The organism is Streptomyces sp. NPDC050528 (assembly GCF_044457795.1).
Lineage (GTDB): Bacteria > Actinomycetota > Actinomycetes > Streptomycetales > Streptomycetaceae > Streptomyces.
Map to the genome: position 1 here is coordinate 167,692 of NZ_JBITHH010000011.1, position 57,671 is coordinate 225,362.

The 57,671-nt window shown below is 70.7% G+C and carries 45 protein-coding genes and 1 tRNA gene (2 of these 46 only partly in view); 19 read left to right on the forward strand and 27 right to left on the reverse strand.

The annotated features are described in order from the left end of the window. The 5 genes from ACIBK4_RS34190 to ACIBK4_RS34210 form a co-directional block, all read right to left on the reverse strand. On the reverse strand, positions 1-115 hold the 5' portion of the coding sequence (locus tag ACIBK4_RS34190; protein ID WP_399001080.1) for a YchJ family protein. Its footprint begins 266 nt before the window's first position; only the first 115 of its 381 coding nucleotides appear in the window; its start codon is at positions 113-115; the stop codon falls past the left edge of the window. A gap of 18 nt (positions 116-133) precedes the next feature. Next, on the reverse strand, positions 134-865 hold the full coding sequence (locus ACIBK4_RS34195; protein WP_399001082.1) for a hypothetical protein: 732 nt from the start codon (positions 863-865) through the stop codon (positions 134-136). A 64-nt stretch (positions 866-929) separates the two neighbouring features. Continuing rightward, positions 930-2,273 carry a M1 family metallopeptidase gene (locus ACIBK4_RS34200; protein ID WP_399001084.1) on the reverse strand — a complete coding sequence of 448 codons (1,344 nt, stop codon included), beginning with the start codon at positions 2,271-2,273 and terminating at the stop codon, positions 930-932. A gap of 80 nt (positions 2,274-2,353) precedes the next feature. Next, the gene (locus tag ACIBK4_RS34205) at positions 2,354-6,217 is read right to left on the reverse strand and encodes a Pls/PosA family non-ribosomal peptide synthetase (protein ID WP_399001086.1); all 3,864 of its coding nucleotides are present in this window, start codon (positions 6,215-6,217) and stop codon (positions 2,354-2,356) included. A 277-nt stretch (positions 6,218-6,494) separates the two neighbouring features. Beyond that, positions 6,495-6,579: transfer RNA gene (locus tag ACIBK4_RS34210), tRNA-Leu, on the reverse strand. Positions 6,580-6,777: 198 nt separating this feature from the next. Between ACIBK4_RS34210 and ACIBK4_RS34215 the strand changes: the two genes are divergently transcribed. The 3 genes from ACIBK4_RS34215 (at position 6,778) to ACIBK4_RS34225 (ending at position 9,777) form a co-directional block, all read left to right on the forward strand. Next, a complete protein-coding gene (locus ACIBK4_RS34215; protein ID WP_399001088.1) occupies positions 6,778-8,103 on the forward strand; it encodes a M20/M25/M40 family metallo-hydrolase in 1,326 nt (441 codons plus the stop codon). A 183-nt stretch (positions 8,104-8,286) separates the two neighbouring features. Next, positions 8,287-8,520 carry a chaplin ChpH gene (chpH, locus tag ACIBK4_RS34220; RefSeq protein WP_019059153.1) on the forward strand — a complete coding sequence of 78 codons (234 nt, stop codon included), beginning with the start codon at positions 8,287-8,289 and terminating at the stop codon, positions 8,518-8,520. A 165-nt stretch (positions 8,521-8,685) separates the two neighbouring features. Beyond that, positions 8,686-9,777, forward strand: a complete 1,092-nt coding sequence (locus tag ACIBK4_RS34225) for a chaplin (RefSeq protein WP_399001091.1) — start codon at positions 8,686-8,688, stop codon at positions 9,775-9,777. A gap of 75 nt (positions 9,778-9,852) precedes the next feature. On the opposite strand, the gene ACIBK4_RS34230 is transcribed toward ACIBK4_RS34225, so the two are convergent. Beyond that, a complete protein-coding gene (locus ACIBK4_RS34230) occupies positions 9,853-10,041 on the reverse strand; it encodes a DUF5703 family protein (RefSeq protein ID WP_005485166.1) in 189 nt (62 codons plus the stop codon). Between the two features lie 47 nt (positions 10,042-10,088). Between ACIBK4_RS34230 and ACIBK4_RS34235 the strand changes: the two genes are divergently transcribed. Further along, entirely contained in the window at positions 10,089-10,811 is a 723-nt protein-coding gene (locus ACIBK4_RS34235; RefSeq protein WP_399001093.1) for a hypothetical protein, read from the forward strand. A gap of 89 nt (positions 10,812-10,900) precedes the next feature. Here the strand turns inward: ACIBK4_RS34235 and ACIBK4_RS34240 are convergent, their stop codons facing one another. Both ACIBK4_RS34240 and ACIBK4_RS34245 read right to left on the reverse strand, forming a co-directional pair. Next, positions 10,901-13,135: a helix-hairpin-helix domain-containing protein gene (locus tag ACIBK4_RS34240; protein ID WP_399001095.1), complete on the reverse strand. Its 2,235-nt coding sequence runs from the start codon at positions 13,133-13,135 to the stop codon at positions 10,901-10,903. After that, positions 13,132-14,115, reverse strand: a complete 984-nt coding sequence (locus ACIBK4_RS34245; protein WP_329246519.1) for an aldo/keto reductase — start codon at positions 14,113-14,115, stop codon at positions 13,132-13,134. Before ACIBK4_RS34245 ends, ACIBK4_RS34240 begins: the two co-directional genes overlap by 4 nt. A 186-nt stretch (positions 14,116-14,301) precedes the next feature. Here ACIBK4_RS34245 and ACIBK4_RS34250 point away from each other — a divergent pair, with 186 nt between their 5' ends. Together ACIBK4_RS34250 and ACIBK4_RS34255 are read left to right on the forward strand one after the other, a co-directional pair. Beyond that, positions 14,302-15,357 (forward strand): LLM class F420-dependent oxidoreductase, encoded by a 1,056-nt coding sequence (locus ACIBK4_RS34250; RefSeq protein ID WP_399001098.1) that lies wholly within the window; start codon positions 14,302-14,304, stop codon positions 15,355-15,357. 236 nt (positions 15,358-15,593) lie between these two features. Beyond that, positions 15,594-16,382, forward strand: coding sequence for a ferritin-like domain-containing protein (locus ACIBK4_RS34255; RefSeq protein WP_399001100.1), 789 nt, complete (start codon positions 15,594-15,596; stop codon positions 16,380-16,382). 14 nt (positions 16,383-16,396) lie between these two features. Here the strand turns inward: ACIBK4_RS34255 and corA are convergent, their stop codons facing one another. Beyond that, on the reverse strand, positions 16,397-17,395 hold the full coding sequence (gene corA, locus ACIBK4_RS34260; protein ID WP_033283698.1) for a magnesium/cobalt transporter CorA: 999 nt from the start codon (positions 17,393-17,395) through the stop codon (positions 16,397-16,399). A 62-nt stretch (positions 17,396-17,457) separates the two neighbouring features. Here corA and ACIBK4_RS34265 point away from each other — a divergent pair, with 62 nt between their 5' ends. The 4 genes from ACIBK4_RS34265 (at position 17,458) to mshC (ending at position 20,916) form a co-directional block, all read left to right on the forward strand. After that, positions 17,458-18,144, forward strand: a complete 687-nt coding sequence (locus tag ACIBK4_RS34265; protein WP_399001103.1) for a histidine phosphatase family protein — start codon at positions 17,458-17,460, stop codon at positions 18,142-18,144. 75 nt (positions 18,145-18,219) lie between these two features. Continuing rightward, the gene (locus ACIBK4_RS34270; RefSeq protein WP_033283700.1) at positions 18,220-18,810 is read left to right on the forward strand and encodes a DUF3090 domain-containing protein; all 591 of its coding nucleotides are present in this window, start codon (positions 18,220-18,222) and stop codon (positions 18,808-18,810) included. After that, positions 18,774-19,592, forward strand: coding sequence for an SCO1664 family protein (locus ACIBK4_RS34275; RefSeq protein ID WP_399001105.1), 819 nt, complete (start codon positions 18,774-18,776; stop codon positions 19,590-19,592). The genes ACIBK4_RS34270 and ACIBK4_RS34275 overlap by 37 nt, the downstream gene beginning before the upstream one ends. Positions 19,593-19,686: 94 nt before the next feature. Continuing rightward, the gene (gene mshC, locus ACIBK4_RS34280; protein ID WP_399001108.1) at positions 19,687-20,916 is read left to right on the forward strand and encodes a cysteine--1-D-myo-inosityl 2-amino-2-deoxy-alpha-D-glucopyranoside ligase; all 1,230 of its coding nucleotides are present in this window, start codon (positions 19,687-19,689) and stop codon (positions 20,914-20,916) included. 78 nt (positions 20,917-20,994) lie between these two features. Here mshC and ACIBK4_RS34285 read toward each other — a convergent pair whose 3' ends face one another. From ACIBK4_RS34285 to ACIBK4_RS34320, 8 genes are all read right to left on the reverse strand, one after another. Next, positions 20,995-21,999, reverse strand: coding sequence for a PAC2 family protein (locus ACIBK4_RS34285; RefSeq protein WP_399001110.1), 1,005 nt, complete (start codon positions 21,997-21,999; stop codon positions 20,995-20,997). Positions 22,000-22,197: 198 nt separating this feature from the next. After that, complete coding sequence (locus tag ACIBK4_RS34290) at positions 22,198-22,869, reverse strand: FadR/GntR family transcriptional regulator (protein WP_366436166.1); 672 nt, start codon at positions 22,867-22,869, stop codon at positions 22,198-22,200. Between the two features lie 85 nt (positions 22,870-22,954). Then, positions 22,955-24,250: an amidohydrolase gene (locus tag ACIBK4_RS34295; protein ID WP_399001485.1), complete on the reverse strand. Its 1,296-nt coding sequence runs from the start codon at positions 24,248-24,250 to the stop codon at positions 22,955-22,957. A gap of 5 nt (positions 24,251-24,255) precedes the next feature. Further along, a complete protein-coding gene (locus ACIBK4_RS34300) occupies positions 24,256-25,014 on the reverse strand; it encodes a nucleoside phosphorylase (RefSeq protein WP_399001114.1) in 759 nt (252 codons plus the stop codon). Next, entirely contained in the window at positions 25,011-25,883 is an 873-nt protein-coding gene (locus ACIBK4_RS34305; RefSeq protein WP_399001487.1) for an ABC transporter permease, read from the reverse strand. The genes ACIBK4_RS34300 and ACIBK4_RS34305 overlap by 4 nt, the downstream gene beginning before the upstream one ends. Next, positions 25,883-26,992: an ABC transporter permease gene (locus tag ACIBK4_RS34310; RefSeq protein ID WP_399001116.1), complete on the reverse strand. Its 1,110-nt coding sequence runs from the start codon at positions 26,990-26,992 to the stop codon at positions 25,883-25,885. Before ACIBK4_RS34310 ends, ACIBK4_RS34305 begins: the two co-directional genes overlap by 1 nt. 1 nt (position 26,993) lies before the next feature. Then, positions 26,994-28,517 (reverse strand): ABC transporter ATP-binding protein, encoded by a 1,524-nt coding sequence (locus ACIBK4_RS34315; RefSeq protein ID WP_399001118.1) that lies wholly within the window; start codon positions 28,515-28,517, stop codon positions 26,994-26,996. Next, a complete protein-coding gene (locus tag ACIBK4_RS34320) occupies positions 28,498-29,550 on the reverse strand; it encodes a BMP family ABC transporter substrate-binding protein (RefSeq protein ID WP_399001120.1) in 1,053 nt (350 codons plus the stop codon). Before ACIBK4_RS34320 ends, ACIBK4_RS34315 begins: the two co-directional genes overlap by 20 nt. A 309-nt stretch (positions 29,551-29,859) precedes the next feature. Between ACIBK4_RS34320 and mtnA the strand changes: the two genes are divergently transcribed. Next, on the forward strand, positions 29,860-30,900 hold the full coding sequence (gene mtnA / locus ACIBK4_RS34325; RefSeq protein WP_399001123.1) for an S-methyl-5-thioribose-1-phosphate isomerase: 1,041 nt from the start codon (positions 29,860-29,862) through the stop codon (positions 30,898-30,900). A gap of 43 nt (positions 30,901-30,943) precedes the next feature. On the opposite strand, the gene mtnB is transcribed toward mtnA, so the two are convergent. From mtnB to ACIBK4_RS34340, 3 genes are read right to left on the reverse strand one after another with little or no spacing between them, the layout of a single operon-like run. Further along, positions 30,944-31,552, reverse strand: coding sequence for a methylthioribulose 1-phosphate dehydratase (gene mtnB / locus ACIBK4_RS34330; protein ID WP_399001125.1), 609 nt, complete (start codon positions 31,550-31,552; stop codon positions 30,944-30,946). Next, positions 31,549-32,274, reverse strand: a complete 726-nt coding sequence (gene mtnC / locus ACIBK4_RS34335) for an acireductone synthase (protein WP_399001128.1) — start codon at positions 32,272-32,274, stop codon at positions 31,549-31,551. The genes mtnB and mtnC overlap by 4 nt, the downstream gene beginning before the upstream one ends. After that, on the reverse strand, positions 32,271-32,870 hold the full coding sequence (locus ACIBK4_RS34340; protein ID WP_043681630.1) for an acireductone dioxygenase: 600 nt from the start codon (positions 32,868-32,870) through the stop codon (positions 32,271-32,273). Before ACIBK4_RS34340 ends, mtnC begins: the two co-directional genes overlap by 4 nt. Positions 32,871-33,430: 560 nt before the next feature. On the opposite strand from ACIBK4_RS34340, the gene ACIBK4_RS34345 reads away from it, so the two are divergent. From ACIBK4_RS34345 to mtnK, 4 genes are all read left to right on the forward strand, one after another. After that, positions 33,431-34,528 carry a substrate-binding domain-containing protein gene (locus ACIBK4_RS34345; RefSeq protein WP_399001130.1) on the forward strand — a complete coding sequence of 366 codons (1,098 nt, stop codon included), beginning with the start codon at positions 33,431-33,433 and terminating at the stop codon, positions 34,526-34,528. Then, positions 34,515-36,059: a sugar ABC transporter ATP-binding protein gene (locus ACIBK4_RS34350; RefSeq protein ID WP_399001132.1), complete on the forward strand. Its 1,545-nt coding sequence runs from the start codon at positions 34,515-34,517 to the stop codon at positions 36,057-36,059. The genes ACIBK4_RS34345 and ACIBK4_RS34350 overlap by 14 nt, the downstream gene beginning before the upstream one ends. A 118-nt stretch (positions 36,060-36,177) precedes the next feature. Next, a complete protein-coding gene (locus tag ACIBK4_RS34355) occupies positions 36,178-37,224 on the forward strand; it encodes an ABC transporter permease (protein WP_399001134.1) in 1,047 nt (348 codons plus the stop codon). 22 nt (positions 37,225-37,246) lie between these two features. After that, positions 37,247-38,407 carry an S-methyl-5-thioribose kinase gene (gene mtnK / locus ACIBK4_RS34360; protein ID WP_399001136.1) on the forward strand — a complete coding sequence of 387 codons (1,161 nt, stop codon included), beginning with the start codon at positions 37,247-37,249 and terminating at the stop codon, positions 38,405-38,407. 149 nt (positions 38,408-38,556) lie between these two features. Here mtnK and ACIBK4_RS34365 read toward each other — a convergent pair whose 3' ends face one another. The 5 genes from ACIBK4_RS34365 to ACIBK4_RS34385 form a co-directional block, all read right to left on the reverse strand. Continuing rightward, positions 38,557-41,553 carry an NACHT domain-containing protein gene (locus ACIBK4_RS34365; RefSeq protein ID WP_399001138.1) on the reverse strand — a complete coding sequence of 999 codons (2,997 nt, stop codon included), beginning with the start codon at positions 41,551-41,553 and terminating at the stop codon, positions 38,557-38,559. Between the two features lie 260 nt (positions 41,554-41,813). Continuing rightward, positions 41,814-43,430, reverse strand: coding sequence for an FAD-dependent oxidoreductase (locus ACIBK4_RS34370; RefSeq protein ID WP_399001140.1), 1,617 nt, complete (start codon positions 43,428-43,430; stop codon positions 41,814-41,816). Positions 43,431-43,439: 9 nt separating this feature from the next. Further along, the gene (glpK, locus tag ACIBK4_RS34375) at positions 43,440-44,978 is read right to left on the reverse strand and encodes a glycerol kinase GlpK (RefSeq protein ID WP_366436179.1); all 1,539 of its coding nucleotides are present in this window, start codon (positions 44,976-44,978) and stop codon (positions 43,440-43,442) included. Between the two features lie 82 nt (positions 44,979-45,060). Continuing rightward, positions 45,061-45,840 carry an MIP/aquaporin family protein gene (locus ACIBK4_RS34380; RefSeq protein ID WP_327405270.1) on the reverse strand — a complete coding sequence of 260 codons (780 nt, stop codon included), beginning with the start codon at positions 45,838-45,840 and terminating at the stop codon, positions 45,061-45,063. Between the two features lie 391 nt (positions 45,841-46,231). Continuing rightward, positions 46,232-47,005, reverse strand: coding sequence for an IclR family transcriptional regulator (locus ACIBK4_RS34385; protein WP_318015312.1), 774 nt, complete (start codon positions 47,003-47,005; stop codon positions 46,232-46,234). A gap of 340 nt (positions 47,006-47,345) precedes the next feature. Between ACIBK4_RS34385 and metH the strand changes: the two genes are divergently transcribed. From metH to ACIBK4_RS34400, 3 genes are all read left to right on the forward strand, one after another. After that, a complete protein-coding gene (gene metH, locus ACIBK4_RS34390; RefSeq protein WP_399001143.1) occupies positions 47,346-50,861 on the forward strand; it encodes a methionine synthase in 3,516 nt (1,171 codons plus the stop codon). Positions 50,862-51,037: 176 nt separating this feature from the next. After that, a complete protein-coding gene (locus ACIBK4_RS34395) occupies positions 51,038-51,733 on the forward strand; it encodes an HAD family hydrolase (protein ID WP_399001146.1) in 696 nt (231 codons plus the stop codon). Positions 51,734-52,151: 418 nt separating this feature from the next. Beyond that, positions 52,152-53,756, forward strand: coding sequence for an ABC transporter substrate-binding protein (locus ACIBK4_RS34400; RefSeq protein WP_399001149.1), 1,605 nt, complete (start codon positions 52,152-52,154; stop codon positions 53,754-53,756). Positions 53,757-53,990: 234 nt separating this feature from the next. On the opposite strand, the gene ACIBK4_RS34405 is transcribed toward ACIBK4_RS34400, so the two are convergent. Beyond that, positions 53,991-54,662, reverse strand: a complete 672-nt coding sequence (locus ACIBK4_RS34405; RefSeq protein ID WP_019066105.1) for a response regulator transcription factor — start codon at positions 54,660-54,662, stop codon at positions 53,991-53,993. A 177-nt stretch (positions 54,663-54,839) separates the two neighbouring features. Further along, positions 54,840-55,865 (reverse strand): RecB family exonuclease, encoded by a 1,026-nt coding sequence (locus ACIBK4_RS34410; RefSeq protein WP_399001152.1) that lies wholly within the window; start codon positions 55,863-55,865, stop codon positions 54,840-54,842. 175 nt (positions 55,866-56,040) lie between these two features. On the opposite strand from ACIBK4_RS34410, the gene ACIBK4_RS34415 reads away from it, so the two are divergent. Further along, positions 56,041-57,671, forward strand: partial view of a site-2 protease family protein gene (locus ACIBK4_RS34415; protein ID WP_399001154.1) — the 5' portion only. The gene runs 502 nt beyond the window's last position; the window shows 1,631 of its 2,133 coding nt (coding positions 1-1,631); the start codon lies at positions 56,041-56,043; the stop codon falls past the right edge of the window.

The following is a 57,671-nucleotide window of genomic DNA, read 5'->3' on the forward strand; positions in this document are numbered from 1 at the left end:
AGCGGGAGCGCATCAGGGCCTCGGCGGTGGGAGCGGCGGCGCCGGAGTGGTACCGGCCGCAGCACTTCTCGTAGGGGTCGGGGAGGCCGCAGGGGCAGGTGGGGCGTGGGGTCATGGGCATATTGTGCCGGGGCTACGTTCGCGGGCGCTCAGGGGTGACGCGGAGTGGCAGCCGGACGTAGGCGTCCTCGGGCAGCCTCACCTCCTTCTCGCGGGTGAGAGTCGCGCAGGCCAGGAGTGGCAGCGGCTCGCGGTCAGGAGCGTCGGTGTCCTCGTACGCGGGTGCCGCACCGATGAACTCCACGAGGAGGGCGCCGGTGACCCGGGTCCCGATCTGCCGCACGAAGTTCGCCGGGAGCGTCCACTCGACTCCCTGGTGCAGGATCCCGCCGGGACTGCGGTGCACTCTCTTGACGAACCACTCCTCGTCCCGCATCTGCGGCGCACTGCGCGCCCTCAGGTGGGCCGCGGCGGAGGTCATCGCGTTGATCTCGGGGAAGCCGGCCAGATCGGCCGTGAGCTTGCCGGCGGCCTCCAGGACGGGGCCGGCCGCCCGCAGGTCTCTGGCCAGGGTGTTCCGCCACGCCCGCTCGTCCGCCACCGGCGGCAGGTGGTACACGACGGCCTGGACATCCTTCACCCGCCAGCCGCTCATGGCCGGGAACAGCAGCGTGACCTTCACGGACGGCGCCTCGCCCTCCGTGTACCCGAGCGACCACACGTAGAGATACCCGGTGAAAGGGCGCGCGGTGTCCGGTCCCGTCGCGAACATCTGCTCCAGCGGGACGGATTGCGGCTCGGTCTCCCCGTAGACCTCCAGCCACTCACCCGTCTCCGCGAAGCCCCGGCTCCATGCGGCTGCCATGACCTCACCCCCGTGAAGTCACTTGATACTCCGTCAGCTCCCCACCCGCAACGGAACCGACACCTCAGACCGCGATCCCCGTCTCCGCCGAAGGCATCGGCGGCAACGCCCCCCGATACACCCACGCGTCGAAAAGCTGGTCCAACGGCTCGGACGTGAACCGGGACGCGTGGGACGTGAACGTCGCTGTCGTCACCGTGCCGTTGCGGTGCTGGTTGGCCCAGCCGCGCAGCATGCGGAAGAACGCGATGTCGCCCAGCGCGCAGCGGACCGCATGGACGGTGACGCCGCCGCGTTCGTAGAGGCGGTCGTCGAACATGGACTTGCGGCCGGGGTCGGCGAGCCGCAGGTCCTGGGGGAGCGTGGAGAGCAACCGGTGTGCGGCGGCGGCGTGTTGATGGGCCGTACGGCCGCCCGAGCGCTCGGACCACAGCCACTCCGCGTACTTGGCGAAGCCCTCGTTCAGCCAGATGTGGCGCCAGTCGGCGATGGAGACACTGTTGCCGAACCACTGGTGGGCCAGCTCATGCGCGACGAGCCGTTCCGAACCCCGGGCGCCGTCAACGTGGTTGGCGCCGAACAGCGACAACCCCTGTGCCTCGACGGGGACATCGAGCTCTTCCTCGGTCACGACGACCGCGTACTCGTCGAAGGGGTACGGCCCGAAGATGTCCTGGAACAGCTCCATCATCGCGGGCTGTCGCGCGAAGTCCCTTGAGAATTCGGGGAGTAGGTCGGAGGGGATGTGTCCGTGCTGGGGGACCCCGCCCAGACCCGGGTCGCCCAGCAGCACCGTCTGGTACTTCCCGATCGACAGGCCGACCAGATAACTCGACGTCGGCGCCGACTGCTCGTACACCCAAGTGGTCGTAGAAGCCTTGGTGGTTCGGGTCAGCAAACGCCCGCCCGCCACCACCGCGTACGCCGACGGCGTCGTGATCGAGATCTGGTACGACGCCTTGTCCGCCGGGCGGTCGTTGCACGGGTACCAGGACGGCGCCCCGATCGGCTGGCTCGCCACCAGCGCGCCGTCGGTCAACTCCTCCCAGCCCAGGCCGCCCCAGGGGCTGGCGACCGGCTTCGGGTTGCCCGACCAGTGCACCTCGACGGTGAACGCGGCACCCGCCCGCAGCGGCTTCGCCGGTCGCACCCGGAGGCGGCCGCCGCGGTGCGTGTAGTGCGGCTGGCGGCCGTCCACCCGGATCCGGCCGATCTTGAAGTCGCCCAGGTTCAGCTGGAATTCGGGCAGCGGCGCACGGCCCGCTATGGCGTTGATGCGCGCTGTGCCGGACAGGCGGTTGGGGCCGGGACGGTAGTCCAGCGCGAGCTCATAGCGATGCACCCGGTAGCGGGCATCGCCGTTTGCCGGGAAGTACGGGTCCGGACCTGCCGCCTGCTGAACGGTCACTGCTGCGTCTGCTCCCTGCGCTGTGCTCGTATCTCGTACCCGTGCACCGCCCTCCGAAGCCGACGCCGCGTGACCTGTGTTCAGGATCGCCATGACTCGATCGGATTGCCCAGCCAGCGGGTGTCGTCCGGGACGGACTCCCCCGCCATCACGAGTGACGCGGGCCCCAGAGTGGTACGGGCCCCGACCTCGCTGCCGGGCAGGACGATTCCGCCAGGACCCAGCGTCGCGCCCTCACGGAGGACCACAGTATCCGTCCGCAAGATCCGGTCGTGGAAGAGGTGGGTCTGGAGCACACAACCACGGTTGACTGTGGAAGCGTCCTCCAGGGTCACCAGGTCGGTCTCGGGCAGCCAGTAGCTCTCCACCCAGACACCCTTGCCGATGTGCGCCCCGAGCCCGCGCAGCCACGCCGTCAGCACCGGGGTGCCCGGCACGGAACCGGCCAGCCACGGCACCGCCACGACCTCGACGAAGGTGTCCGCCAGCTCGTTGCGCCACACGTAACCGCTCCACAGTGGGTGCTCGTTACCGCGGTGCCGACCCACGAGGGTCCACTTGGCCACGATCGAGATCAGCCCGGCCAGCGCGCCCATCGCCAGCAGCACGAGCCCCGACAGCAGCGGCGCCCACACCCCCAGCGCGCACAGCGCGGCGACCGTCAGCACGGCGAGACCCGCCGAGCAGAACACCGGCACGATCCGGCACAGCTCGACAAGACCGCGCGCCCACAGCAGCTTGGCCGGCGGGTCGTACGTCCGGCTCTGGTCGCCGCCGCTCGTGCTGCGCGGCAGCTTCACCGGCGGCAGGCCCAGGTACGACGTGCCCTTCTTCGCCTTCTTCGGCGTCGCCGACAGCACCCCGACGAGCCCGCCGTCCGGCACGCTCCGCCCGGGCGCGGTCATCCCGGAGTTCCCGAGGAACGCCCGCCGCCCGATCTCGGCCCGCCCGATGTGCACCCAGCCACCACCGAGTTCGTACGGCGCGGTCAGCGTGTCGTCGGCCAGGAACGCGCCCTCGCCGACCGTGGTCAGGCTCGGCAGCGCGAGCACGGTCGACACCTCGGCGCCGCGCCCGATCCGCATCCCGAGCAGCCGCAGCCACACCGGCGTGGCCAGCCCGGCGTACAGCGGGAACAGGGTCTCGCGGGACAGGTCCATCAGCTGCGTGACCGTCCACGCCTGCCAGCCGATCCGGCTGTGCGTCGGGTGCGTACCCTCGCGCAGGCCGAGGCTGAGCAGCCGTACACCGATCAGGATCAGCAGCGCGTACGTCAGGCCGAAGGCCAGCGTCGCCGGGACCAGCGCGACCGCCGCGCCCCGCAGGGCCGCGCCGAGACCGTCACCGGGCGGGATGAACGCGCTCGCCACTAGTAGCGCCACGGCACCGGAGACGACGGGGAGCATGGTGAGCGCGAAGCCCGTCACGCCGTACATCACCCGCCAGTACGTGCCGCGCTGCGGGCGCTCCTTGGGCCAGTTGCGCTTGGCCTTGCCGAGCTTGACCGCGGGCGCGCCCGCCCAGCGCTGGCCGGTCGGGACCGTGCCGGTGACGGCTGAACCCGGCGCCACCTCGGCCCGCTTGCCCACCCGGGCGCCGGGGAACAGCATGCTGCGCGTGCCGACGACGGCGTGTGCGCCGACCTTGACCGGGCCGATCTCCAGGCGGTCGCCGTCCAGCCAGTAGCCGGACAGGTCCACCTCGGACTCGACGGCGGCACCGCGGCCCAGCTTGAGCATGCCGGTGACCGGCGGGAGGGAGTGCAGGTCGACGTCCTGGCCGATCTTGGCGCCGAGGGCACGTGCGTACCGCTCCAGCCAGGACCCGGTCAGCCCGGTCGCCCCGCTGAACTCGGCCAGCCGCTCCGCCGCCCACAGCCGCAGATGGACGCTGCCACCACGGTCGTAGCGACCCGGCTTCACGCCGCGCAGCAGCAGGCGTGCACCGCCCGCGGCGATCGCGAGCCGGCCGGGCGGGCTGAAGAGCAGGAGGGCGCCCGCGGCGACCAGCCACCAGGAGGCGGTCGGCAGCCAGGCGTAGCCGTTCAGTACGTTGCCGAGCGCGGCCAGTGCCACGGTCCAGCGCAGGCCGACGAGGGTGAACAGGGGGACCAGCGCGAGGAGTTGGACCACCTTGGCGCGGGTCGGGACCGGCGCGATCACGCGCGCGGTGCCGTCGCCCTGCGCCGAGTCTTCGAGGTGGCGGGCCAACTTCCGCAGCGTCGGCTGCTGGTAGATGTCGAGGACGGCCGCGCTCGGGTACCGGGTGCGCAGTCGGGTCGTCAACTGGGCGGCGGCCAGGCTGCTTCCGCCGATCGCGAAGAAGTCGTCGGCCGCGCTGCTCACGGGGATGCCGAGCACCTCGGCCCACTGCTCCGCGAGCCAGGCCTCCGTGCCGTAGAGCTGCTCCTTGGCGCCGCCGGGCTCCAGACCTTCGAGCGGCCAGGGCAGCGCGTTGCGGTCGACCTTGCCGGAGGTGCGGGTCGGGAGGTCCTCGACCGGGGCGATCAACGGCACGAGGGCGGCGGGGAGTTCGGCCCGCAGCTTCTCCACGGCGGCGGCCTGGTCCCAGCCCTCCTGGGTGACGACATAGCCGACGAGGAGTTGGTTGCCGCTGCGTGCGGTGCGCACGGCGGCGGCCGCTCCGGCGACTCCGGGGAGTGCCTGGAGAGCCGCGTCGACCTCGCCCAACTCGATCCGGCGTCCGCCGAGTTTGATCTGCTCGTCTGCGCGGCCGAGGAAGATCAGCCCCTCGGGCTCGGCCTTGACCAAGTCGCCGCTGCGGTACGCCCGTTCCCAGCCGAGGGACTCAAGAGGCGCGTACTTCTCGGCGTCCTTCTCGGGGTCGAGGTAGCGGGCGAGACCGACCCCGCCGATCACCAACTGGCCGCTGCCGCCCATCGGTACGGGCACCCCGGCCTCGTCGACGACGGCCAACTCCCATCCGTTCAGGGGGAGTCCGATACGGATCGGCTCGTCGCCGGTCATCAGGGAAGCGCAGGCCACGACGGTCGCCTCGGTCGGCCCGTACGTGTTCCAGACCTCGCGGCCTTCGGTGACCAGGCGCTGCACCAGCTCGGGCGGGCACGCCTCGCCGCCGAAGATCAGCAGGCGTACGTCGTTCAGCGCCTCCGGCTCCCACAGGGAGGCCAGGGTCGGCACGGTCGAGACGACGCTGATGTCCTGGTCGACCAGCCAGGGGCCGAGGTCGGCGCCGCTGCGGACCTGGGAGCGGGGGACGGGCACCAGACAGGCGCCGTAGCGCCAGGCCAGCCACATCTCCTCGCAGGACGCGTCGAAGGCGACGGACAGCCCCGCCATGACCCTGTCACCCGGACCGATGGGGTCCTCGGTGAGGAACAGGGCCGCCTCGGCGTCCACGAAGGCCGCCGCGCTGCGGTGGGTGACGGCGACGCCCTTGGGCTTGCCGGTGGAGCCGGAGGTGAAGATGATCCAGGCGTCCTGCTCGACACCGGGCCGGGCGGCCGGCACCTCGCTGTGTCCGAGGACGGTCAGCGCGTGCTCGGCACCGATGACCGCGCGGACGTCGGCTTCGCCGAACACCAGCTCGGCCCGCTCGTCCGGGTCCTCGGCGTCGACGGGGACGTAGGCGGCACCGGCGGCGAGGACGGCGAGGATCGCGATGTAGAGGTCGTTGGTCCCGGAGGGCACGCGCACGCCGACCCGGTCGCCGAGGCCGACACCGGCCGCGGCCAGGGTGCGGCGCAGGGTCTCCACCTCGACGGCCAGCGCACGGTAGGTGAGGCGGACGGTGCCGTCGTCCAGGGCGAGCTCGTCGGGATACGACCGCACGGACGCGTCGAAGACGTCGACGAGCGTGCGGGCCGAGGCGGCCGGCGCCGCGGAGAAGCGTGCCGTATCGCCGAACTGTGTGCGGATCTCTTCGTCAAGCCCGAGAGCACTGCTCTCGTGTATGGCTGCCATCGGTCCTCGCGTCTCGAACCCGGACAACTCCGGGGTGCTGGCGGGCCCGCAGGTATGCCTGGGGTTGTCCGGCTCCAGCTCCGTTCCGTAACAAGCCGGAAATTTTAGTACGACGCTAGGCTCCGGGCCTGCCGACGGCCACTCGGGGGAGCCGAACGGGGGCGCTCCGTGAGCGTCCGGCAACGCTCTGACCTGGTGATCTTCGAAGCGAAGGAGACATCCCCCACAAATGCGACGAGGGCCGCGACCTTGGTGGTCGCGGCCCTCGCCTGCGATGTGTCCGAGGGGGGACTTGAACCCCCACGCCCGATAAAGGGCACTAGCACCTCAAGCTAGCGCGTCTGCCATTCCGCCACCCGGACAAGGTGTCTGTCGCGCGTGGTTTCCCCCGCGGCGACGAAGGAAACATTACCAGGCTTCCAGGGGTGGCCGATCACCCCCTGTTCCCGCCCGCGTCCCGCGTGAACGGCGTGTGACGGGCCGGGACCGCCCTTGGGGTGCGGTGCGGTGGGGAGAGAGGATGGGGGAGACCACCAGCAGTGACAGTGGGAGGAAGCAGCGTGAGCGACACGGACACGGCCAAGGGCGTCACCGGTGAGGACGAGGTCGTGGACCTCTGCCGCGAGCTGATCCGGATCGACACCAGCAACTACGGCGACCACTCGGGCCCGGGTGAGCGCAAGGCGGCCGAGTACGTCGCCGAGCAGCTCGCCGAGGTGGGCCTCGAACCGAAGATCTTCGAGTCGCACCCGGGACGCGCGTCCACGGTGGCCCGGATCGAGGGCACGGACCCCTCCCGGCCCGCGCTCCTCATCCACGGCCACCTGGACGTCGTACCGGCGAACGCGGTGGACTGGACCCACCACCCCTTCTCCGGCGAGGTCGCGGACGGGTGCGTGTGGGGGCGCGGCGCGGTCGACATGAAGGACATGGACGCGATGACCCTCGCGGTCGTCCGCGACCGGCTGCGCAGTGGGCGCAGGCCCCCGCGCGACATCGTGGTCGCCTTCCTCGCGGACGAGGAGGCGGGCGGTACGTACGGTGCGCGGCACCTCGTCGACAACCACCGCGAGCTGTTCGACGGCGTCACCGAGGGCATCAGCGAGGTCGGCGGGTTCTCGTTCACGGTGAGCGAGGAGCGGCGGCTCTATCTGATCCAGACGGCCGAGAAGGGCATGCACTGGATGAAGCTGACCGTGGCCGGTACCGCCGGGCACGGGTCGATGATCCATCGGGACAACGCGATCACCGAGCTGTCGGAAGCCGTCGCGCGGGTGGGCCGGCACAAGTTCCCGGTGCGGGTCACCAAGACGACCCGGGCCTTCCTCGACGAACTCGGCGACGCGCTCGGCACCCCGCTCGACCCCGAGGACATGGAGGCGACCCTCAAGCGGCTCGGTGGTATCGCCAAGCTCATCGGGGCGACCCTGAGCAACACCGCCAACCCGACGCAGCTGAACGCCGGTTACAAGGTCAACGTCATTCCCGGCGAGGCCACCGCCAACGTCGACGGGCGTTTCCTGCCGGGCCACGAGGAGGAGTTCCTCGCTGACCTCGACCGGATCCTCGGCCCGAAGGTCAAGCGTGAGGACGTGCACTCGGACAAGGCGCTGGAGACCTCCTTCGACGGGCCACTGGTCGACGCCATGCAGTCCTCGCTGCTCGCCGAGGACCCGACCGCGAAGGCCGTCCCGTACATGCTCTCCGGCGGTACGGACGCCAAGTCCTTCGACGACCTGGGCATCCGCGGCTTCGGCTTCGCGCCGCTCAAGCTGCCGCCGGAGCTGGACTTCGCGGGCATGTTCCACGGGGTCGACGAGCGGGTGCCGGTGGAGGGGCTGAAGTTCGGGGTGCGGGTGCTGGACCGGTTCATCGACGCGTCCTGAGGCGTGTCACGAGACGTGTCCTCAAACACCGGTCGGCGTCGGTTGACGCCGGAATTCGACCGCGCGTACGGGGGTGACCGGGAAGAGTGAATGTGCTCATAAGCTCGTAGCTCCATTACTCCCTCCTCGTTACAGGTGATGCGATCGGCAACACGAGATCGCTTTTGCCAACAAGGAGGAATAATGATCAAGAAGGTCGTCGCCGCTGCGGCTGCCACCGGTGGCCTGGTTCTCGCGGGTGCGGGTCTGGCCGTCGCCGACTCGGGCGCTCAGGGTGCCGCTGTGCACTCCCCGGGTGTCGTTTCCGGCAACGTCATCCAGGTTCCCGTCCACGTCCCGGTGAACGTGTGCGGCAACACGATCTCGGTGATCGGTCTGCTGAACCCCGCCTTCGGCAACACCTGCGTCAACAAGTGACGTCGCCCCTCTAGGGGGTGACCACGTCCTCGGCCCCGGAGCGCGCGCCATGCGCTCCGGGGCCGACGGGATTTTCGCGTCTTTGTCGCGGCCTTTCGCGCTCCCTATCGCTGGGAGAGACGCGACCAATTCAGGTCAGGATTGAAGGCAGGGGGGAATTCAGCAATGCGACAGGTCACTCGAAAAAGCTTGATGACCGTGGCGGCCGCGACCGGGGTGATCGCCGCCGCGGGCGGTGTCGCCCACGCCGACTCGGGCGCCGCGGGCTCCAGTTCGGAGTCGGCCGGCGTACTGTCCGGCAACACCGTGCAGGCACCGGTGCACGTGCCGGTCAACGTCTGCGGCAACACCGTGAACGTGGTGGGGATCCTCAACCCGGCGGTCGGCAACAAGTGCGGCAATCCGGGCGGGGGCAGCGGAAGCGGTCACGGGAGTGGCGGCCACGGTTCGTCGGGCGGGTACGGAAACTCCGACGGGTACGGCGACTCCGGGGGCTACGGCGGCTACGGCTCGTCGGGCGGACACGGCGGCTCCGGCGGACACGGCGCGCACGGCGGCTCAGGGGGCTCGCACGCCGGCGGACACGCCTCGAACTCACCCGGTGTCGGCTCCGGCAACCACGTCCAGGTACCGATCGACGTCCCGGTGAACGTGTGCGGCAACAGCGTCGACGTCATCGGCATCGGCAATGCCGTCACCGGCAACGACTGTGCGAACGACGGGAGTTGGAGCGGGGGCGGGCACCACGGCGGCGGCCATGACCACGGGACGCCTCCCGGGGGTGGCGGTCACCACGGGGGTGGTCACAACGGGGGTGGTCATGATCACGGGACGGCTCCGGGCGACGGTGGCCATCACGGTGGCGGGCACCACGGCACGCCTCCCGGCGGAGGCCATCACCACGGGGGCGGTCACCACCAGGGCGGTGGTCATCACCACGGCACGCCCCCGGGCGGCGGTCACGGCACGACCCCACCGGGAACTCCGGGTCACCCGGGTACGCCCACCCACCCGGGCACTCCCGGCACGCCCACCCACCCCACCTCACCGGGCACCTCGCCGATCAAGGGCGGTCAGACGCCCATCGGTTCCGTGCACGTGAACCAGCCCGGTGCGCAGTCCGGCGTCCGGTCCCCGGGCGGCGCGCAGCTCGCGCACACCGGCAGCGAGCTCCCGCTGGGCCTCGCCCTGCCGGTCGGCGCGGGTGCGCTGCTCGCGGGCGCGGTGCTGTACCGCAAGGCGCGGGCCTCGATGTAGCTCCCGAACACATGTGATCTGCGCAACGGAGGGGCCCCGCACTGTCGGGGCCCGCTCCGTTTCGCCCGGCTCAGCTCACCACGTGGCGCGCACCTGGCGGATGATCCGCCGGCGCAGCCGCACCCTGCGACTGCCGTCGCGCAGCAGGCTCAGTCGGTCCAATTCCCAGTGTCCGTACTCGGCATGGTCCGTCAGCAGACGTGTGGCGTCCTTGCGGGAGACCCCGCGCGGTACGTACACGTCGACAAATTCGTATTCCGGCATCGCATCTATTGTGCGGGCAGAGCCCCGGTACGGATAGCGTCTGCACTATGTCTGATGCTGCGCAGCCCACCGCTGCCGAGGTACGCGCCGCCGCCGAGGCGGTCAAGACCGCGCTCGACCGCCACCTGGCCGCGGTCGAAGGCCGGTCGGGGGAGGACGACCCGGCCGTCTACGAGGCGTTCAACCAGCTCGCCGCGGCCGCCGAGGTCTACGACGAGCTGCTCTACGACCGTTATGACGAGGTCACGCCTTTCGAGATCCCCGGTACGGAAGACTCCCTGCCGCCGTACACCGGCCCCGAGGAGCCGAACGCGGTGAGCGTGCTGATCCGCCGTGACTACGCCGTGGCGGAGCCGCAGCGGCTGCTGGCCCAGGCGCAGCGGGTCGAGGCCGCGGTCGGCGACGGCACGGGCACGGAGGCCTCCGCCACGATCCACGGTGCGCTGGGCATCCTCTTCGACGAGTTCGAGGCGGACGAGATCGCCTCCCGGCCCAAGGAGTTCGGTCTCGAAGAGGGCGACTCCACGCTCTGGGTGACCGCCGCCGACGAGACGGCCGACCCCGGCGCCTGGCTGGAGGCCCCCTTCGAGGGCGTCGATCCGCAGCGGGTGGTGTGCCGCTTCGACGTCAGCGCGGTCTTCGACGACGAGATCAACGACGAGATCGACGACATCGACGAGGTGGACGAGGTCGAGGACGAGCTCGATCCCGACCTGGACGCGGATCTGGACGAGGACGAGGACCTGGAGGCGCTGGAAGCGGACCGCTGACCGCGCCCGGCTGTTGAGACGACGACGGCGGCGGTCACCGAAGGACTCCTTCGGTGACCGCCGCCGTCTGTCGTGCGTGCCGCCCGGGCTCAGACCTCCGCGGGGACCTGCGGTCGCAGCAGCACCGGCAACCGCGTCGTCCGCGGCTTGGCCGGGACCTCGGCGACGGCCCGGGGCAGCGCCTGGTCCACGCCGTGGACGACGGACAGATGCCGGTCAGCCCGGCTGAACGCCGTGTACACCCAGGGCCGGCTGAGCGCCTGCGCCGCGTCCCCGGGCAGCACCACGACCACCGCGGGCCACCGCACTCCCACCGCCTGGTGCGCGGTCAGCGCCCACCCGTGCCGCACGGACTGCTCGACCCGCTCCTTCGGTACGACGACGGGCCCGCCGGGGCACGCCAGGTGCAGCCCCTCGGCGTCGGCGTTCACCACCCGGCCCGGGATCGTACGGCCCGGGGTGGGGGAGTACGCGATCCGGTCGCCGGGGTCGAAGCCGCCGAAGCGGCCGGGGCCGGGGTTGAGCCGTTCCTTCAGTGCCACGTTGAGGGCACGGGTGCCGGCCGCGCCGCCGTGGCCCGGTGTGATCACCACGGTCTGCTCGGCGGGGACGCCGATCACGCGCGGCACCGAGTCGGCGACGAGCTGCACGGTGCGGTGCACGGCCTCACCGGCGTCGCGCACCGGCACGATCACGACCTCCTTGCCGGGGGCCTCCACCTGGTTCAGCTCGCCGATGCCGATGCCCGAGACGAGTTCGCCCACGGGACCGAGATCCGGTCGCCGCGAGACGACCTGGGGGCAGGCCTTCGACGCGAGCAGATCGGCGAAGACCCGCCCGGCACCCGTCGACCACAGCACCGCCGGGTCCCCGGCCAGCACCAGCCGGGCCCCGTCCGGCAGTGACTCGGTGAGCAACGCCGCCGTCTCCACGTCCAGTTGGGGCGCGTCGAGCACGACGAGCAGATCCAGGTCCAGGGCACCGTCCGCGTCCCGCCCGGGACCTTCGACACGGGACAGGAGTCCGGCGACGGTGGCGGCGCGGGGGCCGTCGACCGACTCGGCCGACGGGGAGCCCTCGGCCTCGGCGGACCCGGCGAGCAGGGCGGCGAACCGGTCCCGCCCGACCGGACTGTGGGCGGCGGCCCAGGCACGCAACCCGAACCCCGCCGCCGCGCGGAGCAGCGCCGCCGGTTCCTCCAGGGACGCCTCCCCGCCGGTGTGGAGGACCAGGCCATGGCCCGCGACCGCGCGGATCAGCTCGCCGGTGGAGCCCTTGGCGGCACCCGCCTGCTCCCAGTCCGCCGCCGAACCGTCCTCCTTCGGCACCGAGTTGATCAGCTTGGCGAGTCCGTCGGCGAGGCTCTCCTCGGCGAGCGCGTACCGCTCCAGGCCGATCAGCACCCGGACCGGACGCTCCTCCACCTCCGTGTCCTCGTCGGACGCGTCGTCGGTGCGCTGCACCGGGACCGCGGGCTCGTCCAACGCGTCCTGGAAGACCAGCACTTCACCCTCGGCGATGGCACTCTGCGTCGCCGCGTCCGGGTCGGGCACGCCCTGCTTGGCCAGTGCGGCCGTCAACGCCGAGGCGTCCAGGGCCGTATGCCCAGCCAGCGCCGCCTGCTCCAGCAGCCAGCCGACGACCGCACGGCCCCGTCGCTCGTCGTCCGGCGCGCACCCGTCGCCGAGCAGCGCCCGCGCGAACCCGTCGGCCTGCTCGGGCCGTACACCCGGGACGCGCAGCAACTGCCAAGGATCCTCGCGGAGTTGATCGTCCCCACCCTCGCCGAGGGTCGCCGCGACCTGTGCCGCGAGCGTCTCGGGCGCGCCGCCCTCGGCCAGCACGAGCCGTACGGACTCGACGGTCTCGGTCGCGGGGGCGCCGGGCTCGGTCGGGACGGGCTGGGGCGGTCGCACCGCTTCGGGGGCGGCGGAGCGGCGCGGGGTGGGCTCCGGCTTGGCGAAGGGGGTGGTCACGGGCTTCTCGCCGCTCTCCACGGCCCGTACCGCCGCGAGCAGGTCGGCGGCCGTCCCGCTGAGCTTGGTCCCGGCCACGATGGGCCCGGCCTTCTCCGCCTTCCGCCGCTCGATCCGCTCCCGCTCCAGTTTCTGTGCCGCCAACTCGGCCGCGGCCTCGGACAGTTCGGGGGCGGCGGCCTCGGCCTTGGCCTCACCGGTGGCCTCGGCGTCCGTGCCCTCGCTGCCCTCGGCGCCTTCCCCGGCGTCCGCGACCACGTCCGCCCCCGTGCTCTCGGCGCCCTCCGCGCCCTCCGTGCCCGTGTCCTCGGACGGCGAGGTCTCCGTGGTCTCCGGGTCCGTGCTCACAGCGTGCTCCAGTCGTGATCGGGATAGCGGTGCAGAGGCGCCGACACATCGTCGAGCGCTCGGCAGATCTCGTCAGGAAGACTAAGCGCCTCCACTGACAATGCGGCCGTGAGCTGCTGCGCGTTGCGCGCGCCGACGATCGGGGCGGCCACCCCGGGCCGGTCGCGGACCCAGGCGAGGGCGACTTGGAGCGGCGTCACGGCGAGCCCGTCCGCGGCGATGGTCACCGCGTCCACGATGCGCGTCGCCGCGTCGTCGAGGTACGGCGCGACGAACGGCGCCATGTGCTCCGAGGCCCCCCGCGAGTCGGCCGGCGTCGCGTGCCGGTACTTGCCGGTGAGGACCCCGCGCCCGAGCGGCGAGGAGGGCAGCAGCCCGATGCCCAGGTCGAGCGCGGCCGGCAGCACCTCGCGCTCCACGCCCCGCTGCAGCAGCGAGTACTCCAACTGCGTGCTCGCCAGCCGCGTCCGCGTGCCCGGCGCCGCCAACTGCCAGGTCGCCGCCTTGGCCAGCTGCCAGCCGCAGTAGTTCGAGACGCCCGCATAGCGCGCCCGCCCGCTGCTGACCGCCAGGTCGAGGGCCTGGAGGGTCTCCTCCAGCGGCGTGAACGGGTCGAAGGCGTGGATGTGCCACACGTCGACGTAGTCCGTGCCGAGGCGGGCCAGCGAGGCGTCCAGCGCGGCCAGCAGATGACCGCGCGAGCCGTCGAAGCGGCGGTCGGGGTCGGGTACGCTCCCCGCCTTCGTCGAGATGACCAGGTCCCGGCGCGGCACGAGCCCTTCTATGAGCTGTCCGAGCAGGTACTCGGCCTCCCCGTCGCCGTACACGTCCGCCGTGTCGACCAGGGTGCCGCCGGCCTCCCAGAACGCCTTCAACAGGTCCGCGGCGTCGTGCTCGTCGGTGTCGCGCCCCCATGTGAGGGTGCCGAGTCCGATCCGGGACACACGAAGGCCGGTACGGCCGAGATGCCTCTGCTCCATGAACGCCGAGATTACTGGCCTGAACCTGCGGTGTGGTTGCCTGTGGATAACCGATTTCCACGATGATCCACAGTCCCCCGCAGGGCACGCTCCGTGACCGCTCACCGGCACCCGTCCTGTCCGCCCCGGCCACCGCGCGCTAGGGTCGGCACAACAGCGACGTTACTGATCGGTAAGGGGTCTGCCATGCAGCTCGGGATCAACCTCGGCTACTGGGGTGCCGGAATGGACGGCGACAATCTCGCCGTGGCGCAGGAGGCCGACCGCCTCGGCTACTCGGTGTGCTGGGCCGCCGAGGCCTACGGCTCCGACGCGGCCACGGTGCTCACCTGGGTCGCCGCGCAGACCGAGCGCATCGACGTCGGCTCGGCCATCTTCCAGATCCCGGCCCGCCAGCCCGCGATGACCGCGATGACCGCCGCGACCCTCGACTCGCTCTCCGGCGGCCGCTTCCGCCTCGGCATCGGCGTCTCGGGCCCGCAGGTCTCCGAGGGCTGGTACGGCGTCAAGTTCGACAAGCCGCTGGCACGCACGCGTGAGTACGTCGAGATCGTCCGCAAGGCGATGACCCGCGAGCGCCTGTCCTACGACGGCGAGCACTGGACGCTGCCGATGCCCGGCGGCCCGGGCAAGCCCCTCAAGCTGACCGTGCACCCGGAGCGCGAGCACATCCCGCTCTACATCGCGGCGATCGGCCCGAAGAACCTGGAGCAGACCGGCGAGATCGCCGACGGCGCGCTGCTCATCTTCCCCTCCGCCGAGCACCTGGAGGACACCGCCATCAGGCACCTGCGGGCCGGGCGCGAGAAGGCGGGCAAGACCCTCGAAGGCTTCGACATCGTCCCGACGGTCCCGCTCGCCTTCGGCGAGGACAAGGATGTCGAGAAGCTCGCGGACACCTTCCGCCCGTACACCGCCCTGTACGTCGGCGGCATGGGCAGCCGGCAGCAGAACTTCTACAACAAGCTGGCCCAGCGCATGGGCTTCGAGGCGGCCGCCGCCGAGATCCAGGACAAGTACCTGGCCGGCGACAAGGACGGCGCCGCAGCGGCCATCCCGCACGACCTGATCGACAAGACGACGCTGCTGGGTTCCGTGGACCGCATCGCGGACCGGATGAAGGAGTACGCGGCGGCCGGCGTCACCACCCTGACGCTCTCCCCGGCGGGCTGGACCCTGGAGGAGCGGATCGCCGCCCTCCGCGCCGGAACCGAGGCGCTGGAGCGCGCGGGGCTCGCGTAACACGGCTCTGCCGTACGGAAGTTTTCTACGGCCGTGGTGGGGGCTCGGGGGGTCTTCCCCGCCACGGCCGTCACGGGGAACAACGCGCGGCGGGCCGTGCGGTTACGCCCCCGTAGGGACATCCGTAGTCCTCCTTTTGGCGGAGTTGTCCGACACTGCTGTTGCAGCACCTCTGACGTCGCATTTGACTCGTTCTTTGCGGAGTACGGCGGAATCCTGCATGGAGGTGCGTTGAGGTGCTGTCGGCCAAGAGTCTGTTCCAGGAGATCCTCGACAACGACGAGTCGTTCCGGCTGTTCTGCTCCATCGCGGCCAGCGGCGAGTCCCAGGGCGGCTGGGAGAACGGGCGCATCGCCCTCCTCGTCCCGCCGACCGAACGCGACCTCGCCCCCAAGATCAGTCGGCACGGCGCCGACGAGGACAAGCACGGGCGCATTTTCAACGCCCTTCTGAAGAAGCGCGGCCTCCAGCCCGTACCCGTGCCCGCCGACACCGACTACACGATGCTCCTGGAGCGGCAGGGCATCGGCCTCGCGCACGAGAAGCTCAAGGGCGAGAGCGCGCTCACCGTCCAGGACGTCGTCACCTACCTCGCGCACAGCCGCGTCACCGAACAGCGTGCCTCCGAGCAGATGGACCTGCTGCGCAAACACTTCGCCGACCACCCCGACCTCGGCCGCGCGGTACGGATGATCTCGAACGACGAGGACAACCATCTCGCCTACTGCCACGAGGAGTTGCTGCGCTTCGCGGCCGCCGGACACGGCCGCGCCATCCAACGCACGCTCCGGGAGTGCGCGTTGGCCGAGATCCGCGTCTACCGGGACGTCAGCCTCGCGGTGATGGCCCACATGGGACGCGTCCTCGGCTGGCCGCGCGCCAAGTCGGCCGCGCTCGCCGCCGGCATCCACGCCGTGTACGCGTACGAACGGCTCGGCGGCTGGCGGCGGATGGTGTCCCTGAGGATGCCGGAACGCCGCGACGCCCTCGGCGGACCGGCCACCGCCGCCCCCGAGTTCGCGTAGGTCCAGGAAGCGCTCTACAGCCAGCCGCGCCGCTTGAACGTCCGGTACAGCAGCACCTCCAGGGCGGCCATCAGCAGGATCACCGCCGGGTACCCCCACAGCCAGTGCAGCTCGGGCATGTGGTCGAAGTTCATGCCGTAGATCCCCGCGATCATCGTGGGGACGGCGGCCATGGCGGCCCAGCCGGAGATCTTCCGCATGTCGTCGTTCTGCCGGACGCTGGTCTGCGCGAGGTGCGCCGACAGGACGTCCGAGACCAGCCGGTCCAGGCCCTCCACGGACTCGTTGACCTTCATCAGGTGGTCGTTGACATCACGGAAGAACGGCCGCGACTTGTCGTTCACGAACGGCACCCGGTCCCCGGCGAGACCGACGCCCGCGAGCCGGGCCAGTGGCATCGCCAGCGGCCCGGTGGCCCGGCGGAACTCCAGGATCTGCCGCTTGAAGGTGTAGATCCGCGAGGCCGTGGTCCGCGAGCCGCCGCCGGTCGGCGAGAACACCGCCGCCTCCAGCTCCTCCAGGTCGGTCTGCAACTCGCCCGCCACGTCCACGTAGTGGTCGACCACCGCGTCCGCGATCGAATACAGCACCGCCGTCGGCCCGTGCCGCAGCATCTCCGGCTCCTCCTCAAGACGGTGCCGTACGGCCGCCAGAGGGGCCTCCATGCCGTGCCGGACGGTCACTACGAAGGAGTCGCCCACGAAGACCATGACCTCGCCGGAGGTGACGACGTCGTCGTCCGCCTCGTAGCCGACCGGCTTGAGGACCACGAACAGCGAGTCGTCGTAGACCTCCAGCTTGGGGCGTTGATGCGCGGTGAGGGCGTCCTCGACGGCCAGCGGGTGCAGCCCGAACTCCTCGGTGACCTTGTCGAACTCCTTCTCCGTGGGCTCGTAGAGGCCGATCCAGACGAAGGCGCCGCCCACCCGACGACAGTGGTCCAGGCCGTCGGAGAAGTCGCCGGGGCCCTCCGTCCGGCGTCCGTCACGGTAGATGGCGTAGTCCACGATCACGGTGCGTATTCTCCTGCCGTCCCGCCGAAGACGCACCCGCACGTGCGCCTACCCTTGGCCCCATGCCCACGTTGATCCTTGTCCGGCACGGACGTTCGACCGCCAACACCGGGGGAGTGCTCGCCGGCTGGACGCCCGGAGTCGCGCTCGACGAGCGGGGCAACGCCCAGGCCGCCGCGCTCCCCGGACGGCTCGCCGCGCTGCCGATCGCCGAGGTCGTCGCCAGCCCGCTGCAACGCTGCCAGGAGACCCTCCAGCCCCTCCTCGACGCCCGCCCCGACCTGCGGCTGCACACCGAGGAGCGGATCGGGGAGTGCCACTACGGGGACTGGTCCGGCCGCAAGCTGGCCGAGCTGATGGACGAGCCCCTGATGGAGGTCGTCCAGTCGCACCCCTCGTCGGCCGCGTTCCCCGGCGGCGAGTCGATGCGCGCGATGCAGACCCGCGCGGCCGAGGCCGTACGCGAGTGGAACGCGCGCGTGGAGCGCGATCACGGCGCCGACGCCGTCTACCTCATGTGCTCGCACGGCGACATCATCAAGTCCCTTGTCGCGGACGCACTCGGACTTCATCTCGACCTCTTCCAGCGGATCTCTGTAGAACCGTGTTCCATCACCGCGATCCGTTACACCCGTCTCAGGCCTTTTCTCGTACGGCTCGGGGACACGGGTGATCTCGCGTCCCTGGCGCCGCGGGAGGAGCCCCCGGGCGACCAGGCCACGGTCGGGGGCGGCGCGGGCGCACCGTGATCGTCGGCCGCAGTAGGGTGAAGCGGTCGCAGTAGCGCCGCACTTGTCAGCAGTCGATTCCAATGGAGACAGGACGTGTCCCGTCAGGTGTTCCTCTACGACCCGCCGGACCGCTTCGTAGCCGGCACGGTCGGACTGCCCGGGCGCCGTACGTTCTTCCTCCAGGCCGCCTCCGGTCCTCGGGTGACCAGCGTGGCCCTGGAGAAGACGCAGGTCGCCGCGCTCGCCGAGCGCATGGACGAGCTTCTGGACGAGGTCGTACGGCGCAGTGGCGGCAGCGCCGCCGTCCCGGCCGTCACCCCCACCGAGATCTCCGACACCCGCCCGCTGGAGACCCCCGTCGAGGAGGAGTTCCGCGTCGGCACCATGGCGCTCGCCTGGGACGGTGAGGAGCAGCGCATGATCGTCGAGGCGCAGGCCCTCGTCGAACTCGACGCCGACACCGACGAGGACCTCGCCGAGGCCGAGGAGCGCCTCCTCCAGGACGAGGAGAACGGCCCCCCGATGCTGCGGGTCCGCCTCACCGGAGCCCAGGCCCGCGCCTTCGCCAAGCGGGCCCTGGACGTCGTCAACGCCGGCCGGCCGCCCTGCCCGCTGTGCAGCCTCCCGCTCGACCCGGAAGGACACGTATGTCCGCGCCAGAACGGATACCGCCGCGGAGCGTGACCACGGCCGAGCTGTTGTCCAAGGGTGAGCTGAAGGTACGCGGACGCATCCGCGAGGCCTCGAACGCGGTGCTGTTCTGCTCCGTGACGTACGAGGGCCGCGAGGCGTCCTGCGTATACAAACCCGTCGCCGGGGAGCGCCCCCTGTGGGACTTCCCCGACGGGAACCTCGCCCAGCGGGAGGTCGCCGCCTACGAGGTCTCCGAGGCGACCGGCTGGGGCCTCGTGCCGACCACCGTGCTGCGCGACGGCCCGTACGGCGAGGGCATGTGCCAGCTGTGGATCGAGACCGCGGCCGAGTCCGAACTGCTCGCCCTGGTCGACGCCGAGGAGCCCGAGGAGGGCTGGAAGGCCATCGGCCTCGCCGAGGTCGGCGAGGGGAAAACCGCCCTCCTGGTGCACGCCGACGACGAGCGGCTGCGCCGGCTCGCCGTCCTCGACGCCGTCATCAACAACGCCGACCGCAAGGGCGGCCATCTGCTGCCCGCCGACGAGGGGCGCCTCTACGGCATCGACCACGGCGTCACCTTCAACGCCGAGAACAAGCTGCGCACCCTCCTGTGGGGCTGGGCGGGCGAGCCGCTCACTCCGGAGGCGATCGACGTCCTCCAGGCGCTCAGGGAGGCGCTGAGCGACGGCGGAGGGCTCGCCGCGAAGCTCGCCGAGCTCATCACCGACGTAGAACTCGATGCCACACGCGCGCGTGTCGACGCGTTGCTCGCGGACGGGAAGCATCCCGAGCCGAGCGGGGAATGGCCGGCCATTCCGTGGCCGCCGGTGTAGCAGCACGGCGGTCACGGTCGCGCAAGAGTGCCTTACCGGTCATCCGGCCTGGTCCGGTTCGTAAACGGATCATCCGTCCGGTTACGCTCATGACATGTATGCCTGGCCCGCTTCTGAGGTCCCCGCCCTTCCCGGCAAGGGCCGCGACCTCCGGATCCACGACACCGCGACCGGCGGTCTGGTCACCCCCGACACCGGTCCCGTCGCCCGTATCTACGTCTGCGGCATCACGCCGTACGACGCCACCCATATGGGACACGCGGCGACCTACAACGCGTTCGACCTCGTGCAGCGCGTGTGGCTCGACACCAAGCGGCAGGTTCACTACGTCCAGAACGTGACCGACGTCGACGACCCGCTCCTGGAGCGCGCCGTGCGCGACGGCGTCGACTGGGTGGCCCTCGCCGAGCAGGAGACGGCGCTCTTCCGCGAGGACATGACCGCCCTGCGCATGCTGCCCCCGAAGCAGTACATCGGCGCGGTCGAGGCGATACCCGGCATCGTGCCGCTCGTGGAGCGCCTCAGGGACGCCGGTGCCGCCTACGAACTCGAAGGCGACACCTACTTCTCCGTCGGGTCCGACCCCAACTTCGGCAAGGTCTCGAACCTCGACGCGGCCGCCATGCGCCTGCTCTCCGCCGAGCGCGGCGGCGACCCGGACCGCCCCGGCAAGAAGAACCCGCTCGACCCGATGCTCTGGATGGCCGCCCGCGAGGGCGAACCGAGCTGGGACGGCGGCTCGTTGGGCCGCGGGCGCCCCGGCTGGCACATCGAGTGTGTCGCGATCGCCCTCGACCACCTCGGCATGGGCTTCGACGTGCAGGGCGGCGGCTCCGACCTCGCCTTCCCGCACCACGAGATGGGCGCCTCGCACGCCCAGGTGCTGACCGGCGAGTTCCCGATGGCCAAGGCCTACGTCCACGCCGGCATGGTCGGTCTCGACGGCGAGAAGATGTCGAAGTCCCGGGGCAACCTCGTCTTCGTCTCCGCGCTGCGCCGCGACGGCGTCGACCCGGCCGCCATCCGGCTCGCCCTGCTCGCCCACCACTACCGCTCCGACTGGGAGTGGACCGACGGGGTGCTCGCGGACGCGGTCGCCCGGCTCGGACGCTGGCGTGCCGCCGTCTCCCGGCCCGACGGCCCCTCCGCCGTCACGGTCGTCGAGGAGATGCGCGAAGCCCTCGCGAACGACCTGGACGCCCCGGCCGCGCTCGCCGCGGTCGACCGCTGGGCGGCTCTCCAGCGGGACCGGGGCGGCAGCGACGAGGGCGCCCCAGGCGTCGTGTCCCGTGCCGTGGACGCCCTGTTGGGCGTGGCCCTCTAGCAACAGCCCACAGAACAGGGGCGGTTCCTCCCACCCGGGAGGAACCGCCCCTGTCTCACACCCTGTTGACCGGCGGACTCACTCCTCGGAGGAGTCTTCTTCGTCCGCGTCGGCATCCGGCTCCGGCTCCGTGTCCGGCTTCGCGGGTCTCGTCGGCTTCGTACGGCCGGGGTTGTCCCGCAGATACGACGCGCTGTCGCTGCCGTCCGCCGTGGCGTGACCACCGGGCGGCGGGTTGCCACCGCCGTCCCGCCGCCGCAGATAGCGTTCGAACTCACGCGCGATCGCCTCGCCCGACGCCTCAGGCAGCTCCGCGGTGTCGCGGGCCTCCTCCAGCGTCTGCACGTACTCGGCGACCTCGCTGTCCTCGGCGGCCAGCTGGTCCACGCCGACCTGCCAGGCGCGCGCGTCCTCGGGCAGCTCGCCCAGCGGGATGCGCACGTCGATCAGGTCCTCCAGGCGGTTGAGCAGCGCCAGGGTGGCCTTCGGGTTGGGCGGTTGCGACACGTAGTGCGGCACCGCCGCCCACAGCGACACGGCCGGTACGCCCGCGTGCGTGCACGCCTCCTGGAGGATGCCGACGATCCCGGTGGGACCCTCGTACTTGGTCTCCTCCAGGTCCATCCGCTGCGCCAGGTCCGCGTCCGACGTGGTCCCGCTGATCGGCACCGGACGCGTGTGCGGGGTGTCACCGAGCAGCGCGCCCAGGATCACCACCAGCTCCACGCCCAACTCGTGGGCGAAGCCCAGCAGTTCGTTGCAGAACGAGCGCCAGCGCATCGACGGTTCGATGCCTCGGACGAGCACGAGATCACGCGGCTTCTCGCCGCCGACCCGGACCACCGAGAGGCGTGTTGTCGGCCAGGTGATCTTTCGCACGCCGGCGTCCATCCACACCGTGGGCCGGTTGACCTGGAAGTCGTAGTAGTCCTCGGCGTCCAGCGCCGCGAACACCTCGCCCTTCCACTCTCTGTCCAAGTGCGCGACCGCGGTGGAGGCGGCGTCGCCGGCGTCGTTCCAGCCCTCGAACGCGGCCACCATCACTGGGTCGATCAGCTCGGGAACCCCCTCCAGCTCGATCACCCAGCGCCTCCTTCCGATCTGCCCTCACGTACGCCCCAACCTTACGGCGTCCGACGGGGGCGCCCGCAGCCCCCTTGCACGGGGGAGTGAACCCATGCCTGCCCCGTCCGGGACGGTCGAACACACAAGATCGCCATCCTGTGCGGACCCGTCCCGGCCGGTCACTCCTCCGATGGATCAGCGGGGCGGATCACTCGATCACAGGGTCGAACGCAGCCACTGCTCCACGCTCGCGATGTGCACCGTCGCCCACGACCGCGCCGCCTCCGCGTCCCGGTCGCGCAGCGCGCCCAGGATCGCCCGGTGCTCGTGCAGCGTGCGGCTGACCGCGTCCTCCTGGGTCAGCCCGCGCCAGATCCGGGCCCGCGTGGTGGGCCCGGACAGACCGTCGAGAAGCGAGCACAGCACCGAGTTGCCGGAACTCTGCACGATGCCCCGGTGGAACTCCAGGTCGCACGCGACCAGTTCCTCCACCGAAGGGGCGCCGCCCAGCGCGTCCAACTGGGCGGAGAGCGCGTCCAGTTGCTGCTCGCTGATCCGCAGTGCCGCCATCCCCGTGGCCGCCGGCTCCAGGATCCGCCGTACGGACAGGAATTCGAGGACCGTGTCGTCGCGGTGGAAGTCGACGACGAAACTCAGTGCCTCCAGCAGGAGTTGGGGATCGAGGCTCGTGACGTACGTACCGTCGCCCTGCCGCACGTCCAGGATGCGGATCAGTGACAGGGCGCGCACGGCCTCCCGCAGGGAGTTGCGGGACAGGCCCAGTTCGGCCGCGAGTTCGCTCTCCTTGGGCAGCCGGTCCCCGGGACGCAGCGCGCCGGAGACGATCATTCCCTTGATTTTCTCGATCGCCTCATCGGTGACTGCCATGATCGGCCTCTCTCTTGCTCAGACGTCCGATGTATCAGGTGCATTATGCGGGTTCAGCAGGCTGAACGGGAGGGAAATCCACAGCTCAGACAAGTGCTTCGAGCTCCGCGAGCACCGCTTCCTCGTCCAGCGTGCAGAGTGTCCGGTTCCGCATCAGCACCCGGCCGTCCACCACCGTGTCCCGTACGTCCGCCGAGTGCGCCGCGTACGCGAGCGTCGACCATGGGTCGTGCAGCGGCCGCAGATGCGGCGCGTCGAGATCGAGTACGACGAGATCGGCCCGCTTCCCGGCCTCCAGCGAACCCAGGTGCTCACCCAGGCCCAGCGCCCGCGCACCCTCGATCGTCGCCATCCGTACGGCCTGTTCGGCACCGACCGCGGTCGGGTCACCGCCCGCCTTGTGCACGAGGGCGGCCTGCCGTACGGCGCCCAGCACGTCCAGCGTGTTGGAGCTGACGGCACCGTCCGTGCCCAGCCCGACGGTCACGCCCGCGCTCAACAGCCGTGGCACCGGCGCGATGCCACACCCCAACTTCAGGTTGGAGACGGGGCAGTGGGCGACCGACGTTCCGGTGCGGGCCAGTGCCGCGATCTCCGGGCCGGTCAGGTCCACGGCGTGCGCGAGCAGCAGATCGGGACCGAGCAGCCCGAGCGAGTCGAGCAACTCCACAGGCCGCTTGCCGTACTTGACCTCGACGGTGGCGACCTCGGTCGGGTTCTCCGCCGCGTGGATGTGCAGCAGCGCGCCGAACTCCCGTGCCAGGGCGGCGATGTCGACGAGCTGGTCGGGGGCGAGGGTGTAGGTCGAGTGCGCGAACAGGACCGGTCGCAGACCGGGGCGTGCCTCACCCCGGGCCACCAAGTCCCGCCGCGCCCAGTCGAGTCGGTCCTCGTAGGCGAGACGGTCCGGCGGTTCCGGTACGTCCATGAAGGTGGGCCCGGTGTGCAGTCGCCAGCCCGTCTCGCGCGCCGCCTGCTCGGCCGCCTCGTGGAACCAGTACATGTCCAGCGCCGAGGTCACCCCGGCCCGCACGCTCTCGGCCACCGCGAGCCGCACCGCCGCCGCCACGTTCTTCGGCGTCAGCAGCTCGGCCTCCCACTTCAACACCCGCTCCAGGAAGCCCTGGAGAGTGACGTCGTCGGCGCGACCGCGCAGCAGCGTCATCGCGAGGTGGGTGTGCGTGTTGATGAGTCCGGGCAGGACGAGACAGCCCGACGCGTCAATGGACTCCGCCGCTGTGAACCGAGTTGTCAGCTCCGCGGCCGGTCCTACGGCGACGATCTCGCCCTCGTGGACGGCAACTGCCCCGTCCCGTACGACCGTTCCGGCCTCGTCGACGGTGAGGACGTCGCCGCCGTGCACCAACAGGTCGATGTTCAAGGTGCTCACGCCGTCAACTCCTCGCCCTCGGCGAGCAGTCGGAGCGCCTCCAGGGAGACGATCGCCCCGCGCTCGACCCCGGCCGCGACGACCTCCCGGTGCGGGTCGTACCCGCCGGTGGTCTCCGCGTCGACGAGTTCATCGGCGTTGGCACCGTCGATGACCAGCACCCCGCCCGCGACAAGACCGCGCAGCGAGGCCGTCACCAGCAGCGCCGACAGCTCCATCTCGATCGCCGCGAGCCCGGCGCCGTCGTAGGAGAAGAGAGGGAGAAGGCCCGGCTGGAAGGCCGCTCGGGTCCAGACGATGCCGCGGTGGTGCGGGGCTTCGGCCTCGCGGGCCGCGCGCTGGAGGGCGAAGACGGCCTCGGGGGAGGAGACGGCCGGGTACTCCGGGGGGAGGAGTTGCTGGGTGACGCCGTCGTCGCGTACGGCCGCCTCCGCGATGACGAGGTCGCCGTCGCCGATGCCGGGCTTCATCGCGCCCGCCGTGCCGAAGCGCAGGAAGGTGCGGACGCCCGCGTCCGCCAGCTCCTGGAACAGCAGGATCGCGCCCGGTCCGCCCACTCCGTGCGAGGCGACGGTGACCGGCAGACCCTTCCAACTCCCGCTGAACACACGGTATTCGCGGTGGTACGACACCTCCTCGGCACCGTCCAGCAGCGCGGCGACGGCGGCGGCGCGCGCCGGGTCGCCGACGACGACCGCGTGCACGGGAAGCCCGGTGCGAGGAATGCGGGTGATGGGCAGCAGGTCCTGCGTCATGTGGTGGCTCCGGAAGGGGAGTTGGCGGTACGGCGACGGCGGCGGGCCGTCGAGAGGAAGAGGGCGACGAGCGTCACGACGTACGGCGCGGCATCCGTGGCCTGTTGGGGCAGGCCGACGCCCTGGAGGCGGAAGCCGGCGGCCTCGGCGAGACCGAAGAGCAGCGCGGCGAGCAGCACGCCGACGGGTGCCGCGCGGCCGAGCATCACCGCGACGACCGCGATCCAGCCCCGGCCCGCCGTCATGTTCTCGGAGAACAACGTGACGTTGCCGAGTGCGAGTTGAGCCCCCGCGAGCCCGCACAGGACTCCGGAGATCAGCACCGCCGCGTACTTGTACTTCGCCGGGCTCACCCCGAGCGTGGCCGCCGCGTCCGGTGCCTCGCCAACCCCGCGCAGCCGCAGCCCCCACATATGCCGGGACAGCATCAGCGCGGCCACCGCGACCGCGACGAACGCCAGATACGCGAGCGGGGTGAAGCCACCGACCAACGGCAGCCCGGCAAGTGACGGATCGTCGAAAGTGCCCTGCACACCGAAGACCGTACGCAGCAGGAAGCTGGTCAGGCCAACTGCCAGGAGATTCATGGCGATTCCGAGAACGACCGCGTCCCCGCGCAGAGTTACCGCGCCCACGGCCAGGATCAACGAATACGCGGCTGCCGCGAGGGCGGCGGCGAGGACGCCGAGCCAGGCGCTGCCCGTGAACCAGCTCGTGGCCACCGACGTGAAGCAGCCCATCAACATCATGCCTTCGAGGCCGATGTTGAAGACGCCCGCACGCTCGCACAGGGCACCGCCGAGCGCGGCCAGCAGGATCGGGGTCAGCGCGCGCAGCGCCGACATCAGCAGATCGGAGTCGAAGAACATCACGCGGCCCCGATCTTCTGAGAGGTTTCCGGAGAGGCTTCCTGAGAGCCCTCGTGCGGGTCTTCCTGAGCGCGTCTCCTGAACCACCCACCGGGGAAGCGCAGTCGGGCCGCCAGGAACACGATCACGATGGCCTGGAGCACCTGTGTCAGCTCGCGCGGCACCTCGGTCGTCCGCTCCATCGCCAGGCCGCCGACCGCGAGGACGGCGAAGAAGAAGGAGGCGACGACCGTGCCGAGCGGCGCTGCGGCGGCGAGCAGAGCGGCTGTAAGTCCCGTCCAGGTGTAGCCGGGTGCGGTGAGCGAGCCGTCGACGAAGCGGTACGGGAAGCTCAACACCCCGATGGCGCCCACGAGTCCGGCCAGTGCGCCGGAGACGGACATCAACTTGAGGGTCAGGCCCCGGCGTTCGACGCCCGCGTAGGCGGCGAAGCGGGAGTTGAGGCCGGTCATGCGGATCTCGTAGCCGAACGCCGTGCGCTTGTCGGTGAACCAGTAGGCGGCTGCCGCGAGGACCACCAGGATGAGCCCGACGGTGACCGTCGAGTCGCCGAACGCGGGCAGTGCCACGCCGTCGGGCATCGCGCGGGTCTGGGGGAGGCTGGAGCCGGGTTCCTTGAGCGGGTAGCGCGCGAGGTAGGAGGCGAGCGAGACCGCCGGGTAGCTCAGCAGCAGGCTGCTGACGAGCAGGGGGACACCGAGGCTGTTCTCGCACAGGGCGGCCAGGGCGGCGTAGGCGGCGCCTGCTGCCATGCCCGCGAGCAGCGCCAGGACGACGGTGAGCGGGGCGGGCAGCGGCGAGTACAGACCGGTCACGGCTGCCGTGATGCCGCCGAGGACCATCTGTCCGTCGCCGCCGAGGTTGATCAGCCCGGCCCGCAACGGGATCGCCAGCGCGAGCGCCATGCCGAGCACGCTGGTGCCGGTGCTCAGCGTGGAACCGATGCCGTCCGCGCCGAGCGAGCCGGTGAGGACGGCGCCGTACGCCGTGATCGGGTCCGCGCCGGTGCCGACGAGGAACAGGGCGCCGATGACCAGGCCCGCGAGCACGGAGAAGGTGATGGGGGAGCGCAACACCCCTGAGATGCGCGGTATATGAGTGTGCGTCATGTCAGTCGACGACCTCCGTCGGCGCTACGGTCCCGCCCGCCATGGCGAGCCCCAGCGCCCGTTCGTCGGCCTCGTCCTTCGTGTACGTCGCGGTGACCCGGCCCTCGTACATGACGAGGACGCGGTCCGCGAGGCCCCGGATCTCGCTCAGTTCGGCGGAGACGAGGAGGACGGCGTGACCGGCGTCGCGGTAGGCGACGATCTGGTCGTGGATGTTCTGGATGGCGCCGATGTCGACCCCGCGCGTGGGCTGCTCGACGAGCAACAGCGGTGCGTCATGGGCGAGTTCGCGGCCGATCAGCAGCTTCTGCAGATTGCCGCCGGACAGCGCGGAAGCCGGCACCTCCGGGGTGGCCGCCTTGATACCGAAGCGCTCGATCAGCCGCCCGGCGTGGGCACGTACGGATGCGGGCGGCAGAAGTCCCTTGCTGGACAGGGATGTTCGGTGGTGCCCCATCGCGAGGTTGTCCGCGACGGAGGCCGCCGGTGCCGTACCGACCGCGTGCCGGTCCTCCGGGACGTAGGCGAGACCCTGCGCACGGCGCTCGGTGGCCGAGGCGTGGGTGATGTCCCGGCCCTTGAGACCGACCTGTCCGGAGGTGACCGGCCGTAGCCCGGCCAGCGCCTCGATCAGTTCGCTCTGTCCATTTCCGGCGACGCCCGCGATGCCGACGATCTCCCCGGCGTGGACGGTGAGTCCCACTCCGTGGACGGAGTCCGTGGTGAGGTCGGTCACGTCCAGCACCACGTCACCGGCGGTACCCGGCGCGTGCACGCGGTCCAGCTCCACCGCGCGGCCGGTCATCGCGGCGGCGATCTCGTCGGCGGAGGTGTCCGCGGTGACCAGGCGAGCGACGACTCGGCCGTCCCGCAGGACGGTCACGTTGTCGCTGCCTTCGAGGACCTCGCGCAGCTTGTGGGTGACAAGGATCACCGTACGACCCTGCGCGGCCAGCGACTTGAGGACCGCGAACAGGGCATCCGCCTCGGCCGGAGTGAGCACGGCGGTCGGCTCGTCGAGGATGAGGGTACGGGCGCCCCGGTGCAGCAGCTTCAGGATCTCCACGCGCTGGCGCAGCCCGACCGGCAGCTCGCCGACCCGGGCGTCCGGATCGACGGCGAGCCCGTGCTCCTCCGCCAGCTCACGTACCCGGCGGCGGGCGGCGGCCCGGTCCACCAGGCCGAAACGGCGCGGCTCGGCGGCGTAGACGACATTCTCGGCGACCGTCAGCGAGTCGAACAGCTTGAAGCTCTGGTGGACCATGCCGAGCCCGGCGGCCATGGCGGCGCTCGGGTCGCCGAAGGTCACCTCGCGCCCGTCGATCCGGATGGAGCCCGCGTCGGCGCGCTCCATGCCGTAGAGGATCGACATGAGGGTGGACTTGCCGGCGCCGTTCTCGCCCATGAGGGCGTGGATCTCGCCGCGGCCGACGGTCAGGTCGACGTTGTCGTTGGCGAGCGTGCCGGGGAACCGTTTGGTGATTCCCCGCAGCTCGACCGCTGGGTCAACTGGCGGCCGGGTCATCGACCTTGAGCTTTCCGGAGACGATCTGGTCGCGCAGCGCCTTCACCTTCGTGAGGACGTCCTTGTGCTGGGCGATCACGCACTTCGACGAGTCGACGCCTGCCTCCAGACCGGTGAGGCTGATGCCGCCCTCCTTCAGGCCGTACGACACCGAGGTGCCCGTCTTGCCCGCGAGGACCTGCTCGACGCCCTTCTCCACGGCGACGTCAGTCTTCTTGATCACGTTGTCGACGACGGTGCCGGGGGAGGAGACGCACTGGTTGACGTCGACGCCGTACGCGAACGCGCCCTTGGCCTTCGCGGCCTCGAAGACGCCGTAGTTGCCGGCCGCGGCGGCCGCCATGATCTGGTCGGTGCCCTTCGACAGAAGGGAGTTGGCCTGCTCCTTGGCGCGCGCCGAGTCGTCGAACGGGGACTGGCCGCCGACGAAGCGCGTCGACGCGGACGTCTTGGCGGCGACCTTCTTGGCACCGGCCGCGAACGGGTCGCTGTAGCGCCGGAATTGAGGCGTGTCGAGCACGTCCACCGCGCCGACCTTGCCGCTCTTGCTGAGCAACCCGGCCTCGGCGCCCGCGAGATAGACACCCTCGTGCTCACGGAACACCGCGCACGTGACGTTCTTGAAGGTCTTCGTCGTGCACGCGTCGATCATCAGGAACTGCTGCTTCGGGTGCGCCTTCGCCTGCTGCGCCACGAGGTCCGCGAACTCGAAGCCGACCAGCACGATGACGCTCGGGCTCGCGTCCACGGCGGCCTGCACGTTCTGCTGCTGGGACGCGGTGTCCGTCGACTCGTAGACCTTCTCGGTCCCGTCGTGCGTCTTCGCGGCGGCCTTCACGCCGGTGACGGCGAGCTTCAGGAACTCGTTCTGCCCGACCGCGTCCGGCGTGACCAGCGTGAACGACTTACCGCTGCCACCGCTCGCGCTGTCCGAGGCGTCGGTCTTCGCGGCGGCGTTGCAGGCGGTGGCGGCGGTGACCATGAGCGTGGTGGCGGCGACGAGCTGCAGGGTGCGACGTGATCTGCGGAGCATGGGGACCTTCCGGGGTACGGCAAGGCGCGCTCCGGCGGGAGCGCGTGCGACCAGATGGTGAGACGGGAGGAGACGAGGGGTGGACGCGAGAGGGACAGGTCAGCGTCGACAGCAGTCGCTCGCGCAGCGGCCGTGATCGAGGAAACGGCGCATGGTGAGCAGCACACGTCCTCCTTCGTCTCGGCCTTCGGGCTGCGGGTGCTGGACTTTAACATTCGTTTTGAGACACCCGCTCGACTGTCTCGAACTGTGGTTCTTCCAGGTCATGTACGGTGTCCGACACCATCGGAACAGCAGGAGTGTCCCGTTATGTCCCAGGAATTGCGCGCGGTCGACTGGACCGGCACCGGTCTCGCACTTATCGACCAGACCCTGCTCCCGCACCGCAATGAGACGATGACTGTCCACGATGTGGACACCCTGGTCGACGCGATCCAGCGCCTCGTGGTGCGCGGCGCCCCCGCGATCGGCGCGGCCGGCGCGTACGGCGTGGCGATCGCGCTCATCGAGGGCGAGCGCAAGGGCTGGACCGAGGCCGAGACGCGCGCGGCCATAGCCCGCGTCCGCGAGGCCCGCCCCACCGCGGTCAACCTCATGGCAGGCGTGGACCGGGTCATGACCCGTTTCGAGGAGGGCCTGGACGCAGTGCTGGAAGAGGCCGCCGCAGTCCAGCGCGAGGACGTCGCGGGCAACCGCGCGATGGGCGTGTTCGGTGCGGACTGGCTGGTCGAAAGGCTCCAACAGGCTGGCGTGGACCGCCCGTTGAGGCTCCTGACGCACTGCAACACGGGCGCGCTGGCGACGGCCGGCTGGGGCACCGCACTCGGCGTCATCCGCGAACTCCACGCGCGCGGCCTGGTGGAGGTCGTCTACGCCGACGAGACCCGCCCCCTGCTCCAGGGATCACGCCTGACGGCTTGGGAGTTGGTCCAGGAAGGCATCCCGCACTACGTCCAGGCCGACGGCGCAGCCGCCGGCACCATCCTGCGCGGCGAGGTCGACGCGGCGATCGTCGGCGCGGACCGCATCGCGGCCAACGGCGACACCGCGAACAAGGTAGGCACGGTGGGCGTCGCGCTGGCCTGCGCCGACGCGGGTATCCCGTTCCTGGTGGCGGCCCCGACAACCACGGTCGACCTCTCCACCAAGACCGGCGACGAGATCCACATCGAACTCCGGGGCGAGGCCGAGGTGTTGGAGTGGTCGGGAGTGCGCACGGCTCCCGCCGAGTCGCGCGGCCACAACCCCGCCTTCGATGTGACACCGGGCCGCCTGGTGACCGGACTGGTCACGGAGCGGGGCGTGTTGGAGGTCTCGGCCGGTGAACTCCCCGGTGACCGGCTGAAGTAGCAGAAAGGGACCCCTGCAAACAGGGGTCCCCTCGACTCTCGGATCAGCGCTGCGTGAGCTCCAACTCCAGCAGCCACTCCACTACTTCGGTGTGATGCCGCGCCTGCCGCGCATCCGCACCCCACACATACAACCCGTGCCCGGCCACGACCACCGCCGGCATCCGAGGATCCCGGGCCGCCTCCAGGCGATCGCCCAGCACCTTCATGTCCTGGCTGTTGGCGATGACGGGCAGGGGCACCTCGACATCGTGCGCGGGCTGCCCCACACCCTTGAGCATCTCGACGTCCTTGAACACGATCCCGCCCGGCTCGCGCCGCCCCATCGCGACGGACGCCACGGTGTGCACGTGGACCACCGCACCCGCACCGGTCAACGCGGCGACGCGGGCGTGCAGTTCGGCCTCGGCGGAGGGCCTGCCACCCCGGACGGCCGCACCGTTCCCGTCCACCAACACCACATCCGCAGGCGTCAGTTCACCCTTGTCGTGCCCACTAGCAGTCACCGCCAGCAGCAGGGGATCCCGGCCCACGACCACCGACAAGTTGCCGGAGGTCCCCCTCATCCAGCCGAACGAGGCGAACCGGGCGGATTCGGCGGCGAGTTGAGCCCCCGCCTCCTTCAGGTCGAGGTCACTGATCTCGCTGCTCACGTGGTGCTCCTTGAACTGGTGATGCCGATCTCGTCGAACGCCCCCGCCTGCGCGTGGTCGCCGACGCCTTGCTCGAAATACGGTTCGCCCGGCCGCCGTACCCCCACCGCGTGCCACCCCGCGGACACGGCCGCGTCCAGCTCGCCGGGCCGGTCGGAGAGGAAGAGCAGCCGGGACGGCTCGACACCGGTCGCCTCCGCGATACGGCGGTACGACTCCGGCTCCTGCTTGGGACCGGCGTTCTCCGTGTCGTAGAGCCCGGAGACCAGCGGCAGGAGGTCGCCCTCCGGGGTGGAGGCGAACCACGCGCGCTGCGCGGCGACCGAGCCGGACGAGTAGACGTACAGCCGCAGGCCCGCCGAGTGCCAGGCGCGCAGGGCCGGTACGACGTCGTCGTAGAAGTGCGAGACGAGGTCGCCGCGGGCGAAGCCCTCGGACCAGATGATGCCCTGGAGGGTCTTGAGGGGCGTGGCCTTGCGGTCCTCGTCCAGCCAGGAGTTGAGGGTTTTCTCGATCTGTACGGCGTCGGCGTCCGGGGTGTCCGTCAGCTCGCGGACCTGCGCGATCGCGCGGGCCACGGTGGGGTCGTCGGCCCGGTCGGTGAGGAGGTCGGCGAAGCGCGAGCGCGAGTACGGGTACAGGACGTCGACGACGAAACCCGTGGCGCTCGTGGTGCCCTCGATGTCGAGCACCACGGCGTCCACGGTGAACTGCAAGGTCACGCGGCGGCCTTGTCCTGCTGGTAGCCCGCGTCGATCGTGTCGTAGTCGGGGAAGCGCGAGGCGATGGTCGAGCCGGTGAAGTTGCCGACCCAGCCGTCCTCCTCGTGGAAGAAGCGGATCGCGGTGAAGGCGGGCTTGGTGCCCATGTCGAACCAGTGGGTGGTGCCGCGCGGCACGCCCAGCAGGTCGCCCTTCTCGCAGTAGACGGCGTGCACTTCGCCGCCCACGTGCAGGTAGAAGATGCCGGAGCCGGAGACGAAGAAGCGGACCTCGTCATCGTCGTCGTGCGTGTGCTCCTGGAGGAACTTCGCGCGGGCGCCGGCCGCCTTCGCCGGGTACTCCGGGTCGTCGCTGGGGTGCAGGCCGAGGACGTCGACGGTGGTGAAGCCCTCCTCGGCGTTCAGCTTGTCGATCTCCGGGCCGTAGGCGGCGAAGACGGTGTCGCTGTCGGCGTCGGCCGGGACGTCCTCGCGGATCGGCCACTGCTCGTAGCGGACGCCGATGGGGGCGAGCGCGGCGGCGATCTCGACGGGGTCGGCGGTACGGCGCACGAGGGTCTCGGGGCCGGACTCGGACCAGGTGGTGAGCAGCGTCATGGGAACAACTCCGAAAAGTGGGAGGGATGTCCGGATGCTGGGACGAGCACCGGACGGGTGGGGGAGGAGAAGTCGGGGCGGCGAGCGACGGCGGCGGACAGCCGGTCAGCCCGGACACCGTGCGTCGGGACAGCACCGCGTGCAGCTCATGGGCGGTGTCGTCGCGCGGGGTGTCGTCATCGGGGCCTCACTGTGCCGGGTCGGGAGCCGGTCCCGTGATGGTAACCGCCGCCGGTGAACGGACCGGGTGTGACGTAGTCGTTGTCTCACCCTTTGAGAAACCGCTTCCATCCCTTTGACCAATGGCCGAAAACATTCTCATGATCTCCTTATGAAGACGCTGCTGCTCGTGCGGCGGCTGTACGTGGACTTGCTCCGGTCGACCACAGCCAGCTGTCGCTGACCACACCCGGAGCCCGCCGCGCCCCCATCTCACGGGGCGCCTGCCGCCTGTCCACTATGCGTACGGTGGCGCGTTCTCGTCCCCGGCTCCGGGTCAAGCACTCCCTTCCTTCACCCCCTCCGCACCACCCTGCGTATCCCTGCACCTGGAGCCCCTGATGTCCCGTACCCGCGTCCCCCTCGCCGCGCTCTCGCTGGCCTCCGTCTCCGCCCTCCTCCTGGCGGGCTGCTCGCAGTCCACGGACGCCTCGAAGAGCAGCGACGACACGGCCGCCTCGGCCTCGGCCGCCACGGGCAAGAGGCCGGCCCCCTTCAGCAAGGGCACGGTCAAGGTGGCGCTCGTGCGGCAGAGCGGCGCCGGTGACTACTTCGAGCAGTGGGGCAACGGCGCGAAGGCGCAGGCCAAGGCGCTCGGCATCGACCTGACCGTGTACGACGCGCAGGCCGACAACGCCAAGCAGGCCACCGACCTGTCCTCGGCGATCAACTCCGGCGCGCAGGCGATCATCGTCGACCACGGCTTCCCCTCGACGATCCAGCCCGAGATCGACCAGGCGGTGAAGAAGGGCATCAAGGTCGTCGTCTACGACGTCGACCAGACCAACAAGTCCGTCATCAGCACCGAGCAGGACGACGCGAGCATGGCGAAGGCCGTTCTCGACGTGATGGCCAAGACGGTCGGCAAGAACGCCAAGGTCGGCTACGTCAACGTCGCCGGCTACGCGGCCCTCGACAAGCGCAACTCCGTCTGGAAGACCGCCGTCGACGCCAACGGCTGGAAGCAGCAGTTCAAGGTCGGCAAGGTCACCGACTCCACGGCCACCGACAACGTTCCCCTGGTCTCCGCCGCGCTGACCCAACACTCCGACGTGGCAGGCGTGTTCGCCCCCTACGACGAGCTCGCCAAGGGCACCGTCCTCGCCGTGCAGAACAAGAAGCTCCAGAGCAAGGTGAAGGTCTTCGGCGCGGACGTCTCCAACGCCGACATCCAGAACATGACCGCCGCGAACAGCCCGTGGGTCGCCACGGCGGGCACCGACCCGTCGGCGGTCGGCGCGGCCGTCGTCCGTACGGCGGCCCTTGAGTTGGCGGGCCAGTTGAACAAGACCACCGTCGACTTCCCGGCCGTCGCCATCACCCAGGACTTCCTGCGCAAAAACAAGATCGAGAACATGGACCAGCTGCGCGCGGCCCTGCCCGCCCTGAACCTCTCCAAGGTGAGCACCGCGGACTGGATCCCCAATGTCGCCCACTGATACGGGAGTTGAGGGGGCGGTCGTCGACGCCGCGGTCTCGCTCCGCGACGTCAGCATGGCCTTCGGCGGCAGGACGGTACTGGCCTCCGTCTCCCTCGACATCGCACCGGGCAGCGTGGTCGCGCTGCTCGGTGCCAACGGCGCGGGCAAGTCCACGCTGATCAAGATCCTGTCGGGCGTGCACACGGACCACGGCGGGGAGGTGCGGGTCGCAGGGGAGCCCGCAGCTCTCCAATCCCCGTCGGCCGCCCGGCAGTTGGGCATCCAGACAGTCCACCAGCGGATCGGCGAGGGCATCGTGCCCGGCCTCACGGTCGCCGAGAACCTGGTCTTCGAGGAGCTGGCGCAGAAGCGCGGCAACCCGTTCCTGAACGGCCGCCGCGTCCTGGCCCGCGCCCGCGAGATCCAGGCCGCGCTCGAACTCGGCTGGAGCGACGCGGTGTTGCGCCGCGACGTCACCGAACTGGGCATTTCCGACCGCCAGTTGCTGATCCTGGCCCGCGCCCTCGCCACCCGCCCACGGCTGCTCATCCTCGACGAACCGACCTCGGCACTCTCCGCCGCCGAGGCCGAGCGGCTCTTCGCCCTCGTCGAGAAGATGCGCGACGACGGCATCGCGGTCCTCTACGTCTCCCACCGCCTCGGTGAGATCGACGCGCTCGCCGACCGCCTGGTCGTCCTGCGGGACGGCGGTCTCACCGACGACCAGGTCAAGCCCTTCGACTGGGACAGCGCCCTGCGCGCGATGCTCGCCCAGGCCCACGAGGCGACCAGCGCCCGCCCGCAGCGCAGCGGCGAGCATGGCGACGTCGTCCTCGCCCTGCACGGCGTCCACCTCTTCGAAGGCCGCGCACCTCTCGACCTCGACCTCCGCGCCGGTGAAGTCACCGGTGTCGTAGGCCTGTTGGGCGCCGGCAAGACCGAACTGGCCCGCGGCCTCTTCGGCGCCGAGCCCTTCCCCACCGGCACGGTGGAACTCGACGGCAAGCCGTACACCCCTCGCCGCCCGTCCGACGCGATCCGCGCCGGCGTCCACCTCGTCCCCGAGGACCGCCACGCCGACGCGCTCGTCCCCGGCTGGTCGGTGGCCCAGAACATCTCGCTGCCGTTCCTCAAGTCCCTGTCCCGGGCCGGGCTCGTGAACACCGGGCGGGAGGACGCCCTGGGCCGCGAGACCATCGACGCGCTCGGGGTCGTCGCCCGCGACGAGCACAGCACGGTGGAGGAGCTCTCCGGCGGCAACCAGCAGAAGGTCGTCGTCGGCCGCTGGCTCGCCGAGACCCCCCGCGTCCTCATCCTGGACGAACCGTTCCGAGGCGTGGACATCGGCGCCCGGCGCGACATCGGCCGCCGGGCGCGAGCGCTGGCCGCGGAAGGCGCGGCTGTGCTGGTCCTCTCCGCCGATGTGGACGAGGTCCTGGAGATCGCCGATCGGGTCGTCGTGCTGGCGGCGGGCGAGGTCCATCTCGACGCGTACGGCGAGGACGCGGAACGCGATCGCGTGATCCAGACGATCTCGGCGTCCGTGTGATGGGGGCGGACCAGTTCGGCGGAGCCGGTGTGATGCCCGCCCCACGAGAAGCCCCGCGCGAAGCCCCACGCCCCGCGCCGCACGCAGCCGCACTCACAGCCACGGCAGGAAGTACGCCATGACCACCACCCAGAGCACCGAGGTCCCCACGAAGCCGGTGACCGGGCCCGGGGACTCCCTCGGCCCGCGCGTCCAGAACGCCGTCATCAAGTACGGCTTCATCTTCGTCACGGTCGCGCTCTTCCTGTACTTCGCGCTGAGCGAGGGCTCCTTCCGGGAGTCGGCGACGATGCTCGACACGCTGCGGTACGTCTCCGTCGCCGCGATCCTCGGTCTCGGTGTCACCCTCACCATGGCGGTCGGCGGGATGGACATGTCCGTCGGCGCGGTCGCCGGGCTCGGGGTCACCGTCGCCGCGAAGACGATGGTGACGTACAACCAGGTCGGCACGGTCGCGATCCTCGCCGTGATCGCGGCGGGTGCGCTCGCCGGGCTGCTGAACGCCCTGCTCATCGTCGTGATGAAGATCCCGGACATGCTGGCCACGCTCGGCACCATGTTCGTCATCCAGGGCACCAAACTCATCCTGGTCGACGGCCAGTCCATCTCCGCCGGCATGACCGAGTCCGACGGCAGCACGGCCCCCGGCAAGTTCACCGACGGCTTCCTGCGCATCGACCGGGGCACGCTCCTCGGTATCCCCATCTCCGTCCTGATCTTCGGCGCGTTGACCGTCGTGGCCTGGGTCTTCCTGGCCCGCACCCGCTGGGGCCGCGTCCTGTACGCCATCGGCGCCAACCCCGAGGCCTCCCGCCTCGCGGGCATCCGCGTCGGCGCGTACCGGGCCCTCGCCTACGTCCTCTCCGGCGTCCTCGCCTCGATCGGCGGCCTGATCCTGGCCTCGCGCATCGGCCAGGGAGACGTCAGCGCGGGAACGTCCCAGCTTCTGGAGGCAGTTGCCGTCGCGCTGGTCGGCACCTCGGTCCTCGGCAGGGGCCGCCCGAACGTCTGGGGCACAGCCCTCGGTGCCGTCCTCATCGGCATCATCACCACCGGTCTGACGATCAAGGGCCTGCCGTACTACACCCAGGACGTCGTCGAGGGCGCGGTCCTCATCCTCGCCCTGGTCTTCAGCTTCACCCTGTCCAAGCGCCGCACCGCATAAGGAAGTTCGAGGAGTTCGTACGATGGGCTACCGCATCCTGGAGACCGACGACATCCCCGGCTACCTGCACGAGCGCGGCCACTGGGGGGACGTGACCGACATCCACGTCCGCGAGGTGTCGGACGGCAACATGAACCGGGTGTTCCTCGCGTCGAACGCCGACGGCAGCCACAGCCTCGCCGTCAAGCAGGCGCTGCCCTGGGTGCGGGTCGCCGGACCCTCCTGGCCGATGAGCCCGGAGCGAGCCGACGCCGAGGCCCGGGCCTACGAGCAGGTCGCGCGGGTCGCCCCCGACAAGATCCCGGCGATCCACGGCTACGACGCCGACAACTACGCCCTCGTCATGGAGGACATGTCCGACCTGGAGGTCCTGCGCACAGTCCTCAACGAGGGCGCGTCCTACGGCCCCGACACCTCGGCCAGGATCGGCGAGTTCGTCGCCCAACTCGCCTTCGCGACCAGCGACTTCGGCATGCCGTCCGCCGAACGCAAGGCGCTCATCGCGACCTCGGTGAGCCCCGAGCTGTGCAAGATCACCGAGGACGTGGTCCTCTCCGAGCCGTACATCGAGCACGAACACAACCACTGGCTACCGGAGTTGGCCGACCTGGCCGCGGAGTTCCGCGCCGATGCGCGCCTTCGCACGGAGGTCGCCGATCTCCGGTACACCTTCATGACGAGCGCCCAGGCTCTCCTCCACGGCGACCTGCACACCGGCAGCATCATGGTCGGCGAGCGCGAGGGCGCCCCGGTGGTACGGGTCTTCGACCCCGAGTTCTCCTTCGTCGGCCCGATCGGCTACGACCTCGGGCTGTACTGGGCCAACGTGCTGGTGGCGGAGGAACGGGCGCGTGAGCTGGGTACGTTGACCGACCACGGCGATCAACTCGCCCTCTCCTGGCAGGCGTTCGAGACCGAGTTCCGCCGCCTGTGGCCGACCCGGGTCGACTCCTTCTTCGACGACGCCTACCTCGACCGCTTCCTCTCCCGCGTCTGGACCGACTCGGTCGGCTACGTCGGCACGGAGATCGTCCGCCGCATCATCGGCTTCGCCCACCTGACCGACCTGACGACGCTGCCGGACCCGGCGCCGGCGTCCCGGCGGACGTTGCTGCTGGGCCGTGAACTGATCGTGCGGCGGGGGGAGTTGACGTCACCGGAGGCGATCCGGGGACTGGTCTGAACTTCGCCGGGGAGCGGGGCCCCGGCGCGGCGCGACGCCACCCGTCGGTCGTACGACTCCCGCGGCTGCGGCGAGACGATCACCGGGATGAGCCGCCTGGACCGGTCCCGGCCCGCCTTGACCTCACCCCCTTCAGGCTCCGGCCCTCGTCAATTCCCGCCCTGCACCGGCCGGTTCCGTGCCTCGCGCGGTCTCGACGGACCGGCCGTCTGCGGAGGAACGGGGGCCTCCGGAGCCGTACCGTGACCCGCGAGGTACGACTGGAGGCGTCGGTGCCGGAACTCGAAGCCCGCGCCGGACTGCCGTAGGACACCGCGGTGGTGGGCGTCCTCCAGGAATGTCATCAGGCGCCACGGCAGGCGGCCCGTCGCCGCGAGCCAGGCCCGGGCCACGGCGAAGCGGCCCCACGCGCTCAGGGCCAGGGCCGCCGAGCCCAGCGGAAGCCACAGCTGGGTTCCGATGTGCACGAGCCCGCCCCAGTCGCCCGGCAGAGCCACCACCGGGACACAGACGACGGCCACCAGCAGCGCGACCATGCCGCCCCGGGTGAAGGACGCCGTACGGTCCGTACGCAGGGAGGAACCCGGACCGGCCGCGCGCATGACGTCCGACGGGACGCTCAGCGCGCGGTAGACCCCGCACACGCAGCCGCCCACGATCCCGATCAGTACCCCGCCTGCCAGCAGCGGCGGCAGACAGCGCCCCAGCACGCCCGACGCCGGGCTCGCGGTGAGCCAGCCGCGCGCCGGCTCCGGCAGCACGGACCGCAGGTTCGCCGCGTACACCGTCGTAGGGGAAGGGGGCCGACTCGCCGTGTGGTTCTCCAGGTCCATGCGGACCACCACCGCGCCGTCCCGGGACTCGAAGACCGTGTGCCGTGCGGTGAAGGGGACACAGCGGCGGTCGCGGAGAAGGGGGATCGCGCAGTCGGGGGGCCGTGTGCCCTCGGGGTAGGCGATCGGCCGGGCGCCGTTGCCGGGGATCAGCAGCGTGCCGCGCAGTTCGTCGTCCGTGGTGGCCGTCCGCAGGCCGGGCCGTCGCTCGGTGAAACTCCAGCCGTCGATCCTCCGGGCCGCCAGGTCGGCAGGGGAACCGGACTTCAGCAGGGTCACGCCGACCGCGGTGAGTCCCGCCGCCGTGCACGCCGTGACCCCGATCAGCAGCGCGGCGGCGGTGCCCCGGACCGCGCCCTTGGCGAAGCGCCGGGCGACCCGGCCGGCCCGCGCCGGATGCCCGGAGTCCTGACCGGCCCGGCGGCCGGCGCTCACCAGCAGGGCAGCGCCCGCTCCCGCGCAGGTGAGGCCGACCAGCCCGGTCCAGGCGTTGCCGGACCAGCCGGCCAGTACCGCGCCCGCCGCACCCAGCCCGGCCGGCAGCAGCACGGCCCCGCAGATGCGGGCCACCGCACGGCCCGCGCCGCCGTTCCAGGGCAGACCGAGCGGCACCGGGTGGCGCGGCAGCCCGGCGATGCCGAAGAACAGGGTGAACAGGAGGGAGAAGAGGCAGCCGCCGAACAGATCGGGTACCCAGCCGTCCGTCACCGCGCCGAAGCGGAAACCGAACCGCAGGTCGTCGGCCCAGGCGAAGCCCGCCCACAGCAGGGAGCTCACCGCGGCGGTGATCAGCGTCCGACGGGCGAGGGCCCGCCGGTCGGGCGGTGCGTCCCGCGAGGGCAGCAGGAACGCCTCCCCGAAGGCGAAACCCAGGGTCTGGCCCGCGAGGGTGGCGAGCACCGACGCGAGATCCTCCACGCCCGCGAGCTCGTTCGCCGCGCGGGCGATCGAGATCGGCAGCACGATCAGGGACAGCAGCGCCAGCGCCAGCAGCCCGGGCGCCAGGACGGACACGGCACGCGGCAGCATCGACTCCAGCTCCCACCACGCCAGCCGCCCGGTGCCGCGCCGCTCCAACGCCCTTGCCAGCACGGTGAGTCGGCGTACCGCGTCGGTACCCGCCGACGGCCCGGCGTCCGCGAACGCGGCGGGCACGAACGCCCCCAGCAGATGCTCCTCGACGGCCTCCACGGTCGAGAAACGGTCCGGGTCGAGCAGCTCGGACGGATCGCGCCGGGTGTCGCCGTAGACCGCGCGGGCCAGCGCCACCATGAGGGGCGTGGTGAGGGCTCGCGCGGCCGGTGCGTGCGGCCGGGCGGCGAGTTCGCGCAGCACGGGCGTCCACACGGTGCCGGGTTCCCCGTCCTCCGAACGCAGCGGACGTGCCGTTCGCTCCAGATGGGCCCCGGACCGATCCGGGCCCAGCGGCTGCAGCTCGACCACCTCGGCGGCCGTCAGTACGTCACCCTCGGTCACCGCCTTCGCCCACGCCTCGGCGCGGCTGGTGAGCAACAGCGGGAGATCGTCGTCGAGTTCGGCGTTGATCCGCCGTACGGCCTCCCCGTAGGCGGGCCGGGCCAGTTCGTCGAAGCCGTCGAGGACCGGCAGCACGAGCCCCGCGTCGAGGAGACCGCGCGCGAGGGTGTGCCGTCCGTCGGCGACGGCGGCCAACGGGCGGTGTTCGGCGGCCAGTTGCTCGGCGAGCCAGTCGCGCAGAGCCGTCCGCCGAGGGTCCCAGCCGGCCAGCGGGAAGATCACCGGGACGGGACCGCCGGGCCGCCGCGCGGCGAGCCGGCCCAGGACGAAGCGCATCGCCAGCACGCTCTTGCCCGCCCCCGGACCGCCCAGCACCACCAGCCGGCGCCCGGGCAGCGCGGCGAACGACCTGGTGACGTCCTCGATCCGGTGCCCCCGGGGCGCGGGCAGGACCTGGGCCCGCCGGACGTTCTCCGGGTGATCGGCCAGCCACCGCTCGGCGGGGGCCCAGGCCACGTCCAGCGGAGCGGGATCCTGCAGCCGCCGCAGCCTGGCCTCGGCGGCCCACTGCTCCCGTACGGCCTCGGCGAGCGCGTCGGCGGCCCGTCGCCGGTCCTGGTCGGCCGAGTGCGGGACCGGATCGGCGTCGCCGCGCAGCACGTCGGCGACGAGTGCCGCGACCGACACGAACGCGCCGATCGCCGACACCATCACCCCCGCGGTGGCGGCATCCCGCCACCACAGCCGCAGCACGGCCGCCAGCGCCACGAGCGCGCCCCCGCACACGGCGAACCCGAGACGTCGCCGGACCCGGGCACTGTGCCATCCGCCTTGCATACGACCGCTGCTTCCCGGGCCCCATCGCCCCACCGCTGTCTCGGAACCAACCGGTCTAACGGCCGGACGAGCGACGAAATACCGGTCGACTTCCCGGGTGAGGGAGCGCGCGGAATCATCCGAGGGGCGTGCGGAAGCGCGAATCCCGGTCCGGGCATGGGCCGTTGGCACGCCTGAGCGGCATGCACGGGACATGGCGGAGGGGCGGCTCCGGTCCGGGAACCGCCCCTGTCACGCCGTTGCGCCTACTGCGTGAACGCCTACTTCTTGTCGAGCAGGTCCTGCACCTTCGCCCGCACCTCGTCCGTGGCCAGGCCGCGGATCGTCAGGGTCGTGCGGCGGCGCAGGACGTCGTCCTGGGTCTCGGCCCACTCGTGGTCGCGGGCGTAGACGACCTGCGCCCAGATCTCGGGGGCGTCGGGGTGCACGCGCTGCCCCAACTCCGGGTTCTCGTTGGCGAGTCGGGCGATGTCGAAGGCCAGGGAGCCGTAGTGCGTGGCCAGGTGCTTCGCCGTGTCGGCGGCCATGCGCGGGCCCGGGGCCGGGTTGTCGACCAGGAGACGGTGGGCGACCGCGCGCGGGTTGGCGACGCCCGGGAGCGGGAGCTTCTTCGGGAGGGAGGAGATCGGCTCGAAGTCCTCGCCGAGCGGGCGGCCCGGGAGAGCCTCCAGCTTCTGCATGACCGTACGGCCGATGTGCCGGAAGGTCGTCCACTTGCCGCCCGCGACGGACAGCATGCCGCCCTTGCCCTCGGTCACCACCGTCTCGCGCTTGGCCTTGGCCGTGTCACCGGGGCCGCCCGGCAGCACGCGGAGGCCCGCGAAGGAGTACGTGATCAGGTCACGGGAGAGCTGCTGGTCGCGGACCGAGAACGCGGCCTCGTCCAGGATCTGGGATATGTCCTTCTCGGTGACCGAGACGTCCGCCGGGTCGCCCTCGAACTCCTCGTCGGTCGTGCCGAGCAGGAGCATGTCCTCCCAGGGGAGGGCGAAGGTGATGCGGTACTTGTCGATGGGGGTCGCGAGCGCGGCCTTCCACGGGGACGTCCGCTTCAGGACCAGGTGCGCGCCCTTCGACAGGCGGATGGACGGCGCCGCGTTCGGGTCCTCCATCTTGCGCAGGTGGTCGACCCACGGGCCGGTCGCGTTGAGCACCAGACGGGCGCTCACGCCGAACTCGTCGCCGGAGGTGGTGTCGCGCAGCTCCGCGCCGGTCACCCGGCCCTGGGTGAAGCGCAGGCCGGTGACCTCGGCGTGGTTGAGGACGACCGCGCCCGCCTCGACGGCCGCGCGGACCGTCATCAGCGCCATGCGGGCGTCGTTCATCTGGTCGTCGCCGTACACGGCCACGGCCTTGAGGTTCTGGGTGCGCAGCTCGGGCACGTCCTGCGCCGCCTTGGCGGGGGACAGGAGGTGGCCGACGCCGTCGCCGAACGCGGAGAGCGCGGAGTAGGCGAAGACGCCCGCCCCGAGCTTCGCCGCACCGTGCGGACCGCCCTTGTACACGGGGAGGTAGAACGTGAGCGGGTTCGCCAGGTGGGGAGCCACCTGGCGGGAGACCGCGCGACGCTCGAAGTGGTTCTCCGCCACCAGCTTCACCGCGCCGGTCTGCAGATAGCGCAGACCGCCGTGGAGGAGCTTGGAGGAGGCGGAAGAGGTGGCGCCGGCGAAGTCGCCGGCGTCGACCAGGGCCACCCGCAGCCCGGACTGCGCGGCGTGCCAGGCGGTGGAGATGCCCAGGATGCCGCCGCCGATGACGAGGAGGTCGTACGTCGCCTTGGAGAGCTGCTCCCGGGTCTCGGCCCGGCTCGGGTTCGAGCCGGAGGCCGGGTGCGTACCGAGGGCAGGCACGGACTGCAGGGTGGACTGACTGGTCATGTGGGGTTCTTACTCCTCGTCGTCGAGCCAGCCCATGGTCCGCTCCACGGCCTTGAGCCAGCTCTTGTACTCACGGTCGCGCTTCTCCGCGGCCATGTTGGGGGTCCACTCGGCGGCCCGGCGCCAGTTGGCACGCAGGTCGTCGGTGCTGGTCCAGAAGCCGACGGCGAGACCGGCGGCGTAGGCGGCACCGAGGCAGGTGGTCTCGGCGACCATCGGGCGCACCACGGGGGCGTCGACGAAGTCCGAGAGCGTCTGCATCAGCAGGTTGTTGGAGGTCATGCCGCCGTCGACCTTGAGCGCGGCGAGCTCGACGCCGGAGTCCTTCGTCATGGCGTCCGTGATCTCACGGGTCTGCCAGGCGGTGGCCTCCAGGACGGCACGCGCGAGGTGCGCCTTGGTCACGTACCGGGTGAGACCGGCGATCACACCGCGGGCGTCGGAGCGCCAGTACGGGGCGAACAGACCGGAGAAGGCCGGCACGAAGTAGGCGCCGCCGTTGTCCTCGACCGAGAGCGCGAGCGTCTCGATCTCGGCGGCGGTGGAGATGAGGCCCATCTGGTCGCGCATCCACTGCACCAGCGAACCGGTGACGGCGATCGAGCCCTCCAGGGCGTAGACCGGCGCTTCGTCGCCGATCCGGTAGCCGACCGTGGTCAGCAGGCCCGAGTAGGAGTTGATGATCTTCTCGCCGGTGTTCATCAGCATGAACGTGCCGGTGCCGTACGTGGACTTGGCCTCGCCCTCGGCGAAACAGGTCTGGCCGAACAGGGCCGCCTGCTGGTCGCCGAGCGCGGAGGCGACCGGGATGCCGCCGAGCAGGTCGCCGAGCTTGCCGCCGGTGACCTCGCCGTAGACCTCGGCGGAGGAGCGGATCTCCGGGAGCATGTTCATCGGGACGCCGATGGACTCGGCGATCTTCTCGTCCCACGCCAGGGTGTGCAGGTTCATCAGCATGGTGCGGGAGGCGTTGGTGACGTCGGTGTAGTGCTTGCCGCCGTTGACACCGCCCGTCAGGTTCCAGATGACCCAGCTGTCCATGGTGCCGAAGAGGATGTCGCCGGCCTCGGCGCGCTCACGCAGGCCCTCGACGTTGTCGAGCAGCCAGCGGGCCTTGGGCCCTGCGAAGTACGACGCGAGCGGCAGGCCGGTCTCGCGGCGGAAGCGGTCCTGGCCCACGTTGCGGCCGAGCTCCTTGCAGAGCGCGTCGGTGCGGGTGTCCTGCCAGACGATGGCGTTGTGGACGGGCTCACCGGTGTTCTTGTCCCAGAGGAGAGTCGTCTCGCGCTGGTTGGTGATGCCGATGGCCTTGATGTCGTCGCGGGTGATGCCGGCCTTCTCGATGGCGGAGGCGACGACCTCCTGGACGTTGGTCCAGATCTCGGTGGCGTTGTGCTCGACCCAGCCCGGCTTCGGGAAGATCTGCTCGTGCTCCTTCTGGTCGACGGAGACGATACGGCCGTCCCGGTCGAAGACGATGCAGCGGCTGGAGGTCGTGCCCTGGTCGATGGCCGCGATGAACGGTCCGGCGGTGTGCGCGTCGGTCACTGTGTGCTCCTGAGGGGTTCCGTGGTCATGAGGACTGGTTCTACTGCTGCTTCAGTGCTTGGAAGTGCTGGGAATTCTGCTTCTAAGCAAAAGCGAGGTTGTAGATGCCCGCAGCGATCGCGCCGCCGATCAGCGGTCCGACGACCGGGATCCAGGCGTAGCTCCAGTCGGAGCCGCCCTTGTTGGGCAGCGGCAGGAGCGCGTGCACGATGCGGGGGCCCAGGTCACGGGCCGGGTTGATGGCGTAACCGGTCGGGCCGCCGAGCGACAGACCGATGGAGACGACCACGAACGCGGTGATCAGGGCGCCCAGGGTGCCGAGACCGTTGCCGTTGGCGTTCAGACCCTGCGTCAGGATGGCGAGGATCAGGACGACGGTGCCGATGATCTCCGTGGCCAGGTTCTGCACCACGTTCCGCACCTCGGGACCGGTGGAGAAGATGCCCAGGACCGGTCCCGCGCCCTTCTCCTCCGCCTCCACGGACTTGGCCGCCGGCTCGCCGACGATCTCCTTGTCCGTGAGGTGGGCCTGGAACTGGCCGTAGTAGGCCACCCAGACCAGGGTCGCGCCGATCATGGCGCCGAGCAGCTGCCCGGCCCAGTAGATCGGGACGTTGTCCCAGCCACCGTCCTTGATCGCGAGTGCGAGCGTCACGGCCGGGTTGAGGTGGGCACCGGAGAGCGGTGCCGAGATGTACACGGCCGTCATGACGGCGAAACCCCACCCGAAGGCGATGGCGAGCCAGCCGGCGTTACGGGCCTTGGAGGCCTTCAGCGTGACGGCGGCGCAGACGCCACCGCCCAGCAGGATGAGCACGGCGGTACCTATGGTCTCGCCGATGAAGATGTCGGAGCTGGACACCCGCGACTCCTTTGTCCTTCGTCCAGGGAAGCCGAACCCCGGGTCCCGCCGGGGGTTCGTGCGCCCTCGGGGGTGAGAGCGATGCCGGCCTTTGGCGTTGCCACACTCTAGCGCGTATTGCCGGTAGGTGTTCGACAATGCCGACCGATGGACGGGAGTCTTGCTCCGGGGTTACGGGCGCGTCAAGAGTGCTGTTATCGAAAACACGATCGTTATTGATTGCTGTGGGCTATCGATCTTGCGAGCGATGCGGACGGCAGTCAGACGGACACCGTGTGTGGCGATTTGCTGTTTTGACCGGCTTTGTCGTCCAGAGTACGACTGAAACCGGAACGTCCCCCTGGACGTTCCGGTCTCTTTTGCTGTGAATCCGGTACCGGATCCGGACTGGTCAGAACCGCCCGGCGCCGAGATCCCGCGACACCGCGCGGGCGCAGTCCCGTACCGCGGCGATCAGCTCGGGGCGCAGCGCGCCGTCCTCGTCGGGCCGGCACAGCCGTTCCACGGCGCCGGTGATGCCGACCGCGCCGACCGGCATGCGCCGCCGGTCGTGGATGGGCGCGGCGATGGACGCGACGCCCTCCCAGGTCTCCTCGACGTCGGCCGCGTACCCACGCGCGCGTGTCACGTCGAGGACGTGCTCGAAGTCGGCCAGCTCGGACACCGTGCGCTCGGTGAACGGCTTGCGGTCGGCCTCCAGGACCTCGCTGTGCGCGACCGGGTCGTAGGCCGACAGGACCTTGCCCAGGGCCGTGGAGTGCAGCGGCTGCATGGCCCCGATCTCCAGGACCTGGCGGCTGTCGTCGGGGCGGAAGACGTGGTGCACGATCAGGACGCCGTGTTGATGCAGCACCCCTAGGTGCACGCTTTCGCCGCTGGAGCGGGCCAGGTCGTCCGTCCAGACCAGGGCGCGGGCCCGTAGTTCGTGGACGTCGAGATAGGTGGTGCCCAGGCGCAGCAGTTCGGCGCCGAGCTGATAGCGCCCGGAGACGTCGTCCTGCTCCACGAAGCCCTCCTGCTGGAGGGTGCGCAGGATGCCGTGGGCCGTGCCCTTGGCGAGACCGAGCGACGAGGCGATGTCCGAGAGGCCGAGCCGTCGCTCGCCGCCCGCGAGCAGGCGCAGCATCGCGGCCGCCCGTTCGAGCGACTGGATGTTCCGTGCCATCGCCGTACTGCCTCCGTCCCGTTCGACCGTCGACGCGCGACGTTGCTGCCGCCGTTCGGCAATGTCGAACACTACCGGTCCATGCCGACCTCCCGCTAATGGTCGGCCGATTCCTGTTACGTCTCCCGTTACGTCGCTTGTCGCGAGAACCTAGACGGGGTTGACCCGCACGTCACCCCGGTCCGCGTCCCCGTCACCCCGGTCCGCCCCATGGACGCTTCGAGCATCCTCGGGCCCGACCCCGTTACCCTGGCGACGTGCACGCTCCCCGGGGAGTTCCGTGAGAGGTTCCCAGGGAAGCCGCAAAGCCGACAGCCGTCGCATTCCAGGGAGCCCCTTCATGGCCTCGTCGCCACTGACCCCTTCTGCCGACAGCCGGACCCGTGTGTCCGCGCTCCGAGAGGCACTCGCCACCCGCGTGGTGGTCGCCGACGGAGCCATGGGCACCATGCTCCAGGCACAGGACCCCACGCTCGACGACTTCGAGAACCTCGAAGGCTGCAACGAGATCCTGAACGTCACCCGCCCGGACATCGTCCGCTCGGTCCACGAGGAGTACTTCGGCGCGGGGGTGGACTGCGTCGAGACGAACACCTTCGGCGCGAACCACTCCGCGATGGCCGAGTACGACATCCCCGAGCGCGTCCACGAACTCTCCGAGTCCGGCGCCCGCATCGCCCGCGAGACCGCCGACGACTTCACCGCCCGCGACGGCCGCCAGCGCTGGGTCCTCGGCTCGATCGGCCCCGGCACCAAGCTGCCCACCCTCGGCCACATCGCCTACGGCACACTCCGCGACGGCTTCCAGGCCAACGCCGAGGGCCTGCTCGCCGGCGGCGCCGACGCCCTGATCGTGGAGACCACCCAGGACCTCCTCCAGACCAAGTCGTCGATCCTGGGCGCCCGCCGCGCCATGGAGGCGACCGGCGTCGACGTACCCCTGCTCGTGTCGATGGCCTTCGAGACCACCGGCACCATGCTCCTGGGCTCCGAGATCGGCGCCGCGCTCACCGCGCTCGAACCCCTCGGCATCGACATGATCGGCCTGAACTGCTCGACGGGCCCGGCCGAGATGAGCGAGCACCTGCGCTACCTCGCCCGCCACTCCCGCACCCCGCTGCTCTGCATGCCGAACGCGGGCCTGCCCATCCTCACCAAGGACGGCGCCCACTTCCCGCTCGACCCCGAGGGCCTGGCGGAGGCGCAGGAGCACTTCGTCCGCGACTACGGCCTGAACCTGGTCGGCGGCTGCTGCGGTACGACCCCCGAGCACCTGCGCCGGCTCGTCGAGCGGGTCCGTGAGGCCACGCCCACCGAGCGCCACCCGCAGCCCGAGCCGGGCGCCGCGTCCCTCTACCAGACGGTCCCGTTCCGCCAGGACACCGCCTACATGGCGATCGGCGAGCGCACCAACGCCAACGGCTCGAAGAAGTTCCGCGAGGCCATGCTGGACGGCCGCTGGGACGACTGTGTGGAGATGGCCCGCGACCAGATCCGCGAGGGCGCCCACATGCTGGACCTCTGCGTGGACTACGTCGGCCGCGACGGCGTCGCCGACATGGAGGAACTCGCCGGCCGCTTCGCCACCGCCTCCACCCTGCCGATCGTGCTCGACTCCACCGAAGTCGCGGTCATCCGGGCCGGGTTGGAGAAGCTCGGTGGCCGCGCGGTCATCAACTCCGTCAACTACGAGGACGGCGACGGCCCCGAGTCCCGCTTCGCGAAGGTCACCAGGCTGGCGCAGGAGCACGGCGCCGCGCTCATCGCGCTGACCATCGACGAGGAGGGCCAGGCCCGCACCCCCGAGCACAAGGTCGCCATCGCCGAGCGGCTGATCGAGGACCTCACGACGAACTGGGGCATCCACGAGTCGGACATCCTCATCGACACCCTGACCTTCACCATCTGCACCGGCCAGGAGGAGTCCCGCGGCGACGGCATCGCCACCATCGAGGCCATCCGCCGCCTCAAGGCCGCTCACCCCGACGTCCAGACCACACTGGGCCTCTCGAACATCTCCTTCGGCCTCAACCCGGCCGCCCGCGTCCTGCTGAACTCGGTCTTCCTCGACGAATGCGTCAAGGCCGGCCTCGACTCGGCGATCGTGCACGCCTCGAAGATCCTGCCGATCGCCCGCTTCACCGAGGAAGAGGTGCAGACGGCCCTCGACCTGGTCTACGACCGCCGCGCGGAGGGCTACGACCCGCTCCAGAAGCTGATGGCCCTCTTCGAGGGAGCCACCACCAAGTCCCGGACGGCGGGCCGCGCCGAGGAGTTGGCCGCACTCCCGCTGGACGAGCGGCTCAAGCGGCGCATCATCGACGGCGAGAAGAACGGCCTGGAGGCCGACCTCGCCGAGGCGTTGCAGACCCGCCCCGCCCTGGACATCGTCAACGAGACGCTCCTGGACGGCATGAAGGTCGTCGGCGAACTCTTCGGCTCCGGCCAGATGCAGCTGCCGTTCGTGCTCCAGTCCGCCGAGGTCATGAAGACCGCGGTCGCCTATCTCGAACCGCACATGGAGAAGTCGGACGCCGAGGGCAAGGGCACCATCGTGCTCGCCACGGTGCGCGGCGACGTCCACGACATCGGCAAGAACCTCGTCGACATCATCCTGTCCAACAACGGCTACAACGTCGTCAACCTCGGCATTAAGCAGCCGGTCTCCGCGATCCTGGAAGCCGCCGAGGAGCACCGCGCCGACGTCATCGGCATGTCGGGACTCCTGGTCAAGTCCACGGTGATCATGAAGGAGAACCTCCAGGAGCTCAACCAGCGCAAGATGGCCGCCGATTACCCGGTCATCCTGGGCGGCGCCGCGCTGACCCGGGCCTACGTCGAGCAGGACCTGCACGAGATCTACGAGGGCGAAGTCCGGTACGCCCGCGACGCGTTCGAGGGCCTGCGCCTGATGGACGCCCTGATCGGCGTCAAGCGCGGTGTCCCCGGCGCGAAGCTGCCCGAGCTCAAGCAGCGCCGGGTGCGGGCGACCGCGGCCGTGGAGGTCGAGGAGCGCCCCGAGGAGGGGCACGTCCGCTCCGACGTCGCCGTCGACAACCCGATCCCCACCCCGCCGTTCAGCGGCACCCGGGTCATCAAGGGCATCCAGCTCAAGGAGTACGCCTCCTGGCTCGACGAGGGCGCCCTCTTCAAGGGCCAGTGGGGCCTCAAGCAGGCCCGCACGGGCGACGGCCCGACGTACGAGGAGCTCGTCGAGACCGAGGGCCGCCCCCGCCTGCGCGGCCTCCTGGACAAGCTCCAGACCGACAACCTCCTCGAAGCGGCCGTCGTCTACGGCTACTTCCCCTGCGTGTCCAAGGACGACGACCTGATCATCCTGGACGACCAGGGCAACGAGCGGACCCGCTTCACCTTCCCGCGCCAGCGCCGCGGCCGCCGTCTCTGCCTGGCCGACTTCTTCCGCCCGGAGGAGTCCGGCGAGATCGACGTCGTCGGCTTCCAGATCGTCACCGTCGGCAACCGCATCGGCGAGGAGACCGCCAAGCTCTTCGAGGCGAACTCCTACCGCGACTACCTCGAACTGCACGGCCTGTCCGTCCAGTTGGCCGAGGCACTCGCCGAGTACTGGCACGCGCGCGTGCGCTCCGAACTCGGCTTCGCCGGCGAGGACCCCACCGACGTCGAGGACATGTTCGCCCTCAAGTACCGGGGTGCCCGCTTCTCCCTCGGCTACGGCGCCTGCCCCGACCTGGAGGACCGCGCGAAGATCGCCGACATGCTGGAGCCGGAGCGCATCGGCGTCCACCTGTCCGAGGAGTTCCAGCTCCACCCGGAGCAGTCCACGGACGCGATCGTCATCCACCACCCGGAGGCGAAGTACTTCAACGCGCGCTAAATCCACCGGCGCACGGAGCCGAATCCACGGGCAGACGGAGCTGTGTCCACAGGCGCCCGGAACGGACGAGCACACTGATCGGATAAGTCGTACACTGGTCGGTCCACCGCAGGCCGGTCGCCCTTGTTGGTATCAGGGGCGGCCGGCCTGATCGTCCCTCAAGGAGGTGCGCCAGGATGACCAGCACGGTCCCCGCGCTCGGAACCCGTACGGCCGAAGGCTCAGCACTCCAGGCCGTACTCCTCGACATGGACGGAACCCTGGTGGACACCGAGGGCTTCTGGTGGGAGGTCGAGGTCGAGGTCTTCGCGGCCCTCGGGCACACCCTCGACGACTCCTGGCGCCATGTCGTGGTCGGCGGCCCCATGACCCGCAGCGCCGGCTTCCTCATCGAGGCCACCGGCGCCGACATCACCCTCGCCGAGCTGTCCGTCCTGCTCAACGCGGGCTTCGAGGACCGCATCGGGCGCAGCCTGCCGCTGATGCCGGGCGCCGCCAGACTCCTGGCCGAGCTGGCCGAGTACGAGATCCCGACGGCCCTCGTCTCCGCCTCGCACCGGCGCATCATCGACCGCGTTCTGACCGCGCTCGGCCCCCAGCACTTCGCGCTGACGGTCGCCGGCGACGAGGTCGCGCGCACCAAGCCGTACCCCGACCCGTACCTCCTCGCAGCCTCCGGACTCGGCGTCGACCCGGCCCGCTGCGCCGTCGTGGAAGACACCGCGACCGGTGTGGCGGCGGCAGAGGCGGCGGGCTGCCTGGTGGTGGCCGTGCCGTCCGTGGCGCCCATCGCCCCGGCCGCCCGGCGCACCGTCGTGACCTCCCTGGAAGTCGTCGACCTGGCATTTCTGCGCGGACTGATGACCGACTGATGACGGAAATGCGCCTGCCGTTCACCGAGCGTGCAAAGTCCATTGGGAAAGGAATTCGGACGTGGTCGACCGGCCGAATTCCGGTACTCCCCAAGTGAGTTGACGGGTGTGAGGTTCCCCACGTGCAGGAGGGTCGACAACAGTGTCACCCTGTGCTGTTCACCCCATTTCTGAGGCCGATCAAGCACCCTTGTGTCCCGATTGGTGAAACCCTGCACTAATCCTTCCCTCGACGGGTTTTCGGTGCGTCCACAGCCGGTTCCGCTGCGTGATGGGAACTCGACTACGGTGACCGCGAACCCCTGTGCGGGTGCGGACTAATCTCAACGCGAGAACATCGCCCTTACCCCCGTGATCGACATCACCACCCCATGTATGTCGGGTACACGGACTCGAACAGCTCTGGAGAAACTCCCGCATGAACCGCAAGACTTTGGTGCTGCCGGCCGTCGTCGGCCTGCTCGCGCCGGTGCTCGCCGCGTGTGGCGGCTCCGGCAGCGGGAGTTCCAGCGACGATGCGATAGTCGTCGGCACCACGGACCGGTTCGAGGCGACGAAGGATGCTCCGGCGCCGCTCGACCCCGCCTACGCCTACGACGTCGGCACCTGGAACATCCTGCGCCAGACCGTGCAGACCCTGATGATCCAGCCCAAGGGCGAGGGCGACCCGGTCCCCGAGGCCGCCCAGTCCTGCGGCTTCACCGACACGGGCAACGAGCGCTACGCCTGCACCCTGCGCGAGGGTCTGAAGTTCGCCAACGGCGACAAGATCACCGCGGAAGATGTGAAGTACTCCATCGACCGCGCGATGCGCCTCAAGGCCGACAGCGGTGTGTTCGCCCTGCTGTCGACCGTCGACACCGTCGAGACCCAGGGCGACCGCGACGTCATCTTCCATCTGAAGACGGCCGACGCCACATTCCCGTACAAGCTGTCCACTCCCGTCGCCGGCATCGTGAATCCGGACGACTACCAGAAGGACAAGCTGCGCGACGGCTTCGGCGTCGACGGTTCCGGCCCGTACACCCTCTCGGTCTCCGAGAAGGACGACGCGATCACCACCGCCACGTTCACCAAGAACCCCAATTACAAGGGTGCTTTGAAGGTGAACAACAGCAAGGTCGAGATGCGTTCCTTCGCGGACGCCGACGCCATGGGCAGCGCGCTCAACAAGGGCGACATCGACGTGATGACGCGCACCATGTCGCCCGAGCAGATCGAGAAGCTCGGCGACGACACGGACGGCGACATCGACCTCGTCGAGATGCCCGGCCTCGAAATCCGCTACCTGGGCTTCAACACCGAGGCCGAGACCGTGAAGTCGAAGGCCGTACGCGAGGCGATGGCCCAGGTCATCGACCGCGGCGAACTCGTCTCCAAGGTCTACGGCACAGAGGCCGAGCCGCTCTACTCGATGGTCCCGGCGACCATCACCGGCCACTCGAACTCGTTCTTCAACAAGTACGGCGACCCGAGCGTCACCAAGGCCAAGTCGCTGATGGAGAAGGCCAGCATCACCACCCCGGTGAAGCTGACCATGCACTACACGACCGACCACTACGGCTCGGCCACCAAGGAAGAGTTCGAGCAGCTCCAGAAGCAGCTCAACGCCAGCGGCCTGTTCGACGTCAGCATCCAGGGCAGCCCCTGGTCGACGTTCCGTCCGGCCGAGCAGAAGGGCAAGTACGACGTCTACGGGATGGGCTGGTTCCCGGACTTCCCCGACGCCGACAACTACCTCGCGCCGTTCCTCGACAAGGACAACACCCTCGGCTCGCCGTACGTCAACACCAAGATCAGGAACACGCTGATCCCGGAGTCCCGCCGCGAGGCCGACCGCCTCGCCGCCTCCAAGGATCTGACGTCCATCCAGGACATCGTCGCCTCCGACGTCCCGCTGATCCCGCTGTGGCAGGGCAAGCAGTACGTCGCCGCCCGCGACGACGTCACGGGCACCGCGTACGTCCTCAACTCCTCCTCGACCCTCCAGCTCTGGGAGCTGGGCCGGGGCGTCAGCAACTGACAGCGCGGGCGCGCGCGTTGAACAAGCTCAAGTAAGTAACCAGTGGCCGGTCCCGCCGAACATGGCGGGACCGGCCACTGGTGTGTAGGCCGTGTTCTGCTTCGGTGGAGTATGCAAAGTGTGCAGGGCCGAGGCCGACCCGGGCCCGCACCCGCCCGCACACACGAAGAGGGCGCCCCTGTCAGGAAGGGGCGCCCTCTTCGTACATGTACCGGTGTGCGGGTGTACCGGCGTCTATTGCGCGCCGGGGCGCACCAGCCCGCTCTCGTACGCGTACACCGCCGCCTGCACCCGGTCGCGCAGGCCCAACTTCGTGAGGACGTGCCCCACATGGGTCTTGACGGTGGTCTCGCTGACGAACAGGTCGGCGGCGATCTCCGCGTTCGACAGCCCGCGCGCCACCAGCTTCAGCACCTCGACCTCGCGTTCGGTCAACGTGTGCAGGGCGTCCGGGACGGGTTCGTCACCGGACGGGAGATGACCGGCGTACTTGTCGAGCAGCCGCCGCGTGATGCTCGGCGCGAGCATGGCCTCGCCGGCGGCCACGACCCGGATCGCCTGCACGAGTTCGTTGGCGGGCGCGTCCTTGAGCAGGAAGCCACTGGCGCCGGCGCGCAACGCCTCGACGACATACTCGTCGAGATCGAAGGTCGTCAGCACCAGCACCTTCGCCGGACCGTCCCGCCCGGGACCGGTGATCTGCCGGGTCGCCTCGACCCCGTCCATCCGCGGCATACGGATGTCCATCAGCACCACATCGGGCTGCAGGGCCCGCACCTGGTCGAGCGCCTGCAGACCGTCACCGGCCTCACCGACGACCGCGAGATCCTGCTCCGCCTCCAAAATCATCCGGAACCCGGTTCGCAGCAGCGGCTGGTCATCGACCAGTAGGACGCGGATGGCCACGTGAATCTCCTTCGCTAGCCCGGCCCCATTCTGCCCTGCGGGACGGCGGGCGACTCGACCGGCCTTGGGGGCGGCTGTCGGGTCTTGGCGAAAGGGGGTGTCGGAACACGGTTGGCTGTGTCCGGGCTTGTGGCGGGGGCGCCGTACGAGACTTCCGGCGGAAGCCCGGCCCGTCGCCTACGACCCCTCGGCGGAGAGACCGTCCGCGGCCCCCGGACCCGAGGCACCTTCAGCGGAGACACCGCCCGCCGCCTCGACACCTCCGTCGGAACCGCCGTCAGCCCTCCGCACCGGCAACGGATACGGCGGGGGAGTGCCCCCGAACTCCGGGCACACCGCCTGGTGGTCGCACCAACCGCACAGCTTGGTCGGGCGTGGGCGCCAGTCGCCCGTCTCCGTGGCGAGGCGGATCGCCTCCCACAGGGCCAGCAGCTTGCGCTCCACCCGCTCCAGGTCCGGGAGGACGGGGTCGTACGTCACGACGTCCCCGCTGCCCAGATACACCAGCTGGAGCCGCCGCGGCACGATCTGCTTCAGGCGCCAGACCACCAGGGCGTAGAACTTCATCTGGAACAGCGCACCCTCGGCATACTCGGGCCGAGGCGCCTTGCCCGTCTTGTAGTCGACGATCCGCACATCACCCGTGGGAGCCACATCGACCCGGTCGATGATCCCGCGCAGCTTCAGCCCCGAATCCAGTTCCGCCTCGACGAACATCTCCCGCTCGGCGGGCTCCAGCCGCGTCGGGTCCTCCAGGGAGAACCAGCGCTCGACCAACCGCTCCGCCTCCCCGAGCCACCGCGCCAGCCGCTCGCCCTCCGGATCATCGGCGAACAGCTCCACGACCTCGGGCCGCGACTCCCGCAGCCGGTCCCACTGCCCGGGAATGAGCGACTTGGCCCGCGGCGCCGTACGCTCGGCCGCCGGCGCGTCGAAGAGCCGCTCCAGCACCGAGTGCACCAAGGTCCCCCTGGTCGCCGCCTCGCTGGGCTTCTCCGGCAGCCGGTCGATCACCCGGAACCGGTACAACAACGGGCACTGCATGAAGTCGCTGGCACGCGAGGGCGACAACGAGGCCGGCGCTATGGCGACGCGCTCGACCACGCCCACCGTCCCCGTCTCCACCGTCACTGCCGCAGCCGGCTCCGCCGCCGCGCTCTCGTCGCCGACTGTCCCCGCGACGCCCTCCGCACTGGTCTCCATGCCCACAGACCTTACGGCCCGCCACTGACAGTGACCCGATCCCGGCCGACGCGCCCGCCGCAGCCGGGGAAACGCGGGGGGTGCCGGGGCGGAACGCGTCGCGACCGCCGCATACCATCGACCCGAGACCCCTCCGCCCGGCTGGCGCGGAGGATGCTTCGAACGAGGGGACACCGTGGACGAGAGCGGCGGGAGCGGGCAGCCGCGGTCCGGCACCAACGAGCCGACCGAACACGCCACGGGCGCCACGACCCCCACCCCCGGCACCCCCGAACCGAAACCCGACGACTCCACCCAGCCGAAGCCCGGGACGTCCCCTCAGGAACACAGGGACGCGAGCGCGTCGCCCGGCCAACACGGCAGTACGACCCGGGCGCCCGAGAACCCCACGGACGCAGACACCTCGTCCGGAGAGCGCCGGGCCAGGGATACGTCGTCCGAGGCCCGCAGGGCCGGGAGCACGTCGTCCCGAGAGCGCCGGGATGCGGGTTTGTCGTCGGGGGACGGCCACGACGCGAGCACGCCGGCCCAGGTCCGCTCCAACGGGACCACCTCGTCCGAGGAGCAGGAGCCTGGCACTGCGGAGGCGTCCTCACCGGACCACGGGGCTGCGAACACGTCGTCCGACGAACCTGAGGCCACCCCCGCGTCGCCCCAGGACCGCGACCACGTGCGCTCCTCGTCCGAGCCCCGCGAGGACGTGAACGCTTCGCCCGGGGACCGCGAGGAGGCGACCACGCCGCCCGAACACACCACGCGCGACGGCGACTTGGAGCCGGGCACACCGTCCGGGCCTGCCGCGGAGGATCGTACGGAGCCGGGATCACCGTCCCGGTCGACCGCGAACGGAGTCCCGGAGTCGGACACTCCCGCAGGCTCCTCCGACCCCACCACGCACGGCGGTACGGAGACGGAAGCGCCCTCCGGAGCCACCGCGCGCACCCGTACGGAGACAGACGGCACGTCCGCGCCCGAGGCGACCGGCACCTCGCCCGCCCCGACTCCCGCCCACCTGAACGGTGAGCCGAAACGTGACGGCGCCCCCACGGGCAGCGACCACGACCACACCCCCAGCCACCCGAACCTCCCCTACGCCCACACCGACCCCAACGCCACCCCCCGAGTCGCCAAGGGCCGCCCCCCGCACCGCCCCAAGGAACCCGGCGGCGGCATCCTGATGGGCCGCCCCTTCGGAGTGCCCGTCTACGTAGCACCCAGCTGGTTCCTCGTCGCCGCGCTCATCACCTGGGTGTTCGGCGGCCAGCTGGACCGCGTGCTGCCCGAACTCGGCGCCGCCCGCTACCTCGTGGCCCTCTTCTTCGCCGTCGCCTTCTACGGCTCGGTCCTGGTGCACGAGCTCGCCCACACCGTCGCCGCACTCCGCTTCAAACTCCCGGTCCGCCGCATCCAGTTGCAGTTCTTCGGCGGAGTCTCCGAGATCGAGAAGGAGGCCGAGACCCCCGGCAGGGAGTTCGTGCTGGCCTTCGTCGGCCCGCTGCTCTCGCTGATCCTCTCGGGCATCTTCTACCTCGCCATGCTGCCCACCGAACCCGGCACCGTCCCCGGTGTCCTGCTGGCGGGACTGATGGTCTCCAACCTCATCGTGGCCGCCTTCAACCTGCTGCCCGGCCTGCCCCTCGACGGTGGCCGCATGCTCCGCGCCGTCGTCTGGAAGATCACCGGCAGACCCATGAGCGGCACCATCGCCGCCGCCTGGGTCGGCCGCGCCCTCGCCGTCTCCGTCCTGATCGGCCTCCCGCTGCTCACCCAGACCGGCGCCCTCGGTACCAACACCGAGGACATCAG

Coding starts and splice junctions, on each gene's coding strand:
- ACIBK4_RS34195 (WP_399001082.1), bottom strand. CDS start 865: ATGGCAGCCGCATGGAGCCGGGGCTTCGCGGAGACGGGTGAGTGGCTG.
- ACIBK4_RS34205 (WP_399001086.1), bottom strand. CDS start 6,217: ATGGCAGCCATACACGAGAGCAGTGCTCTCGGGCTTGACGAAGAGATC.
- chpH (WP_019059153.1), top strand. CDS start 8,287: ATGATCAAGAAGGTCGTCGCCGCTGCGGCTGCCACCGGTGGCCTGGTT.
- ACIBK4_RS34225 (WP_399001091.1), top strand. CDS start 8,686: ATGCGACAGGTCACTCGAAAAAGCTTGATGACCGTGGCGGCCGCGACC.
- ACIBK4_RS34230 (WP_005485166.1), bottom strand. CDS start 10,041: ATGCCGGAATACGAATTTGTCGACGTGTACGTACCGCGCGGGGTCTCC.
- ACIBK4_RS34235 (WP_399001093.1), top strand. CDS start 10,089: ATGTCTGATGCTGCGCAGCCCACCGCTGCCGAGGTACGCGCCGCCGCC.
- ACIBK4_RS34245 (WP_329246519.1), bottom strand. CDS start 14,115: ATGGAGCAGAGGCATCTCGGCCGTACCGGCCTTCGTGTGTCCCGGATC.
- ACIBK4_RS34250 (WP_399001098.1), top strand. CDS start 14,302: ATGCAGCTCGGGATCAACCTCGGCTACTGGGGTGCCGGAATGGACGGC.
- ACIBK4_RS34265 (WP_399001103.1), top strand. CDS start 17,458: ATGCCCACGTTGATCCTTGTCCGGCACGGACGTTCGACCGCCAACACC.
- ACIBK4_RS34275 (WP_399001105.1), top strand. CDS start 18,774: ATGTCCGCGCCAGAACGGATACCGCCGCGGAGCGTGACCACGGCCGAG.
- mshC (WP_399001108.1), top strand. CDS start 19,687: ATGTATGCCTGGCCCGCTTCTGAGGTCCCCGCCCTTCCCGGCAAGGGC.
- ACIBK4_RS34290 (WP_366436166.1), bottom strand. CDS start 22,869: ATGGCAGTCACCGATGAGGCGATCGAGAAAATCAAGGGAATGATCGTC.
- ACIBK4_RS34300 (WP_399001114.1), bottom strand. CDS start 25,014: ATGACGCAGGACCTGCTGCCCATCACCCGCATTCCTCGCACCGGGCTT.
- ACIBK4_RS34305 (WP_399001487.1), bottom strand. CDS start 25,883: ATGTTCTTCGACTCCGATCTGCTGATGTCGGCGCTGCGCGCGCTGACC.
- ACIBK4_RS34310 (WP_399001116.1), bottom strand. CDS start 26,992: ATGACGCACACTCATATACCGCGCATCTCAGGGGTGTTGCGCTCCCCC.
- ACIBK4_RS34315 (WP_399001118.1), bottom strand. CDS start 28,517: ATGACCCGGCCGCCAGTTGACCCAGCGGTCGAGCTGCGGGGAATCACC.
- ACIBK4_RS34320 (WP_399001120.1), bottom strand. CDS start 29,550: ATGCTCCGCAGATCACGTCGCACCCTGCAGCTCGTCGCCGCCACCACG.
- mtnA (WP_399001123.1), top strand. CDS start 29,860: ATGTCCCAGGAATTGCGCGCGGTCGACTGGACCGGCACCGGTCTCGCA.
- ACIBK4_RS34340 (WP_043681630.1), bottom strand. CDS start 32,870: ATGACGCTGCTCACCACCTGGTCCGAGTCCGGCCCCGAGACCCTCGTG.
- ACIBK4_RS34345 (WP_399001130.1), top strand. CDS start 33,431: ATGTCCCGTACCCGCGTCCCCCTCGCCGCGCTCTCGCTGGCCTCCGTC.
- ACIBK4_RS34350 (WP_399001132.1), top strand. CDS start 34,515: ATGTCGCCCACTGATACGGGAGTTGAGGGGGCGGTCGTCGACGCCGCG.
- ACIBK4_RS34355 (WP_399001134.1), top strand. CDS start 36,178: ATGACCACCACCCAGAGCACCGAGGTCCCCACGAAGCCGGTGACCGGG.
- mtnK (WP_399001136.1), top strand. CDS start 37,247: ATGGGCTACCGCATCCTGGAGACCGACGACATCCCCGGCTACCTGCAC.
- ACIBK4_RS34365 (WP_399001138.1), bottom strand. CDS start 41,553: ATGCAAGGCGGATGGCACAGTGCCCGGGTCCGGCGACGTCTCGGGTTC.
- ACIBK4_RS34370 (WP_399001140.1), bottom strand. CDS start 43,430: ATGACCAGTCAGTCCACCCTGCAGTCCGTGCCTGCCCTCGGTACGCAC.
- ACIBK4_RS34385 (WP_318015312.1), bottom strand. CDS start 47,005: ATGGCACGGAACATCCAGTCGCTCGAACGGGCGGCCGCGATGCTGCGC.
- metH (WP_399001143.1), top strand. CDS start 47,346: ATGGCCTCGTCGCCACTGACCCCTTCTGCCGACAGCCGGACCCGTGTG.
- ACIBK4_RS34395 (WP_399001146.1), top strand. CDS start 51,038: ATGACCAGCACGGTCCCCGCGCTCGGAACCCGTACGGCCGAAGGCTCA.
- ACIBK4_RS34400 (WP_399001149.1), top strand. CDS start 52,152: ATGAACCGCAAGACTTTGGTGCTGCCGGCCGTCGTCGGCCTGCTCGCG.
- ACIBK4_RS34410 (WP_399001152.1), bottom strand. CDS start 55,865: ATGGAGACCAGTGCGGAGGGCGTCGCGGGGACAGTCGGCGACGAGAGC.